The sequence below is a fragment of the Novosphingobium sp. APW14 genome, from assembly GCF_032337075.1.
Taxonomy (GTDB): Bacteria; Pseudomonadota; Alphaproteobacteria; order Sphingomonadales; family Sphingomonadaceae; genus Novosphingobium.
Genome location: NZ_JAVYAB010000003.1, coordinates 1 through 55,556, shown reverse-complemented (window position 1 = coordinate 55,556; position 55,556 = coordinate 1). Strand labels below are relative to the sequence as shown.

Below are 55,556 nucleotides of genomic sequence, written 5' to 3'. Positions count from 1 at the left end.
CGGCCGGATCACTGACCACGGCGGCCGTGACATTGGCATATAGCGGCACCCACAGCGTGCCGGGTGGTGTCTTGCCGAGTGCCTCGGCCATGGCATCGGCCGCAGGCTGCATCAGCGTGCAATGGAACGGAGCAGAGACCGGCAGGGCAACGCCGCGCTTGATCTCGAAATCCTTGACCAATCCGATCGCCCGCTCAATCGCGCCCTTGTGGCCCGATAGCACGACCTGAGTTGGGTCATTGTCATTTGCAACAGTGCATACTTCGCCTTCGGCCGCAGCCGAAGCCAGCTTCTGCGCCTTGTCGATATCGGCACCGAGGAGAGCGCACATGGATCCAACGCCCACCGGCACCGCGGCCTGCATCGCCTGTCCGCGCAGCTTCAGCAGGCGCGCCGTATCGGCCAGAGTGAATGCCCCGGCCGCGCAAAGAGCGGTATATTCGCCAAGACTATGGCCAGCCACAAAGCTTGCCTTGTCGGCCAGGGCGATGCCACCCTCCTTTTCCAACACCCGCAGCACGGCAATGGCATTGGCCATGATCGCAGGCTGCGCGTTCTCCGTAAGGGTCAGGGTTTCTTCCGGCCCTTCGCGCATGATAGCGGAGAGTTTCTGGCCGAGGGCGTCGTCAACCTCTTCAAATACTTCGCGCGCGATGACGCTGGCTTCGGCAAGATCAGCACCCATGCCGACCTTCTGGCTGCCCTGCCCCGGAAAAACGAAAGCTCGCATGGTCCACTCCCTTGGCTTCGCTCCCGCGCCTATTGGCTGGCAGCTCAGCGGGCAAGCCCGAAGGGTACAATCTTGTTGTCGATATCATGGCCGATGTCGGCTGTCCCGAGGAACGGAATCGCATGGCGCTGGCACCAATGCCGCGCAATTTCTTCCGGTTCTGCGCCAAAGGGGCGATCATTCTCAGGCACCTCGCTGATACGGCCCAGTCGCAGCCCGGCGATCCCGCCAAGGTGCACAGTCAGGTTGAAAAACAGCCGATCTACCGCGTAAAGGTATTCGCAGACCTCTTCCACCTGCACCACATGGCCGGCCAGCCCAGGCATGAGCGGCGTGCCGCACAACATCGTCAAGGTCATCAGGTTAAAGGCAACGCGCGGCTGTCCATCTTGCGCAGGCTCTTCACCTGACCGGTCGCCCGAAAACCAGGCAAGGGAACGCCGGACGGCCGCATCGCCCCCTGCCCGCCGGATATCCGCAGGCATGGGCGCATGGACCGGCAGGCCGATACCATTGCGATAGAGCCCGCCCAGCAGCGTGCCGCCGTCCGAATAACCAAGAAACAGCTTGTCCTGCGCCGCATTATCGAACCTTGCCAAGGCATCCTCGGCTATCCGCGCCGCGCCATAGCCGCCGCGTGCAAACCATACTGCGTCAAAAGCAGGATCGTTGGCGCATTCCACCAAGGCATCCCGCCGCGCTGCATCGGGCCCAGCGAAGTGTCCCTCACTCAGAAAGCACTGAGGATGGAAGTGAAGCTTAACTTGGGGAAACTCGGCTAACGCCAAGGCCAGGACGCGATCGGCATCTTCCTTGGCAAAGGCGGCAGAGGGGGCGCAAATCGCTACATTGGGCATGACGCTTCCTAACCTGGTTGTCAGGCGAGGCAAGGGCGCATACCGGAAGGAGTATGAGCGAACTTACTCTGCACCCCTGGTTCTTCTGCGGCATCGGCGGCTCTGGCATGCTGCCGCTGGCACTGATCCTCAAGGGCCACGGCGCCACCGTGGCCGGGTCGGACCGAAGCCGTGACCAGGGCCGAACACCCGAGAAGTTCGCCTGGTTGGAGCGCGATGGCTTCAACTTGTTCCCGCAGGATGGCAGCGGCATAACCTCGGCAGGCCAGGTGCTGGTTGCCTCGGCAGCGATCGAAGATACCGTGCCTGAAATGGTCCGTGCCCGTGAACTGGGCTGCGCGCGGATGAGCCGTGCCGAATTGCTCGCGCGGCTATTCAATGCGGCTCCGCGCGGGGTCGCCATCGGCGGGACCAGTGGCAAGAGTACCGTGACCGCCATGACCGGCTGGATCCTGACCAGCGCGGGCCACGATCCCACGATCATGAACGGCGCGGTGATGAAGAACTTTGTCGCGCCTGCTGCTCCGTTTGCTTCAGCGCGAGTCGGCAATGGCGACACTTTCGTCAGCGAGGTTGATGAAAGCGATGGCTCAATCGCGCTTTATCGACCGGCGGTGTCGGTGCTGCTTAATGTCAGCCTTGATCACAAGTCGATGGAAGAGCTGCGGCTGCTGTTCGGGGATTTCCTCGCCGCCGCCGAAGTCGCCGCCCTCAATGCTGATGATCCCGAATGCATGGCCCTCGCACCCCGCGCCAAGCAGGTGATCCGCTTCGGGATCGACAGCGTACAATCAGATATCGGCGTTGCGTCCGGTTCAGTTGCCGAAAGTCCCACGTCAATCAGCTCCACTGTCCTGGACCGTCGCGATGGAACAAGCCACGCGCTCATGCTGCAAGTGCCGGGTCGTCACAACCTCGCCAATGCGCTGGCCGCAATTGCCGCTGCCAATGCATCTGGGGTTTCAGTTGCCGAAGCCGTCACCGCGCTTGGTTCATATACCGGACTCGCGCGGCGCTTTGAGATCGTCGGCACCAGCCCATCGGGCGTGACCGTGATCGACGATTTCGGCCACAACCCCGAAAAGTGCGCCGCGACCCTGCGGACACTTAAAGCCCATCCAGGCCGGGTCATCGCCTTCTTCCAGCCGCATGGTTATGGCCCGTTGCGGCAGATGGGGCACGAACTGGCCGAGGTCTTCGCGCGCCTGCTGGGGCCGGAAGACCTGACCCTGCTGTGCGATCCCGTCTATTTCGGCGGTACGGTCGATCGAAGCGAAGGCAGCGAGCGGATCGTCAATCTGATCCGCGAGCACGGCGGAAAGTCGGATTACATTCCGTTGCGGGAAGAATGCGGGCGCCATATGGCCGCGACGGCTCGGCCAGGTGATCGCATTGTCATCATGGGGGCCCGCGATGATTCGCTGAGCCTGTTCGCGCACGAGGTGCTCAACTCAGTGGGCTGACTTACCAAGCATGGCTGGTGCCTTGTGCAAGGCAAAGGCAACGACGGCCCCCAGGATCAATCCAACAATGCCCGAGAGCGTGGAATTGGCCAGCCAGCCAAGCACGCCGCCGAGCGCTCCCGCCGCCCCATGCACAGCGTGTTCAACCGCGTGGATTGCCTCGTAGGGCGGCTTGAAGCCAAGCTTCTTGGCCCCATCGACCAGTATGTGACCACCAACCCATAGCATCGCCAGAGTGCCGATGGCAGACAGAGCAGTGAGCAACCGCGGCATGGCGTGCAGCAAGCCGCGGCCCAATGCCTTGGCGGCGCTGCTGGTGCGTTCCCTAACCATGTGCAGGCCGATGTCATCCATCTTCACGATCAGCGCGACCGCACCATAGACCGCAGCGGTGATCACGATCCCGACCAAGGCCAGTATCATCGCCCGGCTAAGCAGCGGCTCATCGGCAACTTCTGCCAGGGCAATCGCCATGATCTCGGCCGAGAGAATAAAGTCGGTCCGCACGGCACCCGAAACGCGCTCTTGCTCAAAACTGGCCATGTCCTCGATCGGATCTTCCAGCGTCTCGCCATGCTTGGCCCCGCCCAGCTTTTCGAGCACCTTCTCCGCACCTTCATAGCAAAGGAACAACCCGCCCAGCATCAGCAGCGGCGTGATCGCATTAGGAAGGAACTCACTCAGCAGTAAGGCGGCGGGCAACAGGATCAGCAACTTGTTTTTCAAGCTACCCTTGGCGATCTGCCAGATGATCGGCAGCTCCCGATCAGGGGTGAATTCGGTGACATAGCTGGGAGTAACCGCGGCATCGTCGATCACCACCCCGGCGGCCTTGGTTCCGGCCTTGGTCGCGGCCAGACCGACGTCATCAATCGAAGCTGCCGCGGCCTTGGCGATCACCGAAATATCGTCGAGCAGGGCAACGAGTCCGGTTGGCATGACAGCTTAACTCCCCGAGTTTCATGGAAGCGCGCTGCTTGCCAAGCCTTTGCCGCCGCCGCAAGGCTTGCATTACAAGCGCAAACCGCTAAAGGCCGACGCTCCCGGAAGCGATTCCGGGAACCAAGAAAGCCGGAGGGGCCCCGCAATCCCGCGGATCGCCAGCGATCGGTTAGATAGATGAAAGGCATGACATGCCGCTCTACGAGCATGTTTTCCTGGCTCGCCAGGATCTGAGCCAGGCGCAGGTTGATGCGCTGGCCGCCGCCGCCACGGAAATCGTCGAAGCCCACCAGGGCAAGGTCACCAAGACCGAAACCTGGGGCCTCAAGAACCTGGCCTACAAGATCAAGCGCAACCGCAAGGCGCACTTCGTGCTGCTGAACATCGAAGCGCCCGCCGGCACCGTTGCCGAGCTGGAGCGTCAGACCGCGATCAACGAAGACGTGATCCGCTGGCTGACCGTTCGCGTTGACGAGCTGGAAGCCGGCCCGTCGGTGCAGATGCGCAAGCAGGACCGTGAGCGCAGCAAGCGCCGCGAACGCGAGGAGTTCTAAGAGATGGCCCGCGCATTTTTCCGCCGCCGCAAGTCGTGCCCGTTCTCGGGCAAGAACGCCCCCGCGATCGACTACAAGGACACGCGCCTTCTTCAGACCTACATGTCTGAGCGTGGCAAGATCGTGCCAAGCCGCATCACCGCCGTTTCTGCCAAGAAGCAGCGCGAACTGGGCCAGGCCATCAAGCGTGCCCGTCACCTGGGCCTGCTGCCCTACCTCGTGAAGTAAGGGGAGAGAGACCATGGAAATCATCCTCCTCGAACGCATCGAGAAGCTGGGCACCATCGGCGATGTCGTGACCGTCAAGGACGGCTACGCTCGCAACTATCTGTTGCCCAACAAGAAGGCGCTCCGCGCCAACGAAGCCAACCGCAAGGTTTTCGAAGCCAACCGTTCGAAGATCGAAGCCGACAACGCCGCGCGCCGCACTGAAGCCCAGGGCCACGCCGGTAACGTCGAAGGCAAGTCGGTCATCCTGATTCGCGCCTCGTCGAACTCGGGCCAGCTTTATGGTTCGGTTTCGGTGCGTGACATCGTTGATGCGCTGAACGCCGATGGCGCCGACGTGTCGAAGTCGATGATCGTGCTGGAACGCCCGATCAAGACCATCGGCGTGTTCGACGTCAAGGTTTCGCTGCACCCGGAAGTATCGGTGACGGTCAAGGTGAACGTTGCGCGTTCGCCCGACGAAGCTGACCAGCAGGCCAAGGGCGTCGATGTTATCGCTGCCATGTTCGAAGACGAAGCCGCTGCTGCTGCCGCGACCGACTTCGAAGCTGGTAACGGCGAAGAACCGGAAGCCGAGGCTGAAGCCCCGGCCGCTGCTCCGGAAGCTGCCGATGAGGGCGAAGAAGCCTAAGGCTTCAACGCTTTCGCAACACGATCAAGGGGGTGCTTCGGCGCCCCCTTTTTCGTTTCAGATCAGGTTTCAACCGCAACGTAATTGAAATGTCATCGCGATCTGTCTAAAGGCCCGCGATGCTAAACCTAGAAAAGACCATCGCGGAATTGGTCCGCGTTTACGACGAAGCCATCGCCACCCTGCGTTCCGACATCGCGAATTTCGCCGCCAACGGAACCCTTCCCCCCGCCGAACGCCGTGTGGCGCGCGCCTGGTGCTATCCCGAACTGCGAATTGCCTACGCCGGTGCCGAAACGCGCCCCGATTTGGCCCGTGCCTTTGGCAGGCTGGCCCATCCCGGCAATTTCGTCACCACTGTCACTCGCCCCGCCCTGTTCGCCGATTACCTGGCTGAACAGTTGACGTTACTGGCCGATGACTATGACATCGAGGTCACCGTCGGCCGGTCGACGCAAGAGATCCCATTTCCTTACGTAATCGATGCCAGCTCTGGCCTTGGCGGGCTTAGCCCGCAGGATATGGCGCGCCACTTCCCCTCTACCGAACTGGCAATGATCGGCGACGAGCTGGCCGACGGGATCGAAATCAACGATCCTGACGGCAACCTGCCGCTGGCACTGTTCGATGGCCTGCGGACCGATTTTAGCCTGGCCCGTCTGGCGCATTATACCGGCACCCCGATAGAGGATTTCCAGCGATTCATACTGTTCACCAATTACCACCGCTATGTTGACGAGTTCGTAGACTGGGCGGGCACGCAGCTGGGCAAGGATGAGTATGTGCGACTGTCCGGTGCCGGTGGACTGCTGGTCGAACAGGCTGTGCCAAACGCCCGGGACCGCTTGTCAGACACCGCCTGGCGGCGCCACCAGATGCCGGCTTATCACCTTGTCCGCGAGGACAAGATGGGCATCACGTTGGTCAACATCGGGGTCGGCCCGTCCAACGCCAAGACGATCTGCGACCATCTGGCCGTGCTGCGCCCCGAAGCCTGGCTGATGATCGGCCACTGCGGCGGCCTGCGCGATACCCAGCGGATCGGTGACTATGTGCTGGCCCACGCCTACCTGCGGGATGACCATGTGCTGGACTGCGTGCTGCCGCCCGAAATTCCGATCCCGGCAATTGCCGAAGTACAGATCGCCCTTGCGCAGGCCGCCGAGCAAGTCAGCGGCGATACCGGTGCCAACCTGAAAAAACGGATGCGCACCGGCACTGTCGCCACGACCGATGATCGCAATTGGGAACTGCGCTATACCCAGTCTGCCCGCCGCCTCAGCCAGAGCCGCGCAATCGGGATCGATATGGAAAGCGCCACGATCGCAGCACAAGGCTATCGCTTCCGCGTGCCATACGGGACCCTGCTCTGCGTCTCGGACAAGCCGCTCCATGGCGAGATCAAGCTCCCGGGGCAGGCCAACCGCTTCTATGAGGAAGCGATTGCAGCCCATCTGCTGATTGGCACTACGGCCTGCGATCTGCTGCGCGCCGAAGGTGATAAGCTTCATTCACGCAAGCTGCGCGCCTTCAAGGAACCGCCGTTCCGTTAAGGCTCAGGCTGGCTTGTCGGAACTCCAGCCATCAACAGCGACGCGCCACTGGCCGTCCTTGCCCTTGCGGAAGATGTTGATGCCCTTGCCCACGTCCGTCGTGACGGCACCGGTCTTCCGGTCGGTGTCGATCGACTTGTAGGTATAGCGTTCAAAAGCCCAGTCGCCGCTGACCGTGAAGCCGTGCGAGGTTTTTTCCCATTTGGTCTGGTAGGCCGAGAAATAGCCGGCCACCCATTCACCAACGGCGGCCTTGCCGATCAGTTCCGGAGCGCCCTGGGCCTGGAAGACGACATCATCCGTCAAGACGGCCTTGAGCTTTTCGGGATCGTTGCTGTTGATTGCCGCGACATAACCGCCATGGGCAGCGGCTTCGACCGCGGCAACATCGACGGCGGCCGACGTACTTGCGCCGCCCGAGCACCCCGAAATCAACAGCACGCCGAGCGCGGCGGCAAGTGGCTTTGATTTTTGCATGGTCATCCCCCCGTAAAATCGATCCGGAGACTGGCATGCAAGTGAGCAGCTTACAATGCGTGTCAACACGGACACGCCAGAGGCGTGGGGCATGTCCAAAGCCATGCCCCACGACCAGGCTTACCAGCCGGACTTCATGCCCTTGTTCTGCTGGTCGAGCCACTTCTTCAGTGGCGCGAAGTAGGCCATCATCGCCTTGCCGCTCATTTCGCGAGTGCCGGTGAAGGCCTGGAGTGCATCGGGCCAGGGCTTCGATGCGCCCATTTCGAGCATGGCGTTCAACTTCTTGCCTACTTCCTTGTTGCCATAGAAGCTGCAGCGGTGGAGCGGTCCCTTCCAGCCGGCTGCCTTGCAGGCCGCTTCGTAGAACTGGAACTGCAGGATCCGAGCCAGGAAGTAACGGGTGTATGGCACCACCGCCGGCACGTGGTACTTGGCCCCAGCGTCAAAGGCGTCGGCCCCGCGCGGGCTCGGCGGAACGATGCCTTGGTACTTCAGGCGCAAGTCGGTCCAGGCCTGCTGATAGCCTTCGGGCTTCACCTGGCCCGAGAAGATCTGCCAGCGGTACCGGTCAACCAACAAACCGAACGGCAGGAACGCCACCTTGTCCATCGCCTGGCGCAGCAGCAAGCCGGTGTCCTTGTCTGCCGAAGGGACCTTGCTGCGATCAAGCAGGCCGATCTGCACCAGGTATTCGGGCGTCATCGACAGCGCGATGGCATCGCCGATCGCTTCGTGGAAGCCGTCGTTGGCTCCATCGAGATAAAGCGGCGCCTGCTTGTTGTAGGCGCGCTGATAATAGTTGTGGCCCAACTCGTGGTGGATCGTGGTGAAATCATCGCCATTCACCTTGATGCACATCTTGATGCGCAGGTCCTCGACATTGTCGATGTCCCAGGCCGAAGCGTGGCAGACCACTTCGCGGTCCTGAGGCTTCACGAACTGCGAGCGTTCCCAGAAGGTCTTGGGCAGCGGCGCAAAGCCAAGCGATGAGAAGAACCCTTCGCCCGCCTTGACCATCTTGATCGGGTCGTAGTTCTTTTCCTTGAGCAGTTCGGTAACGTCATAGCCGACATCGCCAGCGCCCGCCGGGGCGACGATGTCATAGATGTTGCCCCATTCCTGGGCCCACATGTTGCCCAGCAGGTCGGCGCGGATCGGGCCGGTCTTGGCCTGAACGGCGTCGCCATACTTGGCGTTGAGCTTGCCGCGGACATAGGTGTGAAGGCTATCATAAAGTGGCTTCACTTCCTGCCACAGCTTCTCGGTCAGCGCGGCGAATTCTTCCGGGCTCATGTCATAGTTGGAACGCCACTGCGCACCGACATCGGCAAAGCCCAAGCCCTGCGCCCCTTCGTTGCCCAGCGCGACCAACTGCGCATAATCGTCCTTCATCGGCTTGCCGACATTGTCATGCCAGCTGGTCCACATTTCTTTCAGCTCATCGGGATTGCGGCTGGTGCCCATCCGCTCTTCAATGTCGCTGCCGTTGATTGGCTGACCATTGAGCGTGCCCTTGCCCTTGCCATAAATGCCCTGCATCCGGGCCTTGATTGTGGCCATTTCCTGAGCAGCGCCATCGCGGGCCGGCGCGGGGAGCGTGATCGCGGTGCGCATGCGGTCAAGCTTGCGGTCGGTATCATAGGACAGGTTCGGCGTCTGGGCATACTTCGCGGCGACCAGTGCATTCTTGACCATCATGGTCGTGATCGCCGCATCGGCGCGGGCGGTCAGCGCCTCGGTGTCCTGATTGATATAGGTCTCATAGACCCAGCCGGCCTGGCCAGCCTCGATCACGGCCTGGTTGAAGTCCTTCTCTGCCTTCGCGACAAAGGCGTCAGCCTCTGCCTGCGGGGTCTTGGCATCCTGCGCCAGGGCCGGCGAGGCCACCAGCGCAGTAGCCAGCGCAGCGAGCGAAACGATCCTCTTCATGGAGCTTATCCTCATCAAAAAATCCACGACCCGCAGGTCGTTGCCCATCACGCTGGCGGGGCATGCAGCCGCGGTCAAGAACCGATCGGCAAATGGCTTCACACCAGCAGAAAATCCCGGATAGCCTCACCCAGTTCCGGCTTGGTAACGCAACTCATGTGGGTGCCGGGAACGGTGACCAGCGTCGCATTGGGTAGCGCGTCGGCCAACAAGTCGGGGGAGCCATTGTCGCGGTCCTGATCCCCGTTCACCACCAGTGTCGGCATGGTCAGTGCCGCCAGTGCTGCCGGATCAGTATCGCTGAAGGTTTGCAGCAGCAGTCGGGCCGCCACGCGGTCTACCTTCATCGTCTTCATGAACGAAACGGCTGGGAAGGCCGGATCGCCATGCTTGACCTGTTCAAAGCGGTCTATCGCATCGGTGAAATAGGCCGCGCGGCCTGTCCAGCCAGCAAGGCCCTCCAGCCCCATCCCGCCCAGCGCCAGCTTGCGGGGCTTCAGGCCATGGATCACCGCACGGACCGAAGTTCGCGCGCCAAGCGAGAAACCAACCAGGTCAAAATCGGTCAGCCCCAGCGCCGCGACCAGGGCAATTGCATCGCGCGCCAGAACATCGGGGGGATAGGCAGCAGGGTCATGCGGCTTGCCGCTTTCGCCATGAGCGCGCAGGTCCGGCATCAGACATTCGAAACCGGCATCGGCCAGCAATTGGGCCTGCCCCCAGTTCATCCAATTCATCTGCGCGCTGGAAAACAGGCCATGGAGCAGGATCACCGGCCGCCCCGCACCGATCCGGTGCAGCGCCAGCGGCGTTCCATCAAATGACTGAATAACTTCCACGAATCGTAAACCTCAACCTTTCTTGAGGTATCGGCGCCCGAGCAGCTCAGCGATCTGGACGGCATTGAGCGCCGCACCTTTTCGCAGGTTGTCCGAAACGCACCACAGCGACAGGCCATTGTCGACGGTCGAGTCCTCGCGCACGCGGGAGACGAACGTGGCACCATCGCCAACGCACTCAACGGGCGTGACGTATCCGCCGTCTTCACGCTTGTCGATCAGCATCACGCCGGGCGCTTCGCGCAGCAGGTCCTGCGCTTGCTCGGCGCTGATCTCGTCCTGGAACTCAAGGTTGATTGCCTCGGAATGGCCGACGAAAACCGGCACGCGCACGCAGGTAGCCGTCACCTTGATTTTGGGATCGAGGATCTTCTTGGTTTCGACCACCATCTTCCATTCTTCCTTGGTCGAACCATCATCCAGGAAGCTGTCAATGTGCGGAATCACGTTGAAGGCGATCTGCTTGGTGAACTTGACCGGCTCGCTGCTGTCACCGACAAAGATGTTGCGGCTCTGCTCGAACAGTTCGTCCATGCCCTGCTTGCCGGCGCCGGAGACTGACTGATAGGTCGCCACGACCACCCGCTTGATCTTTGCCGCATCGTGCAGCGGCTTCAGCGCGACAACCATCTGCGCAGTCGAGCAATTGGGATTGGCGATGATCATCTTGGCCTTGTAGCCATCGATCGCTTCTGGGTTCACTTCGGGCACGATCAGCGGCACGTCCGGATCCATCCGGTAGTACGAGCTGTTGTCGATCACAACGCAGCCCGCGGCGGCGGCCTTCGGCGCATAGGTTTTTGCCGCATCCGAACCAGCGGAAAACAGGGCAATGTCCCAGCCCGAAAAATCGAAGTGTTCGATATTGCGGACCTTGAGCATCTTGCCAGTCTCGCCAAACTCGATCTCGTCCCCGGTTGAGCGCGACGAGGCCAAGGCGGCCAGTTCCTCGATCGGGAACTCGCGCTCGGCCAAAACGTTGAGCATCTCGCGGCCGACATTGCCCGTCGCGCCGACCACTGCCACCCGGTAACCCATGCCAATCTCCTGTAATATGGTCGCTGCGGCTAAACCTGCTGGCCGCTGTTGTCCACCGGCAGCGCATCAAAGGCTACGGTCACTCGCGGTGCTGCGCTCTCGAACGGGGTGGTCCCATGCCACAGATAGGATGGGAACAGCACCAGGTGCCCCTCTTGCGGCTGCACCACCCGGCGCGGAGCCAGGTCCAGCCCCAGCGCGGCATCGGGCACGCCAAAGGCCAGGGCGCCCTGCCCTTCACCTGCGGCCACTTCCGGCGGCAGGCTGGCGTAATAGGCGCTGCTGAGCCACCCTGCGGGGTGGATGTGGCTGATGTGATAGCCTGAAGCTGCCAGACGCACCGACCACGAGGTTGGAAAGCCAACTTGCCCGGTAAGGCGCCCAAGGAAGGGATGCGCCGGATCGGGACGGAGCGATGCCAGTCGCTGCTCGATCGCTGCCTTGCAGGCGCGCGCCAGGCCGCCGATCACCGGATCATCCGCCTCGAACAGGTTGCCGCGCGTCTGGGTGCCGCCACGCAGCGATTGGTCCGCCGGATGGGCGGCAAGCTGGTGCCGCGCCTCCAGCCCGCCCAGCAGCCGCGGATCTAGCCCAAGGTCAATCGGCATGACTAGGTTTTCATAATCGCACAGCCAGTGCTCGCGCTCGTCATCAAGCAGGCGCCAGGCGATGCCCAGCAGCGCCCAGCTCGACTGGTCCTTGGGCAGCAACCGCGCCGCCGTCTCGGCGGCCCCGGCCGCACCGGCAGGGTCACCCTTGCGCAGCAGGATGTGCGCGCGGATCGTGTGACCAGGAGGATAGGTCGGTTCCTGCTCCAGCGCCGCGTCGATCCGGGCCAGTGCTTCGTCGTCGCGGCCCAACGCAGACAGCGCATTGGCAACGAAGGCAGAGATCATCGTGTCGGTGCCAAATCGTACCTCGGCCTCTGCGGCAAGGTCCAACAGCGGCTCCCATTGATGATGCCCACGCGCGATCGACATGGCTTCCACCCACAACGCGCCCGCCTGCGGGGCACGCAGCAGCGCCTCGCGCAAACTGTCCAGGGCCTCTTCCCCGCGCCCAAGCTGCGGGAGCAGGCTGGCCATGGTGCTGTGCGCTTCGACCAGTTCGGGCTTAATCCGCACCGCTTCGCGATAGGCCTCCAGCGCCTCATCAAAGCGGCCGGCATCGGCCAGCAAGTGCCCGCGCATCGTTGCCGTCTCGGCCAGCTTCAACCCTTCGCCCCAGGTGCGCTCAATCTGGACCAGCGCCTCGTCTAGCCGGCCGCACTTGCGCAGTTCGACTGCCAGATTGTGCCGTGCGATCCGGTCAGTCGGATTGCTTGTCAGCTGCTGCTGCAGCGCCGCGACCTGCGCGGGCGAACCGGTGGGGCCGATGCCAAAGGTCATGGCTTTACTCCGTGGCGTTCAAGGAAGACGAAGATCGAGTTCCACAGGTGGGGGCCCACCTTCGGCCCGCCAACGCGGTGGGTGTAACCGGGATAGAGCATCATTTCGAACGGCACGACCTCGCCCTGCATTTTTGCGATCAGGGCTGAGGAATTCTCAAACACCACGTTGTCGTCGGCCATGCCGTGGATCAGCAGCAGCGGATCCTTGATCCTGGCCGTATCAGCCATGGCATTGGCCCTGGCATAGGCGGCGGCATCAGCCTTAGGATCGCCCATATAGCGTTCGGTATAATGGGTGTCATAAAGTTCCCACTTTGTCACTGGCGCACCGGCAATCCCGGCTGCATAGACCCCCGGATTGGCCTGCAGCATCTTAAGCGTCATGTAGCCGCCATAAGACCAGCCATAGGTCGCGATCTTCGCGCCGTCGACGAAGGGCAGCGACTTCAGGTACTCCGCTCCGGCCAACTGGTCAGCCACCTCTACACTGCCCATGGCGCGGAAGATTTGCTTGGCGAACTTGACCCCACGATTGTCCGAGCCGCGATTGTCGATCTCGAACCAGATATAGCCCTTGTCGACCACCGCCTGGGCCAGCGGGCTGCCCCAGTCACGCAGCACCTGCTGGTTGCTGGGCCCGCCATAGTGCGAGAAGAACACCGGATAGCGCTTGCCCGGCACCAACGGCGGCGTGATCATGTTCCAGTGCAGCACAGTGCCATCGGCCACCTTGATCGTCCCGAATTCAACCGGGCGGTGGCTGGCCAGATAGGGCGTATAAGGGTGCTTCGCATCCAGCTTGTTCTCTTCCACCCAGGCGATCCGCTTGCCGCTCTGATCGGCCAGGTAGACCTGTGGTGGCTGGCCCACAGATGAGCGCGAGATCAGCAACGACTTGCCCGAACGATCCATGCTGGCACTGTTGTGAAAGGCCAGCTCAGTGAGGCGGTGGACCTCGCCCGAACGCTTCAGGTCAATCGCATAGACCTGGTGCGCCAGCGGATCGTCCTTGGTCCCCGTGAAGAACACCTTGCCAGATGTTTCGTCCACGCCAACCAGCGCAGTGACCACCCAATCACCCTTGGTCAATTGCTGCCACTTGCCCTGTTTGAAGTGCCAGAGGTGGCCGAAACCATCCCGCTGCGACCACCACACCAGGCTGCCGTCCTTAAGGAAGCGGTAGCTGTGCGACAGGTCGATCCAGTGGCCCTTGGCTGCCGTTTCAGTGAACAGCACCCGGCTCTTGCCGGTGGCGGGATCGACGGCAAGCATATCAAGTTTGGCCTGGCCGCGATCCTCGCGCTGAACATACAGCGTCTTGCCATCGGGCGCCCAGTCGACGCGGGCCAGATAGATGTCCTTGTCCGGCCCCAGCTCAACTTCAACCCGCTGGCTGCCATCGGGCTTCTGCACGAAAAGCGAGACAAAGGCGTTGGGCGTACCCGCCAGCGGATAACGCTGAGCATAGGTCTTGGTCCCCTCCGCCCCGATCGCGGCGCGGGTGACCACGGCGACGGGCGCTTCGTCAAACCGCTGCACGGCCACTCGGCTGTCATCGGGCGACCACCAATAGCCAGTGTGGCGGTCCATTTCTTCCTGCGCGACGAATTCCGCCTCGCCCCACGAGACAGTCTCCGCTTGCTCCTGCGGGGTCACCGGCTGGGCCGCTTCACCAACCTTGCCGGTCCAAAGCCGTCGCCCGCGAACGAAGGATACATAAGCGCCTTTAGGGCTCAGCGCGGGGTTAAGCTCGTCCTCCGAGGTGTCCGAAAGCCGCTGCACCGAACCATCCAGCCGGGCGAGAAACAGGTCGCCATCAAGCGGGACCAGGATCGCCTGGCTGTCTGCCGCCCATTCATAGCTGACAATGCCCTTCAGATCACCGATCCGCTGCCGCTCGCGCTGCATCTTCTCGGCCTCGGAAAGGTCCTTGCCCGAACCAAGCTTAAGCGAATCGACCAACATGGCCCACTTGCCGGTCGTGCGATCAAAGCCCCACAGGTCATAGCGCTCGCGATCGTCCGGGCGGCCCCGCAGCAGGGTCAGCCAGCGGCCATCGGGCGAAAGCTTCACACCGCGCGGCACGGCACCAGACAGGCCCGGGCTGGCGAAGACGCGTTCAATGGTCAGCGGCTGGGCAGCGGTCACGGTGCTCTCCGGAGAAGTCTGGGCAAGGAGCGGGTGGGCGGGGGTGAGCGCGATCACGGCGCAGGCAGCAAGCAATCGGGAAGTGGGCGACACAGGAAACTCACGCAACGAAAAGGGCGCCCCGGTCTCCCGGGACGCCCCTCTCTAAACAGCTTTGCTGGCAGCGCCAGAGCCTAGCGCAGGTGCGCTTACTCGGCGTCGCTGCGCACGTCGCGACGCTCGGCAATACGAGCGCGCTTGCCGGTGCGGCCGCGCAGATAGTAAAGCTTCGCACGACGCACCACGCCCTTGCGGACAACGGTGATGCTGTCGAGCGTGGGCGAGTAGAGCGGGAACACACGCTCAACGCCTTCGCCAAAGCTCATCTTGCGGACGGTGAAGTTGCTGCCGATGCCCTTGTTGGCACGGGCGATGCAAACGCCTTCAAAAGCCTGCACACGGCTGCGTTCGCCTTCGATCACCTTCACGCCAACGCGCACGGTGTCACCGGGGCGGAACTCCGGAATATCCTTGGCGGCCTTGGCAATTTCCTCGGCCTCGATCTGCTGGATCAGATTCATGATCCTCAGTCCTTCTTTTCACGCCGCGCGCCAGAGGCAGACAGGACCCGAGCGCCCTCATGACGCTCCCAAAGATCCGGCCTGCGTGACCGTGTATCGATCTCGGACTGCAGCTTGCGCCAGTCCTTGATCTTCGCATGATCCCCCGATCGCAGCACTTCAGGGATCGTGCGCCCTTCCCACTCAGCAGGTCGGGTATAGTGAGGATATTCCAATAAACCGTTCTCGAACGATTCTTCGGACCCACTGGAAGGGGCGCCCATTACGCCGGGAAGCAGCCGAATGCAAGCGTCCAACAGCATCAGCGCTGCAGGTTCACCGCCCGAGAGGACGATATCGCCGATCGACACATCCTCAACCTGGCGCCCTGCGAAAATCCGCTCGTCAAAGCCCTCAAACCGGCCGCAAAGAACCGTCACACCCGGCCCTGCCGCCAGCTCGCGCACGCGGGCCTGGGTCAGCGGCTTGCCGCGTGGGGTCATGGCGATGACTGGGCAATCGGGCTGGCTGGCACGGGCATGGTCAATCGCGGCAGCCAGCACGTCTACCCTTAGCACCATTCCGGCGCCGCCGCCGGCCGGGGTGTCATCCACGGTCTTGTGCTTGTCGATCGCGAAATGGCGGATCTGGACCGTCTCCAGCGACCACTTGCCCTCTTCCCGCGCGCGACCTGCCAGGCTGACGCCCAGCGGCCCCGGGAACATCTCAGGGTAAAGGGTCAGGACTGTGGCGGCAAAGGTCATCGCCCGGGCCTTTTCCAGATCGCCCGCAACTTGGCAATTGAACTCTTGCCTGCGCGGACCGGGCAGGGAACAGTGGCGCCATGAAAAGACTGCTTGCTCTGCCCTTGCTGTTTCTTGCTACGCCAGCCCCTGCCGAGGAGATCGGCGAATGCCGCTTCAGCCGCGAAACGCTGACCTTTGCCGGCACCAAGGTGGAACAGGCCACGTGCCTGTTGCGGAAGATCGAGCTGCTCGCCGTGCGCAAACCGCAGCCGCTGCCACGCGTGATCCGCTCCCTGATGGAGCGCAAGGACGGCCCCGAGCCTGAGCAGCAGGCCGTCGCAATCGCCGCCTTTCCCGAGCCCTATCGCGCTTATGCCCAGCAGTGGTCAGCCGCACCGCTGTCGCGCACAGATGAAGGGCTGCCGGCACTCTATTTCGTGATCCACGATACTTCGACCCCGTTCTACGCCTACGAGCCCTTCCCCAAGCGGCTTAACCTGGACCTCAAGGTCAATGACTTTACCCCCTACATGGACCAGACCTTCGCGCATGAACCGGTGGCGCACATCTTCCTGAACCGGGTTGGGCAGGTCTGGGCGGGGCACGATTTCCAGGAAGGCTGGCGGGCAACCAAGCTGGAAAGCCGCGTTGTCGGCCCGCGCGCGCGGGGGCGGATGGTCCATATCGAAACGGTCCAGCCGCGCCGCTTCCTGCCCGGCGCAACCAGCCGCGGGCAAACCTATGGTCCCAAGCCAGGCTTTACCAAGGAGCAATACAGGATGCTCGCAGCGCTTTACGTCTATGCCAGCGCGCGGGCCGGCTACTGGCTCATCCCTGCGCAGCACAACACGATCGATGCGGGCATTCCCGATGCCCACGACGATCCGCAAAACTTCGAGCTGAAGCGTTTTGCCAAGGAACTGGAAAAGCTGGTGGGCAAACCGCGCTAGGCGACAAAGTCGTTTCGGGTGGTCCGGATCGCGACCGGCAAGCCGATCAGCAAGGCGATTAGCAGCCCCAGGGCCAGCAGAGCGATGACCGGAATAATGCCATAAGGCATACCGCGCCGCAGCATCGCGACCAGCGGCAGCAAGACCGGGATAGCGCCCGCGGTAGCTGCCGAAATCAGGATGCGCCGCTTCCGCCCGCTATCGGGGTTGAGGACCCGCATCCCGCTGCAGATGCCCCAGGCCAGCCCGGCCGGCAACAGCACCATCACGATCAGTCCGAGCAGGATGCCCATAATCGCAGTCTAATCTTCCGCGAACGCCGCCGTGATCACGATCCGGGCTTCATCCCATTCAGGCACGGCTTCGATCCGCATCGGCACCATGAAGCGCTTGCCAGTGGGGCGCTTGATCTCGATCACATCGCCGGCGCCAAAGTTCTCGACCGCGATAACTTCGCCCAGGGCCGTTCCATCGCTGGAAACAGCCGGAAGGCCAAGCAGATCGGCATGGTAGTATTCACCCGCTTCCAGCGGCGGCAGGGCCGAACGCGGGACCGTCAGCACGGTGCCGCGCAGTGCTTCGGCCGCATTGCGGTCGGTTACTTCGGCAAAGCGGGCAATCGCCCCGCCCTTGCCGTCATCGCGCAGCTTGGAAACGGTCAAGCTTGAATCGTTGAAGGCGCGGAACCGCTTGAGCGATTCCACGCCTTCACCAAACAGCTTGAGGCGAACTTCGCCCGTCACCCCGTGCGCGCCGGCGATGGCGGCGAGAGTGACAGGCTTGTCCCCGGCCAAGATGGCTTAGCCCTCAGCCTGCTCTTCGCTGGCTTCAGCGGCCGGAGCTTCCTCGGCAGCAGCTTCTTCGGCGGCAGGCGCTTCAGCAGCAGCTTCTTCGGCGGCCGGAGCTTCGACCACTTCTTCAACCGCCGGAGCGGCGGCAGCAGCGGCAGCAGCCTCTTCAGCTTCACGGGCCTTTTCGGCCTTTTCCTCGGCGCGGTCCTTGGCCTTCTGACCCGGCTCAGCCTTCTTCGGGTTGTTCGTCGGCGCGCGCTCCTTGATGCCGGCCTTGTCGAGCAGGCGGGCAACGCGGTCGGTCGGCTGGGCGCCAACGCCGATCCAGTACTTCACGCGATCTTCGACCAGGCGAACGCGGTTAGCATCGTCCTTGGCGAGCAGCGGGTTGTAGGTGCCGACCTGCTCAAGGAACTTGCCGTCGCGCGGGGCGCGGCTGTTGGCGACGACGATCTTGTAGTACGGGCGCTTCTTCGAGCCACCACGCGAAAGACGAAGAGAAACAGACATTTGAACTACCTTTCAAACAAATCAGATTAAATTGAGAATTACTTTTTCTTCAGCAAATCATTGAGGTTCGATGGCAAACCGCCTCCCGCTCCGGGGCCGCCAAGGCCCGGCATCGCGGCCCCAAGGCCGCCGCCACCGAACAGCTTGCCCAGCCCGGCAAGGCCGCCCATCTTCTTAATCTGCTTCATCGCGCGCTCCATTTCCTGGTGCATCTTGAGCAGCTTGTTTACGTCCTGAACCTGAACGCCCGAACCATTGGCAATGCGGATCTTGCGCTTGGCGTTAAGCAAGTCCGGCCTCGTCCGCTCCTTGGGCGTCATCGAACCGATGATCGCATCCATCCGCAACAGCACGCGATCGTCCATGCCGGACTGTTCCATCGCCTGCTTGGCCTTTTTCATGCCTGGCAGCATGCCGGCAAGCGCGCCGAGGCCGCCCATCTTCTGCATCTGCCGCAGCTGCTGGCGCAGGTCGTTCATGTCGAACTGACCCTTGGCCATCCGCGCGGCCATCCGCTCGGCCTCTTCCTCCTCGATCGCAGCAGCGGCGCGCTCAACGATTGAGACGACATCGCCCATGCCAAGGATCCGGCCGGCGACACGGCTGGGCTGGAAAGCCTCAAGCGCGTCAAGCTTTTCGCCGATACCCGCAAACTTGATCGGCTTGCCGGTAACGGCGCGCATCGACAGTGCAGCACCACCGCGAGCATCGCCGTCCATCCGGGTCAGGACCACGCCGGTCAGCGGTACCTGTGCAGTAAAGCTCTGGGCAACGTTGACCGCATCCTGGCCGGTCAACGAATCGACTACCAGCAGCACTTCCTTGGGCGAGGAGATCGCGGCAACGGCCTGCATCTCGTCCATCAGTTGCTGGTCAACGTGGAGGCGGCCCGCCGTATCGAGCAGCAGCACGTCAATCGCCTGCAGCTTCGCGGCCTGGAGCGCGCGGGTGGCGATATCGACTGGCTGCTGGCCGGCGATGATCGGCAGGGTGGCAACTTCCACCTGCTCGCCCAGCACCTTGAGCTGTTCCTGCGCGGCCGGACGGTTGACGTCGAGCGAGGCCATCATGGCCTTCTTGCCGTGCTTTTCCTTGAGCAGCTTGGCCAGCTTGGCAGTCGTGGTGGTCTTGCCCGACCCTTGCAGGCCGACCATCATGATCACGACCGGCGGCGTGGCAGCCAAATCGAGCCCGGGGACGTCATCGCCACCCAGCATCTCGACCAGCGCATCGTTGACGATCTTGACGACCTGCTGACCGGGCGTGACCGACTTCAGGACCGACTGGCCGACCGCCTGTTCGGTAACCGAATCAATGAAGCGGCGAACAACGGGAAGGGCAACATCGGCTTCGAGCAGGGCGATTCGCACTTCGCGCATCGCTTCGCGCACGTCTGCTTCATTCAGCGCACCGCGCCCGCGCAGCTTGTCAAAGACGCTGCCTAGCCGGTCTGAAAGACTGTCGAACATGCGGTCACAAACCTCGAAACGCGAAAAAAGCCGGTGGGCGAAACCTCGCCGACCAGCTTGCCGCTCAGATACTCAAACTCTTCGATGATGGTGGAGCCTAGCGGGATCGAACCGCTGACCTCCTGCATGCCATGCAGGCGCTCTCCCAGCTGAGCTAAGGCCCCTTGACCATCATTCAGTGAGCCCTTGGGAAGCTCACCGTTCCCGCCCGACCTGTCGAGCGAGGCCGCCCCTCTAGTGGCGGCTCCCGCCCTTGGCAAGAGCGTTTTTTAACGGATCAGTTTTCGTCACCGTCATCATCGCCAACGCCGACGCCAAGGTCATCGTCGCCGCCCAGATCAACGTCGTTGTCCGGCGAATCGCCATCTTCATCGATGTCCAGATCCGGATCGGCGAGATCGACGTCCTCGACCTCTTCAACCTTGGCCTTCTGCACTTCCTCGTAGGGAATCGGCTGCTTTGACTTCAGCACCGGATCGACATGCCAGGCATAGCCGCATTCGATGCAGGTGATCGGGTCATCCTTGCCCAGATCGTAAAAGCGGGTGCCGCACTTCGGGCAACCGTGCTTGGCGCCCCATTCAGCCTTGACCATGTCAATTCCTCGATGCTGCCCTTCGCCACCGCGACGGGCTGAAACTCTTAATACGTATTGGAGACGGCTTGCGCCTGTCCCAGCGCGGCGCGCGCCTTGCCATAGCCCGCGCCCGCTGTCAAAAGCCGCGCGCGATTGCCGCTCTACCCGTGAAAGTGCTGACGTGTCCAACGCTGATCCTGCCGCGATGAAGCCCCGGCGCTTCATGCCCTCTGGTCCACTGCGTGGCACGATCCGCGTGCCGGGCGACAAGTCGATCAGCCATCGCTCCATTATGCTGGGCGCTCTGGCCGTGGGGGAGACCCGCGTAACCGGCCTGTTGGAGGGTGAGGATGTCCTTTCCACCGCCGCTGCGATGCGGGCGATGGGGGCTTCGGTCGAACGCCTTGGCGATGGGGAATGGTCCGTGCAAGGGGTTGGTGTGGGTGCGCTGCTACAGCCGCAGACCCCGCTCGACATGGGGAATTCCGGCACTTCCACCCGCCTGCTGATGGGCCTCGTGGCGAGCCACCCGATCATGGCAAACTTCATCGGCGATGCCAGCCTTTCAAAGCGGCCAATGGGCCGGGTGATCGAACCATTATCACAAATGGGCGCAGCGTTTGACGCCTCGGAAGGTGGCCGCCTGCCCCTCACAGTCCGCGGCGCTTTGCCTGCCGTGCCGATTTCATACCGCCTGCCAGTTGCCAGCGCGCAGGTAAAAAGCGCCGTACTGCTGGCCGGGCTTAACACCCCCGGCATTACCACGGTGATCGAGCCCGTACCCACCCGTGATCATTCCGAACGGATGCTGCGCGGCTTCGGCGCCGACCTTTCGGTCGAGGTTGAGAGCGATGGCACCCGGGTGATTCGCCTCGTGGGCGAAGCGGAGCTCAAGCCCCAAACGATCGAGGTGCCGGGCGATCCCTCCTCCGCCGCCTTCTTCATCGTCGCCGCGCTGATCGTGCCGGGCAGCGAGCTGACCATTCAAAACGTCGGCCTCAACCCCACCCGCGCGGGCATTGTCGAAGTGCTGCGCCAGATGGGCGGTAAGATCGAGGAATTGAATCGCCGTGAAGTGGGAGGAGAGCCGGTGGCTGACCTGGTGGTGCGCCACTCCGCATTGAAGGGAATAGCAGTCGATCCGGCAATCGCACCAAGCATGATTGACGAATTCCCCGCCCTGTTCGTCGCCGCCGCGCTGGCAGAAGGCACCACGGTCACCACCGGCCTTGAGGAACTGCGAGTGAAGGAAAGCGACCGGATTGCAGTCATGGCTGCAGCGCTGACCCTGGCCGGCGCGCGCGTCACTGAAACCGAGGACGGCCTGACCATTCATGGCACAGGCGGTGATCTGCTGCGCGGCACGGCAACGGCAATCGCCACCCATCTCGATCACCGGATCGCCATGTCGATGGCTGTGGCCGGCCTTGCCTGCCGCGAGGGCGTGGAGGTTGACGATACCCGGCCGATCGCCACCAGCTTCCCGATCTTCGAAGCCCTGCTTGACGGGTTGGCCCAGTGATCATCGCGGTCGATGGGCCAACGGCATCGGGCAAGGGCACGATTGCCAAGGCGCTGGCAGCGCATTTCGGGCTGCCGCACCTCGATACGGGGCTGCTCTATCGTGCAGTTGGGCGGCAGGTGGCTTTGAACGGGGGCAATCCAGATGATCCCGTCGATTCCCTTGCCGCCTGTGCCTTTCCTGAAGATCTGATCAGCGATCCCGAGCTGCGCAGCGAGGCAACAGGCGGACTAGCCAGCCGGGTCTCGGTCCATCCCGCCGTGCGGCAGGCGCTCTATGAACGCCAGCGCGCCTTTGCCGCCCAGCCCGGCGGCGCGGTGCTGGACGGACGCGATATCGGCACGGTGATCGCGCCGGAGGCAAAAGTGAAGCTGTTTGTGGTAGCCTCGGTCCCGGCGCGGGCCGAGCGGCGGTTCCGCGAAATGCAGCAGCAGGGCCGCGCCGTGGCACTGGCAGAGATCGCGGCAGATCTCGCGGCCCGCGACGAGCGCGATCGCAACCGGGCCGAAGCGCCGCTGGTTGCCGCGCCCGATGCCGTATTACTCGACACCAGCGACCTCGACCGGGACGAGGCGATCGCCGCGGCCATCGCAATTGCCGAAGCGCGGCGTTAGTCGAAGACCCCGACCGCAAGCTCTGCCCAGGCCAGCAACAGCGCGCCGATTATGACCAGCGCAGCCAGCATGCGCTTGCCTGAGGTCACCAGCACCCGCCCGGCCCCTTCCAGCGCCAGGCCTGTCGACCCGAGCAGGATCGCCGCGGTCACAAAGTCCTCCAAGCCCCAATTGACTTCGGTGCTGAACTGCATGGCCACCGCCGGCACAGCGAGCAGCGCGGCAATGCCTCCCCACAGAAAAACCCGGGTCCGGGGGCCGAGGCCTGGCTTGGCAGCAGTGTCAGTCGTCATCGCTTCTCTCCGTCTGGTAGCCCTCTCCTAGCCACGGCGCGCCAGGCTTGCACGTGGTCATGCCGTGCAGAACCTGTGCAAGCGGGTCATCGCAAGCCAATTGCCCTGGCCTGGGCGGGAGTGTTAGGCCCCGCCCATGCTTCGCCTTTCCCTCCCCGCCATCGCCCTGCTGGCAGCCGCTTCGGCAGCCCTCAGCCAACCCGTAACCGTCCAGGAGCGCCGCCTTGCCGAAGTGGAGCGCGGACGGGCGATTGCCGAAGCGCGATGCGCCGCCTGCCATGCCGTTTCCGCCAATGGTAGCTCCCCCAATCCCGAGAGCCCCGGCTTTGAGGACATCGCCAATCGCCAGGGCCTGACCAGCGCAACGCTGCGTCAGAACCTGCGCGATGCGCACAATTATCCCGATGCCATGCAGTTCAAGATCGATCGCGGCCAGGTGCGCGATCTTTCCGCCTATATCGTGACGCTGAAGAAATCGGGCTACAGGCCAGCGATCTGAGGCCGCGATTGGTCGCAAATTCCTTGCTTTAGCGGCCTCGCCCGCTTAAGCGCCGCCGGTCCCGGAGGGCTCGCGCCCGAAAGGATGTCGTGGACGGCATTCGGCCCCTGCGACGATCGGCCCACTTTTGGCCCGCTCAAGCAATGGTGCTGCGGCGGAGAAAAGACCAGCGGATACAACCGCTTGGCCGGAAACATCGATAGACAGGAAACTGTACATATGGCTTCTGCAGCCAACCCCACGCGCGACGATTTTGCCGCGCTGCTCGACGAATCCCTCGGTGGCGCCGCTGATGGCGGCTTTGAAGGCCGGGTCGTCAAGGGCACCATTACCGCGATCGAAGGCGACAAGGCCGTGATCGACGTCGGCCTCAAGAGCGAAGGCCGCGTTCCGCTCAAGGAATTCGCCATGCCGGGTCAGCCGCATGGCCTGAAGGTCGGCGACGAAGTCGAAGTCTTCGTTGACCGCGTCGAAAACGCTGATGGCGATGCCATGCTCAGCCGCGACCGCGCCCGCCGCGAAGCCGCCTGGGACAAGCTTGAAGAAGAATTCGGTGAAGGCAAGCGAGTCGAAGGCGTGATCTTCGGCCGCGTCAAGGGCGGCTTCACGGTCGACCTTAACGGTGCCGTTGCCTTCCTCCCCGGCAGCCAAGTCGATATCCGCCCTGTGCGCGACGTGCAGCCACTGATGGACGTGCCGCAGCCGTTCCAGATCCTGAAGATGGACCGCCGCCGCGGTAACATCGTCGTCTCGCGCCGCGCCGTGCTGGAAGAAACCCGCGCCGAACAGCGCTCGGGCCTGATCCAGAACCTCGCCGAAGGCCAGATCATCGATGGCGTGGTCAAGAACATCACCGATTACGGTGCGTTCGTTGACCTGGGCGGCATCGACGGCCTGCTCCATGTCACCGACATGAGCTACAAGCGCGTCAACCACCCGAACGAAGTCATCAATATCGGTGACACCGTGAAGGTGCAGATCATCCGCATCAACCAGGACACCCAGCGCATCAGCCTGGGCATGAAGCAGCTGGAATCGGATCCGTGGGAAGGCGTCATCGCCAAGTACCCGGTCGGCGCGAAGCTGCGCGGCGTGGTTACCAACATCACCGAATACGGCGCCTTTGTGGAGCTGGAAGCCGGGATCGAAGGTCTGGTCCACGTTTCGGAAATGTCCTGGACCAAGAAGAACGTCCACCCCGGCAAGATCGTTTCGACCTCGCAGGAAGTCGACGTGCTGGTGCTGGAAGTTGACAGCGACAAGCGCCGCATCTCGCTTGGCCTCAAGCAGGCCCAGCAGAACCCCTGGGAAGCCTTCGCCGAGAAGCACCCGGTTGGTTCGACCGTGGAAGGCGAAGTCAAGAACGCAACCGAATTCGGCCTGTTCATCGGCCTCGACGGCGACGTCGACGGCATGGTCCACATGTCGGACATCGCCTGGGGCATCTCGGGCGAAGACGCGCTGGCTCTGCACCGCAAGGGCGAGCAGGTTTCGGCCATCGTGCTCGACGTCGACGTGGAGAAGGAGCGCATCTCGCTTGGCATGAAGCAGCTTGAAAAGGGTGCACCGGCTGCCGGCGTCGCCGCTGCCGCTTCGGGCCTGAAGAAGAACGAGATCGTCACCGTCACCGTCCTTGAAGTCCGCGATGGCGGCCTTGAAGTGCAGGCTGGCGAAGATGGCGCCACCGGCTTCATCAAGCGTTCGGACCTGGGCCGCGACCGCGACGAGCAGCGCACCGACCGCTTCCAGGTTGGCCAGAAGCTCGATGCCATGGTCACCGGCTTCGATCGTTCGAAGAAGCCGAACTTCTCGGTCAAGGCCCGCCAGCTGGCCGAAGAAAAGGAAGCCGTGGAACAGTACGGTTCGTCGGATGCCGGCGCTTCGCTGGGCGACATTCTGGGCGCCGCGCTGAAGGCCAAGAAGGACTAATCCTTCTTCGCCAAGCCGCAGGCTAAGCAACAAAGGCCCGTCCGGAGCAATCCGGGCGGGCTTTTGCTTTGCGGGCGGAATGGGTTTATCCTTGGCCCATGCTCGAAATTCATCAGTTCCCGTGCCTGTCAGACAACTATGGATACCTGCTTCACGATCCGGTGAGCGGAGCGACCGCCTGTATCGATACCCCTGATGCCGATGCCTATCTGCGTGAGGCCGGACACAAGGGCTGGCAGATCACTCATATCTGGAACACCCACTGGCACCCCGATCATGCCGGCGGCAACACTGCGATCAAGGCGGCGACCGGCTGCACCGTCATTGCTCCGGCAGAGGTTGAGCGGATCGCCGCGCCAGACCAGATCGTCGCCCACGGTAGCAAGGTGACGCTGGGCGCCTTTACCGCCCAGGTGATTGACGTTTCCGGCCACACCAATGGCCATATTGCCTTCCACCTGCCCGAGGCCGGAGTAGCCTTTGTTGGCGACGCGGTTTTCGCGCTGGGGTGCGGACGGATGTTCGAAGGCCAGCCCGACCAATTCTGGGCCAGCCTCGAGCGGATCAAGGCCCTTCCGCCGGAGACGCTGCTGTACTGCGCGCACGAATATACTGCATCGAACGCCCGCTTCGCGCTCCACGCCGATCCGGACAATGCCGAACTGCAGGCCTATGCCGCGCAAATCGAGAAGGCCCGCGCCGCGGGTAAGCCGACCGTCCCCACGCCGCTTTCGCGCGAATTGGCCACCAACCCCTTCCTACGCGCCGATGACCCTGCGTTGAGTGCGCGCTGGGGCGGAGGCGATGCCGTGGCCACTTTTGCAGCCCTGCGCGCCGCCAAGGACAATTTCTAGACCCCGTCTCCACTGCCCGCTCGTGCTGAGCTTGTCGGAACGAAGTCATCGCAAGATGAAGCACTGTTCTTTTCCTTGGTTCTCGCGCAGGGTGGCAAGAACAAGAGCGGCCCTTCGACAAGCTCAGGGCTAGCGGAATTGGGTGGGGAGCAGAACGGCCAATGCAAGCACTGCTGGTTGAACGACTGAGTGCGGACCTCTCCGGGGTTACACTCTCTGACCTGCCCGTACCCCAGCGTGGACCGGGGGAGGTGCTGGTGAAGGTCCATGCCGCCTCGCTCAACTTCCCGGACCTGCTGATGACGCGCGGCGAATATCAGTTCAAACCAGACGTGCCCTTCACTGCCGGCCTCGAATTTGCCGGTGAAGTGGTCGAGGCGGATCCGGACACCGGTTTCAAGCCGGGCGACGGGGTCTATGGCGGCAACAAGACCGGCGCCTTTGCCGAATATGCCGTGGTCCCGGCCCGCGCACTCTCTGCCATGCCGCCGGGAATCGGGATGGTTTCTGCTGCGGCCCTGGGGGCGGCCTATGGCACGGCTTACACCGCGCTGGTCGAGGTGGGCGGGCTGAAGGCCGGCCAATGGGTGCTGGTCCACGGCGCCAGCGGCGGCGTGGGCCTGGCTGCGGTTGAACTGGCCAAGCGGCTTGGCGCCCATGTCATCGCCACCACCGGTTCCCCGGGCAAGCTGGCGGCGCTGCGCGCGGCCTGCGATGCTGAAGCGGTAATCCTGGCCGAAGGACGCTTTCGCGAACAGGTGGCCGAACTGACCGGAGGGCACTTGTGCGATCTGGTCTATGATCCGGTTGGCGGCGACGTGTTTGATGAAAGCACGCGCTGCGTCGCCTTTGGCGGCAAGCTGCTGGTGATCGGCTTTGCCGGTGGGCGGATCGCCGACATCTCAACCAATATTCCGCTGATCAAGGGCTTTGCCGTGGTTGGCGTGCGGGCCGGCGAATATGCCCGCCGCTTCCCGGACCGGGGCAAGGTCATCCGCGAGGCAGTGGCCACCCTTGCTGCCGATGGCCGACTGAACCCGCATATTGATCGGATCCTGCCGCTCAGCCGCTGGCGCGAGGCCTATGCGGCAATGGCCGGACGGGAGATCGTCGGCAAGGTCGTGCTCGAACCGGGCAAATGAAAAGGGCGGCCGGTGGCCGCCCTTCGCAATTCCAGACTGGCAGCCGGATCAGATCCCGCCGATCGCCTCGTCCACCAGGGCCTTGTCGGCCTTGGCATTGTGGTTGGCAGCGATCAGCTGGCGCGCGGCCGCAGCAGCAGCGTTTGCTGCCTTGGTCCGCAGTTCAGCAATCGCGCCGCGCTCGGCAGCCGCGATCTTGTCTTCGGCCATCTTTTCGCGGCGCTTGATCAGCGCCTTGGTGTCAGCCTCGGCCTTGGCGACGATTGCGTCAGCTTCGGACTTGGCATGCTCGATCATCGCCGCGGCGTCCTTTTCGGCACCGGCGATCTTGTCGGCATATTCCTTGCGCAAGGCTTCGGCCTCGGCACGCAGGGCCTTGGCTTCGTCGAGCTGCTTGCGGATTTCCGCGATATTGGCATCGAGCCCGCCGGTGATCATTGCCGGGACCTTCTTCCAGATCGCAACGACGATCAGGACGGTCATCGACAGTGCAACCCAAGCAACCGGGTTCAGGCCCAGCGCGACCGGCTCGGCATGTTCGGCGCCATGTTCAGCGGCTTCGGCCGCAAGGACGAGCAGATTAGCCATTGAGCGCTTCCTTCACCGCGACCGTGGCCGACTTGGCATCAACCGACAGGCCGGCAACGCGGCTGACGATATCGCTGGCAGCTTCGGCTGCGACCTTTTCGATTTCCTTCAGCGCACCGCTGCGCGCCTCGGCAATCTTGGCTTCGGCTTCGGCCAGCTTGGCATCAAGCTTGGCATTGGCCTTAGCCAGTTTGGTTTCGCTGGACTTGGCCGCAGCCAGCTTGGCCTTGGCGATCACCGCCTGGGCTTCTGCCCGCTGGCGGTTGGCTTCGGCGCGCCAGGCCTCTTCCTCGGCATCGGCAGCAGCCCGCGCAGCTTCCGCTGCGGCGAGATCGCTGGCGATCTGCCGGTCACGCGTCTCGACGGTCGCCATCACCTTGGGGACCATGCCCCGGCCAATGACGAAGAAGATGAAGCCGAAGAAGATCAGCATCCAGAAGATCTGGCTGGACCAGGTTTCGGCAAGTTGCGCGATTTGAGGCATCAGAGCGTCCGCAATTTGTCCGGCCGGCCCCGCCCCGGGGGGCAGGAACCAGCCGGTCATTCAATCAATCGTAGGTCTTAGGCGACGAAGATCAGGATCATCGCGACGACGAACGAGAGCAGGCCCAGAAGTTCGGCGGCCGCGAAGCCGATGAACAGGCGGCCCTGCTGGCCGTCAGCCGCGCCCGGGTTGCGCAGAGCGCTTTCCAGGAACGAACCGAACACGTTACCCACGCCGATGGCGGCCATGCCGGCGCCGATGGCAGCGAGACCAGCACCGATCAGCTTGGCGCTTGCAGGTTCCATTTCGATAACTCCTTCTTCGAAAATTCGTGTGGTTGGATAGGACTTAGTGAAGGTTTTCGGCGTCGTTGAGATACAGCGACGTCAGCAATGCAAAGACGTAGGCCTGGATCCCGGCAACCAGGATTTCCAGGGCGCAAATCGCGATCATCAGCGCAAAGCTGAGGACCGAAACCACCGGGCCAATGCCAAGACCGGCATTAACGCCATTGATCACGAAGCCCGACAGCACTTCCAGCAGCACGTGCCCGGCCATCATGGCCACGAACAGTCGCAAGCCGAGGCTGAAGGGACGGACCAGGAAACTGACCAGTTCAATCGCGAAGATCAGCGGAATCATCACCAGCGGTGTGCCGTGGGGGATGAACAGCGAGAAGAAGTGCAGCTTGTGCTTCCAGAAGCCCACGATCAGCACGATCGCGAAGCTCATCACCGCCAGCACGCCGGTGGCGGTAAAGTGGCTGGTGAAGGTGAAGGGATGCACGCCAACCAGGCCCAGCGGCATCAGGCCGAGGATGTTGGCGAAAAGGATGAACATGAACAGCGAGAAGATGTAGGGCACATACTTCTTGCCAGCCGGCCCGATATTGGCGGCCAGCAGGTTGTCGATGAAGCCGGTGAAGCCTTCGACTGCCATCTGCCAACGACCGGGGACCAAATCCCGCTTCAACCCGCCAGCAACGAAGATCAGCAGCGCAACAGCCGCGATCGCCATCCACAGCGAGGAGTTGGTGAAGGCAATATTGTAGCCCGCGATCTGCCAGTGATCGGTGCCGAACATCGGCTCGATCGTGAACTGGTGCATCGGATCGACTTTAGCCGCTTCGGCCACGCGACGTACCCTTCTTGCTCAATTCATATACGACCAGCGCCCCTCTGGCCTAAAGCAAGGTCAATCAGGGCGCCGGGACGAAATCCGGATGATATTCCTGAAGGAAACGATGATCCCAAGGGCCATCATCACCAACAGACCCCAGGGCGAGGTTCCGGCAAACTGGTCAATGACCCAGCCGATGAACGCACCGCCACCGATCCCCCCGATCAGCTCGGCCAGGACGCGGTTGCCAAGGCGGTAATTCGCATCGGCTTCCATGCCCGGACTTGGCTTGTTGCGCTGTTCTTCCCGCTCGCGTGCAGCCTTGAGCCGCGCTTCGAGCGCGTTAACCCGCGCATCTTCACCAATGGGGTCTCGAGCAGGAGGATCATCGTTCATGCCAAGTCTCCTTATACGGGAGCGATGGACACGCGCAACGACCGCCCGCCGAGGGCACGGGCCCCTTAGGTTGGGGCAAGCTGCGAGTCAACCGCCGCCGATGGCGGTATAACCGGCTCCGACGGCAGAAAGTTTAGCCTTGCGGCAATGCAGCCGAAAAATCAGGGGCAGCGCGGATCACGCAGCGGCGCGGCGGCCGTACGGGTTTGCCAGGAACCATCGGGTGCCTGGTATTTCTCACCCGGCACGGTCCGCGCAATCGCCTGGCAGCCCGCCGAAAAGGCGTACTCCTCAATCGTCGCGCCGTTGGCCTGGGCGCGCTCGGCATAAACGGCCTTGCGCTTGATGTTGATGTCTTCGGCCAGGCGGCGGGTTTCGGGGCTCGGCGAGGTGGGAAAACCAAGGTAGCCGTCAACCTTTTCGCCAACATCCCCATTGACGCGCGCGGCGGCATAGGCCGGATCGCGCTGCTGCGCAGAAGCCGGGGCAACCACCATCAATGCGGCCAGTGCAGCCCAGCCGGCTCCGGCCAGCGCGCTGCGTTCGATTTGGACGGCAAACTTGGTCATGTCCGTTTCCTCAGAAAATTCCGGGATTGTCCTTGATCGTGTTCCCGGCGTCGGCCGAAAGTCGATAGACAACTTCCTGTTTGATATTGATGTTCAGTTCGATGACGATCGGCTTGTCCGGCGCGTTGACCGAAATGCAGCCTGTCAGCGTCAGCGCCCCGGCAATCATCATCAATCCCTTCTTCGCAGCGGCGCGGGCCGAGCCCTGCCGCATCGACCGAACCTGTCCGGATGCCACGTAATCCATGGCGGAACTTGTCGCAGCCCGGACCGGCTTGGTCAATTCTGGTGACTTCATGGCACTTTCCTGCTGACTGGGGGCTGAATATCGGGTGGCAGCGGTGTTTGAGCGGCGGGCTGGTCAATCGGCTTGCCATCCTTGTCGACCAGCCCCAGTTCGCGCGGATCGCGGACATAGGCCGGGTCATAGAGCGAGCGGAACGAATAGAGCAGCCGCTGGAACGGCGCGCGCACGTTGATGTTGAAGCGGATCGGCAGCTTGCCGATCTGGCGGGTGAAGTAATTCTGCCGCGCGCCCGCGCCCTGCGTCACGCCATCGATCCGGACGCGGGTAAAAATCTCCCCATCCAGCTCCCCGTCCATACCGATCCGCATTTGGCGGTAATCGAGCGAACGGAGCGACTGGAAGGCGAAGTTGGCCATGGCCCCCATGTCCTTGTACGTCAGCGCGCCGACGTAAGCGACACTGCCCCCTGGTGGACGCGAGACCAGAAGGCCGCCTTCGATCCGCCCCCCTTGCTCATCGAAGACCAGCGGCAGGTCGCCATCGAAGACCCCGCGGGCCGCAACGTTGGACATTTCGATCTGCTGGACGAACTTCGCCGCATCGGCTGCGGTCAGCCGCAAGGTAAAGCGGCGTTCATCCGAAGCCCCGAGCCGCATCTGCGTGGGCAGCAATTGCAGCCGTCCGCCAAGGAAGGGCCATTCCGCGCCATTGACCACCAGCATCCGGTCAGGTTCCAGCTGGAAACGCAGCACGCCCTCGTAAACCTCGATCCCCGGGTTGATCGCGGCAATTTCCAATACCTGATCCGGCGCGGTGACCATGCCGAGCAGGTCGGTGAACCGAACCGTCCCGCGCATCCCCTGCACCGGCCCAAAGGCGGCGGCGAAATCGAGCTTGTCGGTGGTGAAGCTGCCGGTCGAAGTGACCGTGCGCGGGCTCCAGTCGATCCGTCCCGCACCGCGCACCATGCCGCGCGCATTTGCGATCACGCCCAGCGCCAGGTAGCTGAGCGTATCAGGCTGGAGCTTTTGATCGAAAACCAGATTGCGGACAGCAAGATCGGCGTGGCCGGTGCCGCTGGCCAGATCATGGACAATGGTCGCTTCAGTCACGATCCGGTCCGAAGCCGGTTCGCGCAGAGCGGCCAAGGCGGTGATACGATTATTCGCGAGGTTGAGCGTGGCCCCGCGGGCCACGACGGGGCGGAAGCGGTCATCAACCAGCCGGTCCTCCAGCCGGAACACGCCCTCGCCAAGGCTGAGCCGCCCCCCGGCATAGCGCCACGATCCGCTCGCCTCGCGAAGATCAAGCGGAACTGCCGCCAGCAGCGCCTCCGCACCGCTGAACCGGCCAGACGGGACCTTGCCCAGCTGGCCGGTCAGCGAAGCAATGGTGAAGTGGCTTCCTGCCGAAACCGGCCCCAGGGTCACATCCACGTCGCGCGCGGCAAGGCCGCCCGGCCAGGCAAAGCCGACCGCCGCCGATCGCAGAAGGATAGGCGTCTCACCAATCCGGCCCGACAGCGCCAGCCGCGGCACGCCGGCAGCAAGACGGGTCCCATTCGGCCCGCTGACCACAATCGCCCCGCCCGCCCCCGGACACAGGGTCAGCGCGCGGCCATCAAGCGTCAGGCTGGCATAGCGCAGGCTATCAAAGCGCAGCAGCGTGCAACCGCGCCACAAGGCCAGCCCGCGGCGCGGATTCCAATTGCCATCGATCGGCAGGACCAGCCGCTCGACCCGGCCGTCCGGCAGCGCGCCACTGATCAACGCGCGTCCACCCAGTCCCACCGCACCGTCAGCCCGCCAGACAACCACCAGCCGAGGCAAGGCAATGGCGGCATCGCCCGCGCGGTATTGCGCCATGGTCAGCCGGGCTTCGATCGTACCGCCGGGGCGGCGCTCTATCTGACCCGCCAGGCGCGGCAGTCCTTCGCCGCCGGTTCGCAGGTTACCGATCAGCCTTAGCCCGCCCTGCCCGCCGAACACCACTTGCCCGCGTGAGAGCACGAGCAGGTCCTGCCCGCTAGTCCCCGTGAGTTCCAGCGCCGGCACGATCAAGCTGGTCAGTTGCCCCCTCCGGCGCAGGGAAAATTCGGCCGAAAGTTCGCTGCCACGTCCTTCGCGGCGCAGGGCCGAGCGTAACTGGGCCAGCAGCGGAGCGCCCAGCGTTCCGGCCGAAGAGCGCGCCAGCTCTGTCAGGGTCTGGTCGAGCGCAGGACCGGGTTGTAAACCTTCGCCGCCCATTCGCCCTTCGCCCTCAAAGCCCGCCAGCCCTTCGCGGCTGCGCAGCGCGCCGGCAAGAGTGAGTTTTCGCGCCGCCAGGGGGCCGCCAACATCAACCAGTGCGAGGGTATAATTCGCTGTCATCGCCCCGGCACGGAGTGACAGCCCCAGATCGCCGCCCAGCCCACCGGCGCGCGCTCCGTTCCAATTGATTGGACCGCCGGTGAATTGGCTTTGTGCCGAAAACCCTGACAGATCGGAGGATGCCGCAAGCTCAGCCTGCAGCGTCATGCTCCCGATGGCGAAGCCATGGCATTTTGCTCCGCCCAAGCGCACCGGCCCGATGAACCGCGGCACTCCGGCGTCGGTTGAAATCGTGCCAAAGGCGCTGGCACCGCTCAGGCGGCAATCCTGCATCCGCAGCTCGGGCGCGATTGCAGCCAGTTGCCCCGCAAAGGCATTGCGCAGGTTCCCCCGGCCTTCGGCCTTTAGCCCGACTGGACCAACGTCGGTTTCAATCCGGGCGCGGCCGTCCTCAAGTCGCAGGTCAAAGTCCGGCAGCCCCATCCGTTTGGCCCCGGGCGCGAACAGCACGCGGTCGAGGCTGCCAAAGGTAAGCCGTCCGGCCTGGTAAGCCCCATAGAGGCGTGGCCGGACCAGCCGCACCGAACCAATCGTGGGCAAACCAAACCTTGGCCTGAGTTGGATTTCCATTCGCTCGGCAGTGAAGTCCGGGCGAGCCGGATCGCCTACGACGACATTGGTCAAGACCTGCTCGCGCGGACCAACCTTTTCCAGCCGATAGCTAGCCGGCAAGCCGTACTGGCCAAGCTGGCGGCCAATAATCCGGTGCGCCAGATTCTCCCGCTCTAGCCACAAGGCAATCAGGCCCAGCAACGCCAAAGCAATGGTCAAGATCATGACCCAGCGCCGCATGCCGGGTGCCGGAGCAGCTTCCGCTGCAATTTCCGGTAGTTCGACCTCGGGCTGGGGCATTGTTCCTGCTTGCGCGTTCGGGCGGCGAAAGGCAATGCAGCATCGATAAAGGGAGGCTGCGTGCACGACGAAGAGGGAGCCGGACCGCATCACGGCACGGGTCATCGCGCCCGCCTTCGCGCCCGGCTGCTGGCTGGCGGGGCCGAAGCGCTGGCCGATCATGAGGTGATCGAATACCTGCTGATGATGGCCATCCCCCGCAAGGATGTAAAACCGCTCGCGAAAAGCCTGCTAACGCGCTTTGGCGGCCTGGCCGGGGTGCTGAATGCCGATCCGCAGGCTTTGGCGCTCCATCCCGGCATGGGCGAAACCAGCGCTGCGGCGCTGAAGATCGTCGCGCTGTCCGCGCGGCGGCTGGCTCGCGCCGAACTGTCCGAAGCGCCCGTCCTGGCTAGCTGGCAGGCGCTGATCGATTACCTGACCATCGACATGGCCCACCTGACGCACGAGCGGGTGCGGGTGCTATACCTGGATACCCGCAACCGCCTGATCCTGGACCATCTGGAGAGTGAGGGCTCGCTCGACGAGGCGGCAATCCATCCGCGCAACGTGGTCAAGCGGGCGCTCGATGTCGGGGCCGCAGCGCTGATCCTGGTGCACAACCATCCATCGGGCTCGCCCGAACCGAGCCGGGCTGATATCCAGATTACCAATCGCATTGCCGAAGCCGGCCGATTATTGGGGATCGTGGTTCATGACCATGTAATCGTCGGCCGCCACGGCCACACCAGCCTGCGCGCCAAGGGACTTGTCTGAAGCAATGAGCGATACAGCTGCTCCGGCCATGCTCAAAGGTATCAAGGTTGTTGACCTGACCACCGTGGTCTTTGGACCCTACTGCACGCAGATCCTGGCTGACCTGGGGGCAGAGGTGATCAAGGTGGAAACCCCGGGCAGCGGCGACGTGCTGCGCTGGGCCGCCAAAAGCGCGCAGACGCCGGGGATGTCGCCCGCCTTTTTTGGCTTCAATCACGGCAAACGCTCGATCGCGCTTGATCTCAAGCAACCGGATGACAGTGCCGTGATCCGCCAACTGCTGGCCGAGGCCGATGTCTTCGTAGCCAATGTGCGCGGCAAGCCGCTGAAACGGCTCGGCCTGGATTATGACGCGGTGCGGGCGATCCGGCCGGATATCATCTATGTCCATTGCGTTGGCTTTGGGCAGGATGGCCCCTATGCCGATTTGCAGGCCTATGACGATGTTATTCAGGCTGCAGCCGGCGTCACCAGCCTGCTGCCCGAAGTCGATGGCAATTCCGCGCCGCGATTTTTCCCCTCACTGATCGCTGATAAGGTTTCCGGCCTCCACGCCGCCTATGCCGCCATCGCCGCGCTGTTCCACCGCGAACGGACCGGCGAAGGGCAGAAAGTGGAAGTGCCAATGTACGAAGCCTTCACCAGTTTCATGCTGAGCGAGCACCTGGGCGGACTGACATTTGACCCGCCGGTTGGCCCGCCGGGCTACCGCCGCCAGCTTGATCCCGATCGCCAGCCCTTCCCCACCGCCGATGGCCACATTGTGATGGTGGCCTATACCTATGATGCCTGGGACCGGATCTTTGCGCTGTTGGAGGCTCCGGACTTTCTGCAAGATCCACGCTTTGAAGGACCACAGGCGCGGGCTGCCGCTATGCCCGAAATGTACCGCCGCATGGCCGAACTGACCCGGCAGTTCACGACCGAAGACCTGATCGCGCGCTGCCATGCTGCGCAGATCCCGGCCCAGCCGGTGAAAGACATTCCGGGCGTGCTGGCCGATCCGCACCTGAATGCCGTTGGCATGTTCCAGCAGCGCGAGCACCCCAGCGAAGGCCGCTATCACGAAATGGTGCAACCAGTGCGGTTCGGCGCCATGCCGCCGGTGGAGCGGCGTGCGCCGCCCTTGCTCGATCAGGATGGCCCGGCCATTCGTGCCGAATTGGCCCGCAAGGACAACTGACCATGTGCGTCGCTGCGCTTGGCTGGGCCGCGCATCCGCGCTGGCGTTTGGTGGTTGCCGCCAACCGCGACGAATTCCATGCCCGACCGACCGCGCCGCTCGCCATCTGGGACAATGGCGTAATCGCAGGGCGCGATCTGGAAGCCGGCGGAACCTGGCTGGGGGTCAACGAAGCCGGGCGCTTCGCCCTGGTCACCAATTTCCGCCTGCCGGGCTATCCCAAGCCGGGTCTCGCGTCACGCGGCGGGCTGGTGGTGGACTGGCTGTTGGGCCAGCCCGATCCCGATGCGGCGCAGCTCAATCCGTTTCACCTGCTGCGCATTGGCCCGGACGGCGCCAGCCACCTGAGTAACCAGCCAAGACCGACCAGCACTCCGCTTCATCCCGGCCTGCACGGCGTATCCAACGGCCACCTTGATCAGCCGTGGCTCAAGACCCAGCGCCTGACCGGGGCGGTAGCTGCATGGCTGGCGGCCGGCAGTGCCGATCCGGAAGGCCTTTTCGCCGCGCTGGCTGACGAAACACCACTGCCACCCGAGGCAGACAGCGAAGGACCAGAGGCGCCCTTCAGCCCAGTGTTCATCCGCAATGCGGTTTACGGCACGCGCTGTTCCACCGTGGTACTGATCGATGCGGCAGGCCAAGGCCAGATCATCGAGCGCCGCTTTAATCCGGACGGCAACGCGAGCGGCGATACGCGGCTGGCCTTCACCTGGCCCTAGGCGAAGTGCAGGCGGCGGTACTTGCCCCGGAAGTACAGCAGCGGATCGCGGCGCGGCTCAAACTGGGCGCGTACAACTTCACCCACGAGGATGAAGTGATCGCCGCCATCATGGATCGCGTGGCGCTTGCACTCAAACGCACCCAGTGCGCCATCGATCAGCGGCATCCCCGTTTCGCCCGGGCTCCAGGCAGTGGCGGCGAAGCGGTCCTCGCCCTTGCCGGCGAAGCGGTTTGACGCTGCTTGCTGGCTGACCTGCAACAGGTTGACCGCAAAATGCTCCGCCTCGCGCAATACAGGCGCAGACCCCGCAGTATTCGCCACGCAGACCAGCAACAGCGGCGGATCGAGCGACAGCGAAGTAAAGCTGTTGGCTGTCAGACCTATCGGCGTGCCGTCGGCATCACGCGAGGTTATGATGGTAATCCCGGTGGCAAAGCAGCCCATCGCATCGCGCAGGGTGCGGGCGTCTGATCCTGCGCGGAATTCGGTCGCATAGCGGGGCTGCTTGCGTTCCAGGAAATCGAGCAGGTGCGAGAGGAAAGCTTCGGTCCGGTCGGTCACGACCAACAGGTCGGCATCGGCCACTTCGACGCTTTCGGCATTGGGCAGCGCCGCATCGAAGGCCGCACTGGCTGGTGAGCGGCCCATCCACGGCAGGCCGCCGCGCACCACCAGCGTTGGCAGGTTGAGCCTGGGCGCGGCATCGGCAAGGCGGGCCTCGAGATCGTCGAGGTCGATCTGGCCCAGCACGCGCTCGTCCCACAGCTTCTGGTCATGCCCGCGCAGCTCCGCAAGGCGCTCGGCGATCTTGGCGGCAAGACCCGGATCGCGCCGCGCCGGCATGTCGACCAAAACGAGCCCGGCAGCAAGATTGGCGGCATCGGTTGCCAGCGCGACGGTTGCGACCCAGCCACTGCTGGTGGAGGTCACCACGACCGGTCGGGTGCCAAGCTGGGCCAGCACGGCGCGCAGGTCTTCAATGTGGGCTTCCAGATCATAGCGCCCGCTTTCAGGCCATTCGCTGCCGCCGTGGCCGCGCAGATCAAGCGAAACGACCCTGCGACCGGCCTGAACTAGCGCATCAGCAACAGTGTTCCATTCGGCGCGGGTTTGCCCGGCACCGTGAACCAAAAGGATTGTCGGATCATGCTCATCGCCAATCGCATCCGCCTCAAGCCTGACGCCGCCGAAGCCCTTGAAGGTGAGGATGGTCATTGCAATTCTCCGATTAACATGTGCCCTTGCCAGTCAAGCGGGCGCGATAGGCACGCTCCGATGCAGCCCCGCCTCGGCCGGAGCAAGCCGGTTGATGGTCCAGGCTGCAATTATCTCTGTCCAGCGGTGGACATATGACCGCAATTGTCGACAAGGACAATGCCTCAGGGCTATCGCTCCCACAAAACAATGAGGAGCATCAGGCATGACCACAGTCCCCCAGTTTGATCTGACCGGCCGCGTGGCGCTGGTGACCGGCGCGTCATCGGGCTTTGGCGCGCACTTCTCGCGGTTGCTGGCGGCGGCTGGGGCAGCCGTGGTGATGGGCGCCCGGCGGGCAGACCGACTGGCGGCGCTGGAGGCCGAAATCAAGGCGTCGGGCGGCAAGGCGCTGGCCGTCTCACTCGACGTAGCCGACGAAGCAGCAACGATCGCCGCCTATGATGCAGCCGAAGCCGCGTTTGGCACCGTCGATACGATCGTGGCCAATGCCGGGATCGCCGATGACCAACTGGCGCTCAAGGTCGATATGGATTCGTTTGACCGGGTGATCGCCACCAACCTGCGCGGGCCGTTCCTGACCGTGCGCGAAGGGGCCAAGCGGCTGATCGCCGCCGGCAGCCAGGAAAAGGAAAACGGCCGCGTGGTAATCATCGGTTCGGTCACCTCGAAAAAGGCCTTCCCCGGCTCCACCCCCTATTCCGCGACCAAGGCCGGGGTCACCCAGATGGCGCGGCTGATGGCGCGCGAATGGGCCCGCAAGGGAATCAACGTCAACGTGATCGAACCAGGCTATTTCCCGACCGAGATCACCGGTGAGCTGATGGAGAGCGAAATGGGCGACATCCTGCTCAAGACCTTCGCCCGCCGCCGCTGGTGCGAAATCCCGGCGATGGACGTGCCGCTGCTTTACCTCTGTTCCGACCTGTCGCGTTACGTCACCGGCAGCACGATCACCGTCGACGACGGGCAGCTGCTCTAAAGCTTCGCCAGCGCGGAAAAGACCGGCTGGACCCACTCCTGCCGGCAAATCAGCAGATCGGGCAGATAGGGATTGGCCTGGTTGTAGACCAGCGGGCTGCCATCCAGCCGCGAGACGTGCAGGCCATGCGCCGCCGCCACGGCGGCCGGGGCGCAATTGTCCCACTCATACTGTCCGCCACTGTGCAGATAGATTTCGGCTTGCCCCAGCACGACGGCCATCGCCTTGGCCCCGGCGCTGCCCATCGACACGAGTTCGGCGCCAAGCATTTCCGCCACGGCCAACGCCTCGCGCGGGGGGCGGGTGCGGCTAACCAGCATGCGCGGCGGGTCCTGGACCGGCGGCAAGGGCTGCGGGTTGCCGCTCGACAGCGTCACCCCCTGCCCCGGCAGCGCAACCGCCCCGACACGAGCGACCCCATCGATCGCCAGCGCGACATGCACCGCCCAGTCACTGCGGTCCTCGCCGTATTCACGCGTGCCATCGAGCGGATCGACGATCCAGACGCGTGACTTGTCCAGCCGGACGGCGTTGTCCTTTTCCTCCTCGGAGAGCAGCCCGTCGTCCGGCCGCTCACGCCGCAGCGCCTCTACCAGCAGGGTATTGGCAAGCCGGTCACCCTCGGCACCGATCCGAGGGCCGAGTTCGGCGCGGTCGAGTCCGAGCAGCAGTTCGCCAGCCTGCGTGGCGAGAATTGTCGCCAGATCCGCGTCAGTCACGCCAACTTCCTCCTACCCGTTCGTGTCGAGCGAAGTCGAGACACATGACGCGTGGTGTCTCGACTTCGCTCGACACGAACGGAAGTTGAGAATCTGATCATCATTTGAGCGGCATGATCGCGCGGATGATGGTATCCGCCGCCTCATCAACGGTCATCTCCACCGTGTTCACGCGGATCTCCGGATGCTCGGGCGGCTCATAGGGGCTGTCGACCCCGGTGAAGTTCTTGAGCGCACCGCTGCGGGCCTTCTTGTAAAGTCCCTTCACGTCGCGCGCCTCGGCCACTTCGAGCGGTGTGTCGACGAAGATTTCGATGAACTCCCCCTCGGGCAACATCGCGCGGACCATGTCGCGCTCCGCGCGGAACGGACTGATGAAGGCGGTCAGCACGATCAGCCCGGCATCGGCCATCAGCTTGGCCACTTCACCCACACGGCGGATATTCTCGATCCGATCCGTCTCGGTAAAGCCAAGATCCTTGTTGAGCCCGTGGCGGACGTTATCGCCATCGAGCAGGAATGTGTGGCGGTTCATCAGGTTGAGACGCTTTTCGACCGCATTGGCGATCGTGCTCTTGCCCGAACCGGACAGGCCGGTGAACCAAAGGACCCGCGGCTTCTGGTTCTTGAGCGCAGCGTGATCGTCTCGCTTGATATCGGTCGGCTGCCAGTGGACATTCTGCGCACGGCGCAGGCTAAAGTTCAGCATGCCCGCCGCAACCGTGCGATTGGTCAGCTTGTCGATCAGGATGAAGCCACCCAAGGCCTTGCTCTGCGCATAGGGCTCAAACACAATCGGCCGGTCAGTCGTCAGTTCGGCAATACCGATGGCGTTAAGATCCAGCGTCTTGACGGCAATGTGTTCCAAACTGTTGACGTTGATCGCATACTTGGGCTGCTGGACAGTGGCCGATACAGTTTGCGTGCCCAGTTTGAGCCAATAACCGCGCCCTGGCAGGAGCGGCTGGTCATCCATCCACACCACCGTCGCCTCGAACTGGTCTGCCACTTCGGGAGGCGCATCGGCCGTCGCGATAACGTCCCCACGGGAGCAGTCGATTTCATCGGCAAAGGTCAAGGTAACGGATTCGCCGGCGACCGCCTGGTCGCGATCTCCATCCGCTGCGACTACGCGGGCAATGGTGGTGGTGCGGCCCGAAGGCAGGACCCGTACCGCATCGCCCGGCCGCACGATGCCGCTGGAAATCTGTCCGGCAAATCCCCGGAAATCCAGATTCGGGCGATTGACCCACTGCACCGGCAGTCGCAGCGGTGCAGCCTGCTGGGCGCCGCGTTCCAGCGAAACCGTTTCAAGATGGTTGATTAACGCCGACCCGGAATACCAGGGCGTATTGGCCGAGCGATCGGTAACATTGTCACCCTTGAACCCCGAAATCGGGATCGCAGCGAAACCTTCCACTCCGATCGAGGTCGCAAAGGTGGCATAATCCGCCACGATCTCGTCAAACCGGGCCTGGCTATAGTCGACCAGGTCCATCTTGTTCACCGCCAGCACGAAGTGACGAATGCCAAGCAAGTGGCAGAGATAGGAATGTCGCCGCGTCTGGGCCAGCACGCCTTTGCGCGCATCAATCAGGATCACGGCCAAGTCAGCCGTACTGGCACCAGTCACCATATTGCGGGTATACTGCTCGTGCCCCGGGCAATCGGCGACGATGAACTTGCGCTTCTCGGTCGTGAAGAAGCGATAGGCGACGTCGATCGTGATGCCCTGTTCGCGTTCCGCCGCCAGGCCATCAACCAGCAGGGCAAAGTCGATCTCCTGCCCCTGAGTGCCGACCCGCTTTGAATCCGCCTCCAGCGCGGAAAGCTGATCGTCGAAGATCATCTTGCTGTCATACAGCAACCGCCCGATCAGCGTGGACTTCCCATCGTCAACCGATCCACAGGTTATGAACCGCAGCAGGTCCTTGTCGCGGTGGCGGGCGAGATAGCCTTCGATATCTTCGGCGATGGCCGTTTCGGGCGTGTAAGCGGGGCGGGTCATCAGAAGTACCCCTCCTGCTTCTTCTTCTCCATCGATGCGCTGCCGCCGTCCTTGTCGATCACCCGACCCTGGCGTTCAGACGTGGTGGTAAGCAGGGTTTCGCGGATCACGTCAGTCAGCGTTGCTGCCTCACTTTCAACCGCACCGGTCAGCGGGAAGCAACCGAGCGTGCGGAAGCGGATCGAGCGTTCAGTCGTCGGCAGCTTTCGGCCCAGCACGCGTTCCAGCCGCTCAAGATCATCGGCCATGAACAGTTGCCCGTCCCATTCATAGGTCGGGCGGGGCGCGGCGAAATAGAGCGGGACGATCTCGATCCCCTCCTGCTGGATGTATTGCCAGATATCGAGCTCGGTCCAGTTGGAGATCGGGAAGACCCGGATCGATTCGCCCTTATGCTTCCGGGCGTTGTAGAGGTTCCACAGCTCGGGCCGTTGGTTCTTGGGGTCCCAGCCATGGCTGGCCGTGCGGAACGAGAAAATTCGTTCCTTGGCCCGGCTCTTTTCCTCATCGCGCCGCGCGCCGCCGAAGGCCGCGTCGAAGCCGTAATGATCGAGTGCCTGCTTGAGCCCTTCCGTCTTCCACATATCGGTGTGGAGCGGGCCGTGGTCGAAGGGGTTGATACCCCGTTCTTGCGCATCGGGATTGTGCCAGACCAGCAGGTCCATCCCCGCTGCCTGCGCCGCCTTTTCGCGCAGGGCGTACATGTCGCGAAATTTCCAGGTGGTATCGACATGAAGCAGCGGAAACGGCGGCGGGGCCGGGTAAAAGGCCTTTTTCGCGAGATGCAGCATCACCGCGGAATCCTTGCCGATCGAATAAAGCATGACCGGACGCTCAGCCTCAGCCATCACTTCGCGCATGATGTGGATCGCCTCGGCCTCAAGCCGATCGAGGTGAGTCAGGGACTTGGTCATGCCGGTTCCCCTGTCAGAGCCCCCCGTGCCGAGCAACGAAGATCATCTTTGCCCGGCCCTATTGCCATTTTCCAGCCCGGTTGCGCCGCGCTCCACAACCGGGCAGTCTGCTGCGCCAAGGGAGAGAGCAAAAGCATGATGGATCCGCTGTTCGATTTCACCGGCAAGGTTGTGCTTGTCACCGGTGGCAGCAGGGGCCTGGGCTATCACATGGTCAAGGCCTTTGCTGAGCGTGGCGCCGATGTAATCATCGCCAGCCGCAAATTGGAAAATTGCGAAAAGGTGGCTGTAGAATGTCGCGCGCTCGGCCGCCGCGCCATGCCCTTTGCCATGCACGCCGGGCGCTGGGCCGATTGTGATGCGCTGGTCGAGGCCGTCTATGCCGCGTTCGGACGGATCGACATTCTGATCAACAATGCCGGCATGTCACCCGCCTGCGCCAGCCACGAAATGTCGGAAAGCCTGTTCGATTCGGTGCTCAACCTGAACTTCAAGGGGCCGTTTCGCCTGGCCAGCCAGGTGGCGCACCGGATGAACCAGGCGGACGGTGGCTGCATCATCAACATCAGTTCGATCGCTTCGCTTCAGCCCGCGCCGCAGGTTGTGCCCTATGGCGGGGCCAAAGCCGCGCTCAATGCCATGAGCATTTCACTGGCCCGCGAATATGCACCCAAAGTGCGGGTCAACACGATCGCACCGGGGCCGTTCCTGACCGACATTGCCGAGGCCTGGACCGCCGAAAAGCGTGAAGTTCAGCCAGTGGCCATGGGCCGCCCGGGCTATCCCGAAGAGATTGTTACCGCCGCCCTGATGCTGGCCAGTTCGCACAGCTCATACACCACCGGCGCGCTGGTCAGGGTCGATGGGGGACAGTGATTGCGCCGGACCGGTAATTGTATGAAACGTTAGCATTCCTGACATCAGACGGCACTTCTCGGCAATCCTAAATAGAGGATAACACCAAGCTTCACGCCGAAACTTAGCTGGTATGTTACTGTTTTCACGCAGGCGCTTGGAAATCAGCGATAAATTTTGCCCAGAATGAGCGCTTAGCATCCTCAATGCGTCGTTGAATGCTAGATATGGTCGTTCACAAGCGCAGTGAGGGCCGTGCAACAGCACCGCGAAACAACTGCCGACCTGCAGGAAACGCATGAGCGAAGCCGATTCTACCAAAGCGAGCAGACTCGTCGCGTCGCATTTTGCCAAGTATTCTACAGACCTGATTGGCTATGCGGCCCGGAAGTATGGCATCTCGATCGAGGACATGGCCATCCTGGGTTTGGTCTTTGCCGAGAGCACCCGGCCAATCCGCGAAGACACATACCTGGCATCAAAGTTCGGTTTTGAAGACCGGGTCCTGCCTGACGAGTATCGGCTTTCGGTCAATCTCAAGTTCGTGCACACCTCCCTTGGGCTGAGCCGGGAAACGACCCGAAGGAAACTGGAGCGCCTTGTCGCTCGTGGATTTTTGGCGCGGATTAACGGCGGTTACATTTTTCCGACCCCGCAGAACCGGGTAGACTTTTCAAAGGGTTTCCGCGCCACGCTGGTCAAAAGCATCGAAGCAATTGCAGCCCAGGCCAACCGCCCCCGGTCACCGGATTAAACCTGCGGACTGTGGTGATGGCGGCGCGTCTTAGCGATGCCCCCAACAGCAATACCAGCCATTGACGTAATAAGCCTGTATATTATATCGGGGTCTCCATGATCCCGACGACCTATCTGCTGAGCGACACCGCGCGCCTGCTGCGCAAGGCCTTTGACAGCCGGGTGCGGCAGCTGGGCATGACCAGCCCGCAGGCGCGCCTGCTGCTGATCCTTTCGCACAGCGAGGGTGAGAACCAGGCGTTCTATGCCGAGCGGCTGGAAGTAGAGCCCATTTCACTCGCCCGGATGCTGGACCGGATGGAAGAATCCGGCCGCGTCGAACGGCGCCCTGACCCGGCCGACCGGCGCGCCTGGCGGGTCTATCTGACCGATTCCGGTCAGGAGATCATTGGCCAGGTGCACCAATGCCTGAACGGACTTGAGGAAGAGATGCTGTTCAGTCTGGATCAGGCCCAGCGCGACACCCTCGCCGGCCTACTTGAGACTATTCGAGGCAATCTCACCAGCGCGCGCGCAACCGAAGTGACCGTCAATGGCTGAACAAGACCCCCACATCGAAGTGCCTGCTGAAGCAAAACACGACGCTTCGCCCCCGCGGCGCAACTGGCGACGGCTTTTGGTCATGCTGTCGGTGCCGGCTGCCTTGCTGATTGGCGGGCTGCTTTACTGGCAAAGCCTGCAAGGCCAGGTTTCAACCGACAACGCCTATATCCATGTCGACAAAATATCGGTGAGTTCGGAAGTCAGCGGCAAGATTGTGGAAGTGCTGGTCAAGGAGAACCAACACGTTAACGCTGGCGATCTGCTGTTTCGGATCGACCCGGAAGCGTTCGAACTGCAAATCGCACAAGCAGATGCAGCAGTTGCTGCAGCGGAAGTTAGCCAGATTTCCGCGGCAAGTTCGAGCGCGCTATCCGGTGCCGATATTTCGGCGGCACGGCAGAACATCGCCTTTGCCCGGTCCAACCTGACCCGTCAGGAAGCCTTGGCGCGCGACGGCTTTACCACCAAGGCCGCTCTCGAGGCAGCGCAACACCAGCTGGCCGTGGCCGAAGAGCAATTGCGGCTGGCCCAGGCGAAACAATCGGAAGCTGCCGCCAAGCTGGCTACCGGCAGCGCAATGCCTGGCGTATACCCGCAATTGGCCGCCGCATCGGCGCAACGACGCACGGCCCAGCTTAACCTGCGCCGCACCGAAGTGCGCGCACCTGCCGCCGGGGTCATTGGCCAGGCTGATCGGTTACAGGTGGGCCAGGACATGGTTATGGGCCTGCCTGCGTTAACGCTGGTTGCTGATGGCTCCTATTACATTGAAGCCAATTTCAAGGAAACCGACCTGAATGACATGCGTATCGGCCAACGCGCCGAGATCCGTGTCGATGCTTATCCGGGGCTGGTCCTGAAGGGGCACGTCGCAGCAATTGGCGCCGGCACGGGGAGTGAGTTTTCGGTGCTTCCGGCCCAGAATGCCAGCGGCAACTGGGTAAAGGTGACGCAGCGCGTTCCGGTCCGGATCGCACTGGACCAGGCCAGCCCACGTCAATTGATCGCTGGCCTGTCGGTGAAGACAAAGGTCTTCACCGACAGCAGCAAGCACTGAACTCATGGCCGGGGCGGCAAGCAACGGCTCAGTTTTGGCCGCGGGCGAGGATGTCGCCACACTCCCGGTCGAGAACCCCTACCTCCTAGCGGTGGGGGTCATGCTGGCATCACTGCTGCAAATTCTTGATTCAACGATTGCCAATGTCGCGATCCCGCACATGCAGGCAACGCTGGGGGCCACACCGGATGAGATCAGCTGGGTCCTGACCAGCTATATTGTCGCCGTTGCGATCTGCATGCCGATTACTGGCTGGCTGGCCGACCGGTTCGGCTCACGGCGACTGTTCATCCTTTCGGTGGCCGGGTTCGTGCTCTCTTCGATGCTTTGCGGCATGGCACAAAACATTACCGAGATGGTCATCTTCCGGGCTTTGCAGGGCGCCACCGGTGCCTTCATCTCGCCCCTCAGTCAGACGGCGATGATCGACACCAACAAGCCTTCGCGCCAGTCACAGATGATGGCGGTTTGGGGCATGGGCATCATGATCGGGCCAATCATGGGTCCGATCCTGGGCGGGTGGCTGACTGAAAACTGGAACTGGCGGTCGGTCTTCTACGTCAACGTGCCAGTGGGCATCCTGTCACTCGCCATCCTGATCACGCAGCTGCCGTCGCGTGCCATCCTGAACCGCCGTTTTGACATTACCGGATTCGCATTGCTGGCAGTTACGCTGACCTCGATCCAGCTGCTCCTTGATCGCGGCAACCACATCGACTGGTTCGCCTCGCTTGAAACGTGGATTTATGCCTTTCTGGGCATCTCCGCCGCTTGGATGACGCTGATCCACCTGACGACGTCCCGGGAACCGTTGTTTGATCGCAAGCTGTTCAACGATCCAAACTATGTCTCGGCGATTGCATTGAGCGCGGCGATAGGGGTGGTTATGTTCGCCACGATGGCGCTGCTCCCGCCAATGTTGCAGCGGCTGTTCGGCTATGGCGTGATCGATACCGGTGAGGCGCTTATGCCACGCGGGATCGGCACGCTCATTACCATGCAGCTTTCCGGATACCTCATGCGCAGGGGCGTCGACCCGCGCACAATGATCGCACTGGGCTTCTCGATCGCGGCCCTATCGCTGTGGGAAATGTCGCGTTGGTCGCTCCAAACCGATTACAACCACATCGCCTGGTCCGGCTTTATCCAGGGGATTGGCATGGGCCTGGTTTTCATGCCGATGAACGCCAGCGCATTTGCCACTATCGCCCCGCACCTGCGCACTGACGGGTCAAGCCTGCTGAACTTGTCCCGTTCGATCGGGTCATCGATCGGGATCTCGATCGTCACCGCCATGCTGGCCCGCAACCTGCAAGTCAGCCATTCGGACCTGGCCGTGCATGTCACGCCTTCGTTCATGCAGATCGTGGATTTTTCAACGCTCGACCGTTTCCAGGATGTTGGTGAGGCTGCCTTGCGGATGGTCGATGTGGAGGTGAACCGCCAGGCGGCGATGATCGCCTATCTCGACAATTTCTACCTCATGATGTGGATGACGATCCTAACCGTCCCGCTCGTCGGCTTCATGCGCCGCGCCAACTTGCGGCGAATTGGCTAACAGAGGCGCCGCCTGACCTAAATCTCTGGAAAACACCGGCGGGCAAGTTGGCCCGAATCTATCGCGACCTCTAGGCCCGCCAGGTGAGCGCCCCTATCCAGATCGGTACCGACCAGCACGGCCAGGCCATCAACCTCGATATCGAGGAGCTGCTGGCCACCCGGCTGTTGGTGCAAGGTAACAGCGGTTCGGGCAAATCGCACCTGCTGCGCCGAATTCTGGAAGAGAGCGCCGGGATCGTGCAGCAGATCGTGATCGATCCAGAGGGCGATTTCGTCTCGCTGGCAGAGCTGTTCCCGCACATTGTCGTCGATGGTGCCGCCTATTCGACGCAAGAGTTGACCCGGCTGGCCGCCCGCATCCGCGAGCACCGCGCCTCGGTTGTCCTCGCGCTCGATGGGCTGGAGGTTGAGGCGCAGATGCGCTGCGCCGCGCTGTTCCTCTCCGCGCTGTTCGATGCCCCGCGCGAGCAGTGGTATCCGGCACTGGTGGTGGTGGACGAGGCGCAGGTCTTTGCCCCCGCCATTGCCGGCGAAGTCAGTGACGAGGCGCGCCGGCTAAGCCTGGGAGCAATGACCAACCTGATGTGCCGCGGTCGCAAGCGCGGCCTGGCAGGCGTGGTCGCCACCCAGCGCCTGGCCAAGCTGGCGAAGAATGTCGCCGCCGAGGCATCCAATTTCCTTATGGGGCGGACCTTCCTCGATATCGACATGACCCGCGCGGCTGACCTGCTTGGCATGGAGCGGCGGCAGGCCGAGCAAATCCGCGATCTGGGCCGCGGGCAGTTCCTGGGCCTCGGCCCGGCGATCAGCCGGCGGCCAATTTCGGTGCAGATCGGTTCGGTGCGGACCGGACCAAAATCACTGGTCCAGAAACTGGCCCCGCCGCCTGCCGCCTCTCCAGACGATCTCCATGCCCTGCTCCACGCCGGGCTGCACCTGGATGAGACACTGGTCCGCGTGCCGGAACCGGAGCCGGTACGCCCGGCAATTGACGAACTGATTGAACAGATCGCGCCAGAGCTTCCCGTACCGGCCGCGGATGTCGCTGCCGCGCCAGGCAAGTCGGCAGCCGAAGTCGATGCTGCAATCAATGCCATCCTGCGCGAAATGGCGGCGGAAGAAGGGTGCACCTATCAGCCGACGGCGAAGCTCTATCAGGATTTCACCGTCCGTTGCCGGATGCAGCGCCTGACGGCCGGGCAGGTCGACATGGCGGGCTTCCAACGTCGGTTCGCCATCGCGGTGGCCGGAATTGACGATCCGGACAGTCCCGAAGCGCAGGCGATCCTTCACGCCGGAAGAGTATTGCCCGACGATCTGCTGGCCCCGTTCCTGGCGATTGCTCGCGCTGCACAGGATAGCCGCCCCTGCCCCGACGATGACGAATTGGCCGTCATCTATGGCACCAGCTCACCCGGCCGCATTCGACGCTTGCTGGACCATTACGAAAAGACCGGCCTGATCGTCGTGCGGACCGACTTCAGCGGACGCCGTTCGGTTTCGATCCCCGATCTGGGCTTGGCCACCGAGCCGCTGGAAGCTTGAATCCGCCCGGCGTCAGGAAAATTCTTCTGTAAAGACAGTGCTTTGGGCGGATGCACTATAGCGCGCCCCGGCAACCGTGTGCTGGTTGATCAACCGATCCAGTTCTGTTGCCAGGTCTTCCGGCAAGGACCAGTCCTGCTGCGCAAAATTCTCGGCCAGATGTTCAACATTGGCGGTTCCCGGAATAGCCACGACGTGCTCCCCGCGTGACAGGACCCAGGCAAGGCTCAGCTGCGCCGGGGTCACGCCGTGACTGGCCGCCAGCGCATTGAAGCGATCGACCAGCGCCGCATTGCGTGGCCAGTTGCTTGCATCGAAGCGCGGCATCGTCCGGCGCAGGTCCTTCTCTGCCAGCGCTGCGACGTCACGGACGCCGTTGGCAAGAACCCCGCGCGCGACTGGCGAAAAGGCAACGAAGGCGATGCCCAGTTCGCGGCAGGTATCGAGCACGGCAATTTCCGGGTTGCGCGTCCATAGCGAGTATTCGGTCTGCACAGCCGCGATGGGATGGATCGCATGGGCTTCTCGGATTTGGGCGGCGGACCATTCCGAAACGCCCACCGCGCCGATCTTTCCGGCTGCCATCAGCTCGGCCATTGCCCCCATCATGTCGGCAATTGGCACCTTCGGATCGAAGCGGTGCATGTAGTAAAGATCAACATGGTCAGTCTGCAGCCGCTGGAGCGAGGCATCGATGCTACGGCGAATGCTTTCTGGCGAGCAGTCTATCCCGCGGCCGGGACCTTCGACCACGATCCCCATTTTAGTGGCGAGGAAGAATTCCTGGCGGCGGCCCTTCAGCGCCTTGCCAATCAGGGTTTCGTTATGCCCCAGGCCATAGATGTTGGCCGTGTCGAGATGATCATAACCAAGATCAATGGCGCGGTTGAGCAGCGCCAGGGCATAGTCTTCGGCGGGCGGAACACCATAGGCCCAAGATAGCGACATGCAGCCAAGCCCAATGGGATTTACACGCCGCCCGGCAAGTTTGCGCTGCATTAGAATTGGCCTCCCCGACCCGTTCGGTACTTCGTGTTCCCGCTATGGCCGACCAGGCCGAAGCAATCCAGCCCCGCCATCGGGTGCTCGGCTTGCTAATGATCCTTGGCCTCAATCCTGACGAGCAGCGCTTCGACCTGCACCTGCGCGCCCGGTGCCGCCCGCAGTTCTGCCACCACGCCATCGAACGGAGCGGTCAGGCTGTGCTCCATCTTCATGGCCTCCAGCGTGAGCAGCTTTTGACCCTTGGTCACCGTCTGGCTCTGGCTCACTTCCACGGCGATCACCTTGCCCGGCATGGGAGAGAGGATTTCGCCGTCATGGGTAGACTGGCCGGCGCCGCCCTCGGCGCGCGCAAGGGCATAGCGGCGGGCAAAACCGGCATCGAAGGTCAGCACTTCGCGGGCGGGCTCATCCGCAGCAATCTCTTCCAGCGCGACCACGTGGACGGTGCCGCTGTCATCACGCAAGCGCGCTTCTGCCCGCGGGGCAGCATTGGCACGGAACCCGAACGCGCCCGACCAGGGGCCAATGTCCGGGCTAGCAGCCAGCAGCGCAGCGACTTCGGCCAGCTCTTCCACGTCCGGCTCGGGGGCATGGACCAGCTTATCCAGATCGCGGCCAATCAGCCCGGTATCGACCATACCAGACTGGAAGTCAGGGTGCTCCAGCAGCAGGCCCAGGAACCCGGCATTGGTGCGCACGGGCCAGACCTCGGTCTCGTCCACCCCGGCAAGAAGGCGCTCGATCGCCACTTCGCGCGAGGCCCCATGCGCGACCAGCTTGGCAATCATCGGATCGTAGAAGGGGGAGACCTCGCCGCCTTCTTCAACCCCGGTATCGACCCGCAGGTCATCGCCAAAGCGCAAGTGCTCCAACGGGCCGATCGCTGGCAGAAAGCCCTTGGCTGGATCTTCAGCATAGAGGCGGGCTTCCATCGCCCAGCCGTTGATCGCAAGCTCTTCCTGGCGCAGCGGCAGCGGCTCGCCACTGGCCACGCGCAGCTGCCATTCGACCAGGTCAACCCCGGTGATTTCCTCGGTTACCGGGTGCTCCACTTGCAGGCGAGTGTTCATTTCCATGAACCAGATCCGGTCGGCAGAAAGCTTGCCCGATCCATCGGCGATGAACTCGATCGTCCCGGCGCCTTCATAGTTCACCGCCTTGGCCGCGCGCACGGCGGAAGCGCAAACGGCCTGACGGGTAGCCTCGTCCATGCCCGGCGCGGGGGCTTCTTCAATCACCTTCTGATGGCGGCGCTGGAGCGAGCAATCGCGCTCGAACAGGTGGACTACGTTGCCGTGGCTATCGCCAAATACCTGAACCTCGATGTGGCGGGGTGAGAGGATGTACTTCTCGATCAGCACGTGGGCATTGCCGAAGCTGGCCGCAGCCTCTCGCTGGCACGAGGCGAGTGCGTCAGCGAAGTCAGCCGGTGCTTCGACCAGCCGCATCCCCTTTCCGCCACCGCCGGCCACTGCCTTGATCAGTACCGGATAGCCAATCTCGGCGGCGCGTTCAGCCAGGAAAGCCGGATCCTGGTTCTCACCCAGATAGCCCGGCGTGGTTGGCACGCCAGCCGCCTGCATCAGCTTTTTGGCCGCGTCTTTCAGACCCATCGCATCAATGCTGGCGGGCTTGGGGCCAACCCAGATCAGTCCTGCATCAATCACTGCCTGCGCAAAGGCGGCGTTTTCGGAGAGGAAGCCATAGCCGGGATGGATCGCTTCGGCCCCGGTCGCCTTGGCCGCGGCGATGATCTTCTCGCCCACCAGATAGCTTTCACGCGCCGGGCTGGGGCCGATATGCACTGCCTCATCCGCAAGGCGGACGTGGCGGGCATTGGCATCGGCATCCGAATAGACCGCCACGGTGCGAACGCCCATCTGGCGCGCGGTACGGATGACCCGGCAAGCGATCTCGCCACGGTTGGCGATGAGGAGGCTCTTGATCACATGGTCCTCCATCACATCCGGAACACGCCGAAGGCCGGGCGGTCGGGGATCGGCGCTTCAAGGCTGGCAGCCAGGGCCAGGCCCAGCACGTCGCGAGTCTGGGCGGGATCAATCACCCCGTCATCCCACAGCCGGGCGGTGGCGTAATAGGGATTGCCCTCGTCCTCATATTTCTGGCGGATCGGGTTCTTGAAGGCCTCGGTCTCCTCCGGCGTCCATTTTGCGGCATCGCGGTGAACCGTGGCGAGGACCGATGCGGCCTGTTCGCCGCCCATCACCGAGATGCGGGCATTGGGCCAGGTGAACAGGAAGCGCGGCGAATAGGCGCGGCCGCACATGCCGTAATTGCCCGCGCCAAAGCTGCCGCCGATCACCACGGTGAGCTTGGGGACGTTAGCAGTTGCGACAGCGGTAACCAGCTTGGCGCCGTGCTTGGCGATCCCTTCCGCCTCGTACTTGCCGCCAACCATGAAGCCCGAGATGTTCTGCAGGAACAGCAGCGGGATCTTGCGCTGGCAGGCCAGTTCGATGAAGTGCGCGCCCTTCATGGCGCTTTCGGAAAACAGCACGCCGTTGTTGGCCAGGATCGCCACCGGCATGCCCCAGATGTGGGCAAAGCCGCAGACCAGCGTGCTGCCGTAATGCGCCTTGAACTCGTGGAACTCGCTGCCATCGACCAGCCGGGCGATGACTTCGTGGACATCGTAGGGCGCACGGACATCGTCCGGCACGACCGCATAGAGCTCTTCGGCATCGTAGATCGGCGCACGCGGCTCCTTCAGCGGCAGGCCGTGATCATGACGCGGACCGAGGTGGGAGACGATATCGCGCACGATGGTCAGCGCATGTTCGTCATTCTCGGCCAGGTGATCGACCACACCGCTCTTGCGGGCATGGAGATCGCCCCCGCCCAGATCCTCGGCGCTGATCTCCTCACCGGTCGCGGCTTTCACCAGCGGCGGACCAGCGAGGAAGATCGTGCCTTGATTGCGGACGATCACCGTTTCGTCGCTCATCGCCGGGACATAGGCCCCACCAGCGGTGCAGCTGCCCATCACGCAGGCGATCTGGGGGATGCCCTTGGCGCTCATGTTCGCCTGGTTGAAGAAAATCCGCCCGAAGTGATCGCGATCGGGAAAGACCTCGGCCTGGTGCGGCAGATTGGCCCCGCCGCTGTCGACCAGGTAGATGCAGGGCAAGTGATTGGCCTCGGCTATTTCCTGCGCGCGGAGGTGTTTCTTGACCGTCAGCGGATAATAAGTGCCGCCCTTCACCGTCGCATCATTGGCCACGATCATGCACATCCGGCCCGAAACGCGCCCGATCGCGGTGATGATCCCGGCGCCGGGAATGTCCTCTCCATAAACGCCATTCGCCGCGAGCTGCCCGATTTCAAGCAAGGGCGAGCCCGGATCGAGCAGCCGCTCCACGCGTTCGCGAGGCAGCAGCTTGCCGCGGCCGGTATGACGCTCACGGCTTTTTTCATCCCCGCCCATCGCGGCCTCGGCCACTTTGGCGCGCAGATCGGCGGCCAGCGCGCGGTTATGCGCGACGCGAGCCCGGGCCTGCGGATCGTCGAGGGTCAAAGCGGTTCCGAGGACCGGGGCGCTCATCAGGCGGCCCCGATCAGTTCGCGGCCGATCAGCATCCGGCGGATCTCATTCGTACCGGCACCGATATCGAGCAGCTTGGCATCGCGCAGGTACCGTTCAACCGGCCAGTCCTTGGTATAGCCGGCCCCGCCCAGCGCCTGGACAGCTTCGCCCGCCACCTTGAAGGCGTTCTCGCTGGCCAGCAGGATGGCACCCGCCGCGTCGAAGCGCGTCGTCTGCCCGGCATCGCAGCTCTTCGCCACGGCATAGGTATAGGCGCGGGCCGATTGCAGCGCGACGTACATGTCCGCCACCTTGGCCTGCATCAGCTGGAAGGCGCCGATCGGCTTGCCGAACTGTTTGCGTTCACGCAGGTAGGGGATGACCGTGTCGAGACAGGCCTGCATGATGCCCAGCTGCAGGCCGGCCAGGACGACGCGCTCGTAATCCAGCCCGCTCATCAGCACGCCCACCCCGCCATGCAGCGGGCCCATGATCCGGTCCTCGGGAATGAAGCAATCGTTGAACACCAGCTCGGCCGTGGGGCTGCCGCGCATCCCCATTTTGTCGATCTTCTGACCGATCGAGAAACCTTCATCGCCCTTCTCGATCAGGAAGGCAGTGATCCCGCGGCTTGCGGCTTCCGGCGCGGTCTTGGCATAGACCACCAGCGTATCGGCATAGGTGGCGTTGGTGATCCAGAACTTGGTGCCGTTCAGCACATAGCCGCCTTGCACAGAATCGGCCTTGAGCTTCATCGAGACGACGTCCGATCCCGCCCCGGCCTCGGACATGGCCAGCGACCCGACATGTTCGCCCGAGATCAGCCCCGGCAGATACTTCGCCTTCTGCTCGTCATTGCCCCAGCGACGGATCTGGTTGACGCAAAGATTGGAGTGCGCGCCATAGGACAGACCGATCGAGGCCGAAGCGCGGCTGACTTCCTCTACTGCGATCACATGTTCAAGATAGCCCAGGCCCAGGCCGCCCCATTCCTCTTCCACCGTGATCCCGTGCAGGCCAAGTTCGCCCATCGCCGGCCACAGCTCTGCGCGCGGGAACCAGTCCTCCGCATCAGCCTTCGCGGCCAGCGGCGCGATCTGTTCGTCGGCGAAGCGGGCCGTGACCGCACGAATCATTTCCGCGCTTTCAGGCAGGGCAAAATCGAAATCAGGGGTGGCGCGCATGGCAAACTCTCCAACGTTTAACCGCAGCCTACCCCATCCCATTTGAATGGAAAAACTGGAAATTGTCTGACAGAAGTATAGAATAAACCTATGCTAAGCCGAATTCAGCTCCGCCAGTTCCTGTCTGTGGTCGACACCGGAAGCTTCACCCGCGCCGCAAATGCGCTGAACATCACGCAGCCCTCCCTCTCAAGCGGGATTGCGGAACTGGAGCGCCAGCTCGGAACGCGGCTGTTCATTCGCGAACGGCGACGGATCAGGCTGACCACCGCTGGCAACGAACTGTTACCGCTTGCCCGCTCGATTGAGCGCGATTTTCACGAGGCAGAGAGCCGGGTGGGGAACCTCCCTGTCCCCATTAGACCCTTGAAAGTCGGCGTACTTGATTCTCTTTCAACGGCTTGGCTTGAGGCCATAATCAACCAGTATCGTGGCGAGGAGCCCCTGGAATTGGTCGAAGGTGGGGAACGCGAACTTCTCGCTGCGATCGGCAATGGCTCCATCGACGTAGCGCTCACGCTCGTCCGCGCGGATGACGATTGCGCGCTGTATGAAGAAGATTACTGCCTTGCCCTGCCCAAGTCTCATGTGCTGGCCGACAAGGCCCGGATTGCGCCTGAAGATGTTGCCGGCGAAACCATGATGGCACGCCGATCGTGCGAGATTCTGGCCGACACCAGTCGCTTCTTTACCGAGCACGGCGTGCGGCCGCGCTTTGCCATGCGGTCTGCCAATGACGATCGGGTCATGGCCGCAGTGCGGGCCGGGATTGGCGTTACTGTTGCACCGCGCTCGTTGGGCGGGAGGGGCATTGCCATGGTCGAGATCGATGGCTTCTCCCGCAAACGGACTATCGGCCTTTTGCAAGGCTTGCATAGCAAAGCAGGAACGGCACAGTTGCTGCGCGCACTGCGCTCCACCGCGCCGGATGGACTAAGCCCGCTAGGAGATGGATAGGCACCGACCTGCAGCATGGCCGCAGCAGCAAACCAACCAAACTTACGCGCTGACTGATTGCGTGGCGGAGCGTAGTCGACCGGCATCGAACCTTCTTTTGTGGATGCCGCTCGGTTTGCAAGGATTTTCTGAACTTTTGAACGCGTGATCGAGTGCGGTCTTTTGTCCGGCCTTTCGTTGCGCACTTTTTGGATGTCGCTGGCCGTGA

56 protein-coding genes and 1 tRNA gene (1 of these 57 running past the window's edge) are annotated in these 55,556 nt (G+C 62.9%); 23 read left to right on the top strand and 34 right to left on the bottom strand.

Annotated elements, in window-relative coordinates:
• Together fabD and RQP55_RS04830 are read right to left on the bottom strand one after the other, a co-directional pair.
• Positions 1-730: the 5' portion of an ACP S-malonyltransferase gene (gene fabD / locus RQP55_RS04835; RefSeq protein WP_315609061.1), read on the bottom strand. 206 nt of this gene lie to the left of the window's left edge; the window shows 730 of its 936 coding nt (coding positions 1-730); it begins with the start codon at positions 728-730; its stop codon lies beyond the left edge, outside the window.
• A gap of 44 nt (positions 731-774) precedes the next feature.
• On the bottom strand, positions 775-1,587 hold the full coding sequence (locus RQP55_RS04830; protein ID WP_315609060.1) for an LD-carboxypeptidase: 813 nt from the start codon (positions 1,585-1,587) through the stop codon (positions 775-777).
• A gap of 53 nt (positions 1,588-1,640) precedes the next feature.
• On the opposite strand from RQP55_RS04830, the gene RQP55_RS04825 reads away from it, so the two are divergent.
• Positions 1,641-3,050, top strand: a complete 1,410-nt coding sequence (locus RQP55_RS04825) for a glutamate ligase domain-containing protein (protein ID WP_315609059.1) — start codon at positions 1,641-1,643, stop codon at positions 3,048-3,050.
• Here RQP55_RS04825 and RQP55_RS04820 read toward each other — a convergent pair.
• Positions 3,039-3,989: a DUF808 domain-containing protein gene (locus tag RQP55_RS04820; RefSeq protein WP_315609058.1), complete on the bottom strand. Its 951-nt coding sequence runs from the start codon at positions 3,987-3,989 to the stop codon at positions 3,039-3,041. The genes RQP55_RS04825 and RQP55_RS04820 overlap by 12 nt on opposite strands.
• Positions 3,990-4,183: 194 nt before the next feature.
• Here RQP55_RS04820 and rpsF point away from each other — a divergent pair, with 194 nt between their 5' ends.
• From rpsF to RQP55_RS04800, 4 genes are all read left to right on the top strand, one after another.
• Positions 4,184-4,546, top strand: a complete 363-nt coding sequence (rpsF, locus tag RQP55_RS04815; RefSeq protein WP_315609057.1) for a 30S ribosomal protein S6 — start codon at positions 4,184-4,186, stop codon at positions 4,544-4,546.
• Positions 4,547-4,549: 3 nt separating this feature from the next.
• The gene (rpsR, locus tag RQP55_RS04810; protein ID WP_315609056.1) at positions 4,550-4,774 is read left to right on the top strand and encodes a 30S ribosomal protein S18; all 225 of its coding nucleotides are present in this window, start codon (positions 4,550-4,552) and stop codon (positions 4,772-4,774) included.
• Positions 4,775-4,787: 13 nt separating this feature from the next.
• Positions 4,788-5,405, top strand: a complete 618-nt coding sequence (gene rplI, locus RQP55_RS04805; protein ID WP_315609055.1) for a 50S ribosomal protein L9 — start codon at positions 4,788-4,790, stop codon at positions 5,403-5,405.
• A gap of 119 nt (positions 5,406-5,524) precedes the next feature.
• Positions 5,525-6,958, top strand: a complete 1,434-nt coding sequence (locus RQP55_RS04800) for an AMP nucleosidase (protein WP_315609054.1) — start codon at positions 5,525-5,527, stop codon at positions 6,956-6,958.
• A gap of 3 nt (positions 6,959-6,961) precedes the next feature.
• Here RQP55_RS04800 and RQP55_RS04795 read toward each other — a convergent pair whose 3' ends face one another.
• From RQP55_RS04795 to trmD, 8 genes are all read right to left on the bottom strand, one after another.
• Positions 6,962-7,441, bottom strand: coding sequence for a nuclear transport factor 2 family protein (locus tag RQP55_RS04795; RefSeq protein WP_315609053.1), 480 nt, complete (start codon positions 7,439-7,441; stop codon positions 6,962-6,964).
• A 114-nt stretch (positions 7,442-7,555) separates the two neighbouring features.
• Entirely contained in the window at positions 7,556-9,367 is a 1,812-nt protein-coding gene (locus RQP55_RS04790) for a M2 family metallopeptidase (protein ID WP_315609052.1), read from the bottom strand.
• Between the two features lie 98 nt (positions 9,368-9,465).
• Positions 9,466-10,206, bottom strand: a complete 741-nt coding sequence (locus tag RQP55_RS04785) for an alpha/beta fold hydrolase (protein ID WP_315609051.1) — start codon at positions 10,204-10,206, stop codon at positions 9,466-9,468.
• 12 nt (positions 10,207-10,218) lie between these two features.
• Positions 10,219-11,244, bottom strand: a complete 1,026-nt coding sequence (locus tag RQP55_RS04780; RefSeq protein WP_315609050.1) for an aspartate-semialdehyde dehydrogenase — start codon at positions 11,242-11,244, stop codon at positions 10,219-10,221.
• A 29-nt stretch (positions 11,245-11,273) separates the two neighbouring features.
• Positions 11,274-12,632 carry a putative 2OG-Fe(II) oxygenase gene (locus RQP55_RS04775; protein ID WP_315609049.1) on the bottom strand — a complete coding sequence of 453 codons (1,359 nt, stop codon included), beginning with the start codon at positions 12,630-12,632 and terminating at the stop codon, positions 11,274-11,276.
• Positions 12,629-14,875: a DPP IV N-terminal domain-containing protein gene (locus RQP55_RS04770; RefSeq protein WP_410000266.1), complete on the bottom strand. Its 2,247-nt coding sequence runs from the start codon at positions 14,873-14,875 to the stop codon at positions 12,629-12,631. Before RQP55_RS04770 ends, RQP55_RS04775 begins: the two co-directional genes overlap by 4 nt.
• 95 nt (positions 14,876-14,970) lie before the next feature.
• Positions 14,971-15,342, bottom strand: a complete 372-nt coding sequence (gene rplS, locus RQP55_RS04765; RefSeq protein WP_315609047.1) for a 50S ribosomal protein L19 — start codon at positions 15,340-15,342, stop codon at positions 14,971-14,973.
• A 5-nt stretch (positions 15,343-15,347) separates the two neighbouring features.
• A complete protein-coding gene (gene trmD, locus RQP55_RS04760; protein WP_315609046.1) occupies positions 15,348-16,085 on the bottom strand; it encodes a tRNA (guanosine(37)-N1)-methyltransferase TrmD in 738 nt (245 codons plus the stop codon).
• A gap of 80 nt (positions 16,086-16,165) precedes the next feature.
• Between trmD and RQP55_RS04755 the strand changes: the two genes are divergently transcribed.
• Entirely contained in the window at positions 16,166-17,017 is an 852-nt protein-coding gene (locus RQP55_RS04755; RefSeq protein ID WP_315609045.1) for a hypothetical protein, read from the top strand.
• On the opposite strand, the gene RQP55_RS04750 is transcribed toward RQP55_RS04755, so the two are convergent.
• The 6 genes from RQP55_RS04750 to RQP55_RS04725 all read right to left on the bottom strand — a co-directional run bounded on the left by RQP55_RS04750 (position 17,014) and on the right by RQP55_RS04725 (position 20,382).
• Positions 17,014-17,310: a hypothetical protein gene (locus tag RQP55_RS04750; protein WP_315609044.1), complete on the bottom strand. Its 297-nt coding sequence runs from the start codon at positions 17,308-17,310 to the stop codon at positions 17,014-17,016. The genes RQP55_RS04755 and RQP55_RS04750 overlap by 4 nt on opposite strands.
• Positions 17,311-17,319: 9 nt before the next feature.
• Positions 17,320-17,811 carry a ribosome maturation factor RimM gene (gene rimM, locus RQP55_RS04745; RefSeq protein ID WP_410000265.1) on the bottom strand — a complete coding sequence of 164 codons (492 nt, stop codon included), beginning with the start codon at positions 17,809-17,811 and terminating at the stop codon, positions 17,320-17,322.
• A gap of 6 nt (positions 17,812-17,817) precedes the next feature.
• Positions 17,818-18,318 (bottom strand): 30S ribosomal protein S16, encoded by a 501-nt coding sequence (rpsP, locus tag RQP55_RS04740; protein WP_315609043.1) that lies wholly within the window; start codon positions 18,316-18,318, stop codon positions 17,818-17,820.
• Positions 18,319-18,356: 38 nt separating this feature from the next.
• The gene (ffh, locus tag RQP55_RS04735) at positions 18,357-19,787 is read right to left on the bottom strand and encodes a signal recognition particle protein (RefSeq protein WP_315609042.1); all 1,431 of its coding nucleotides are present in this window, start codon (positions 19,785-19,787) and stop codon (positions 18,357-18,359) included.
• A gap of 88 nt (positions 19,788-19,875) precedes the next feature.
• Positions 19,876-19,951: transfer RNA gene (locus RQP55_RS04730), tRNA-Ala, on the bottom strand.
• Positions 19,952-20,064: 113 nt separating this feature from the next.
• Positions 20,065-20,382 (bottom strand): TIGR02300 family protein, encoded by a 318-nt coding sequence (locus RQP55_RS04725; protein ID WP_315609041.1) that lies wholly within the window; start codon positions 20,380-20,382, stop codon positions 20,065-20,067.
• A gap of 187 nt (positions 20,383-20,569) precedes the next feature.
• Here RQP55_RS04725 and aroA point away from each other — a divergent pair, with 187 nt between their 5' ends.
• Entirely contained in the window at positions 20,570-21,886 is a 1,317-nt protein-coding gene (gene aroA, locus RQP55_RS04720; RefSeq protein ID WP_315609291.1) for a 3-phosphoshikimate 1-carboxyvinyltransferase, read from the top strand.
• Positions 21,883-22,500, top strand: coding sequence for a d(CMP) kinase (locus tag RQP55_RS04715; RefSeq protein WP_315609040.1), 618 nt, complete (start codon positions 21,883-21,885; stop codon positions 22,498-22,500). Before aroA ends, RQP55_RS04715 begins: the two co-directional genes overlap by 4 nt.
• Here RQP55_RS04715 and RQP55_RS04710 read toward each other — a convergent pair.
• Positions 22,497-22,793 carry a hypothetical protein gene (locus RQP55_RS04710; protein WP_315609039.1) on the bottom strand — a complete coding sequence of 99 codons (297 nt, stop codon included), beginning with the start codon at positions 22,791-22,793 and terminating at the stop codon, positions 22,497-22,499. The two genes, RQP55_RS04715 and RQP55_RS04710, sit on opposite strands and share 4 nt — an antisense overlap.
• Positions 22,794-22,929: 136 nt before the next feature.
• On the opposite strand from RQP55_RS04710, the gene RQP55_RS04705 reads away from it, so the two are divergent.
• The 4 genes from RQP55_RS04705 to RQP55_RS04690 all read left to right on the top strand — a co-directional run bounded on the left by RQP55_RS04705 (position 22,930) and on the right by RQP55_RS04690 (position 27,217).
• Positions 22,930-23,292, top strand: a complete 363-nt coding sequence (locus tag RQP55_RS04705; protein WP_315609038.1) for a cytochrome c — start codon at positions 22,930-22,932, stop codon at positions 23,290-23,292.
• Between the two features lie 219 nt (positions 23,293-23,511).
• Positions 23,512-25,221, top strand: coding sequence for a 30S ribosomal protein S1 (gene rpsA, locus RQP55_RS04700; protein ID WP_315609037.1), 1,710 nt, complete (start codon positions 23,512-23,514; stop codon positions 25,219-25,221).
• A 98-nt stretch (positions 25,222-25,319) separates the two neighbouring features.
• Positions 25,320-26,075 carry a hydroxyacylglutathione hydrolase gene (gene gloB, locus RQP55_RS04695; RefSeq protein WP_315609036.1) on the top strand — a complete coding sequence of 252 codons (756 nt, stop codon included), beginning with the start codon at positions 25,320-25,322 and terminating at the stop codon, positions 26,073-26,075.
• A gap of 161 nt (positions 26,076-26,236) precedes the next feature.
• The gene (locus RQP55_RS04690; RefSeq protein WP_315609035.1) at positions 26,237-27,217 is read left to right on the top strand and encodes an NADPH:quinone oxidoreductase family protein; all 981 of its coding nucleotides are present in this window, start codon (positions 26,237-26,239) and stop codon (positions 27,215-27,217) included.
• Positions 27,218-27,265: 48 nt separating this feature from the next.
• Here RQP55_RS04690 and RQP55_RS04685 read toward each other — a convergent pair whose 3' ends face one another.
• The 8 genes from RQP55_RS04685 to RQP55_RS04650 form a co-directional block, all read right to left on the bottom strand.
• Entirely contained in the window at positions 27,266-27,805 is a 540-nt protein-coding gene (locus tag RQP55_RS04685) for a hypothetical protein (RefSeq protein ID WP_315609034.1), read from the bottom strand.
• Positions 27,798-28,289 carry an ATPase gene (locus tag RQP55_RS04680; protein ID WP_315609033.1) on the bottom strand — a complete coding sequence of 164 codons (492 nt, stop codon included), beginning with the start codon at positions 28,287-28,289 and terminating at the stop codon, positions 27,798-27,800. Before RQP55_RS04680 ends, RQP55_RS04685 begins: the two co-directional genes overlap by 8 nt.
• A gap of 77 nt (positions 28,290-28,366) precedes the next feature.
• The gene (locus RQP55_RS04675) at positions 28,367-28,594 is read right to left on the bottom strand and encodes a F0F1 ATP synthase subunit C (protein ID WP_054122335.1); all 228 of its coding nucleotides are present in this window, start codon (positions 28,592-28,594) and stop codon (positions 28,367-28,369) included.
• A 43-nt stretch (positions 28,595-28,637) separates the two neighbouring features.
• Positions 28,638-29,423 carry a F0F1 ATP synthase subunit A gene (locus tag RQP55_RS04670; RefSeq protein WP_315609032.1) on the bottom strand — a complete coding sequence of 262 codons (786 nt, stop codon included), beginning with the start codon at positions 29,421-29,423 and terminating at the stop codon, positions 28,638-28,640.
• Positions 29,424-29,483: 60 nt separating this feature from the next.
• Positions 29,484-29,804, bottom strand: a complete 321-nt coding sequence (locus tag RQP55_RS04665; RefSeq protein WP_315609031.1) for an AtpZ/AtpI family protein — start codon at positions 29,802-29,804, stop codon at positions 29,484-29,486.
• 161 nt (positions 29,805-29,965) lie between these two features.
• A complete protein-coding gene (locus tag RQP55_RS04660) occupies positions 29,966-30,373 on the bottom strand; it encodes a YdbL family protein (RefSeq protein ID WP_315609030.1) in 408 nt (135 codons plus the stop codon).
• Positions 30,374-30,383: 10 nt separating this feature from the next.
• Positions 30,384-30,671 carry a YnbE family lipoprotein gene (locus tag RQP55_RS04655; RefSeq protein ID WP_315609029.1) on the bottom strand — a complete coding sequence of 96 codons (288 nt, stop codon included), beginning with the start codon at positions 30,669-30,671 and terminating at the stop codon, positions 30,384-30,386.
• Positions 30,668-33,841 (bottom strand): YdbH domain-containing protein, encoded by a 3,174-nt coding sequence (locus tag RQP55_RS04650; RefSeq protein WP_315609028.1) that lies wholly within the window; start codon positions 33,839-33,841, stop codon positions 30,668-30,670. Before RQP55_RS04650 ends, RQP55_RS04655 begins: the two co-directional genes overlap by 4 nt.
• Positions 33,842-33,901: 60 nt before the next feature.
• Here RQP55_RS04650 and radC point away from each other — a divergent pair, with 60 nt between their 5' ends.
• Genes radC through RQP55_RS04635 form a run of 3 tightly spaced genes read left to right on the top strand, consistent with a single transcriptional unit; the run spans position 33,902 to position 36,502 of the window.
• On the top strand, positions 33,902-34,597 hold the full coding sequence (radC, locus tag RQP55_RS04645) for a RadC family protein (RefSeq protein WP_315609027.1): 696 nt from the start codon (positions 33,902-33,904) through the stop codon (positions 34,595-34,597).
• A gap of 4 nt (positions 34,598-34,601) precedes the next feature.
• On the top strand, positions 34,602-35,780 hold the full coding sequence (locus RQP55_RS04640) for a CoA transferase (RefSeq protein WP_315609026.1): 1,179 nt from the start codon (positions 34,602-34,604) through the stop codon (positions 35,778-35,780).
• Positions 35,781-35,782: 2 nt separating this feature from the next.
• Positions 35,783-36,502, top strand: a complete 720-nt coding sequence (locus RQP55_RS04635) for an NRDE family protein (RefSeq protein WP_315609025.1) — start codon at positions 35,783-35,785, stop codon at positions 36,500-36,502.
• On the opposite strand, the gene RQP55_RS04630 is transcribed toward RQP55_RS04635, so the two are convergent.
• Entirely contained in the window at positions 36,499-37,719 is a 1,221-nt protein-coding gene (locus RQP55_RS04630) for an alpha/beta fold hydrolase (protein WP_315609024.1), read from the bottom strand. The genes RQP55_RS04635 and RQP55_RS04630 overlap by 4 nt on opposite strands.
• Positions 37,720-37,924: 205 nt before the next feature.
• Between RQP55_RS04630 and RQP55_RS04625 the strand changes: the two genes are divergently transcribed.
• Positions 37,925-38,701 (top strand): SDR family NAD(P)-dependent oxidoreductase, encoded by a 777-nt coding sequence (locus tag RQP55_RS04625; RefSeq protein ID WP_315609023.1) that lies wholly within the window; start codon positions 37,925-37,927, stop codon positions 38,699-38,701.
• Here RQP55_RS04625 and RQP55_RS04620 read toward each other — a convergent pair.
• From RQP55_RS04620 to cysD, 3 genes are all read right to left on the bottom strand, one after another.
• The gene (locus RQP55_RS04620) at positions 38,698-39,420 is read right to left on the bottom strand and encodes a 3'(2'),5'-bisphosphate nucleotidase CysQ (protein ID WP_315609022.1); all 723 of its coding nucleotides are present in this window, start codon (positions 39,418-39,420) and stop codon (positions 38,698-38,700) included. The genes RQP55_RS04625 and RQP55_RS04620 overlap by 4 nt on opposite strands.
• A gap of 100 nt (positions 39,421-39,520) precedes the next feature.
• Entirely contained in the window at positions 39,521-41,428 is a 1,908-nt protein-coding gene (gene cysN, locus RQP55_RS04615; protein ID WP_315609021.1) for a sulfate adenylyltransferase subunit CysN, read from the bottom strand.
• Positions 41,428-42,342, bottom strand: coding sequence for a sulfate adenylyltransferase subunit CysD (gene cysD, locus RQP55_RS04610; protein ID WP_315609020.1), 915 nt, complete (start codon positions 42,340-42,342; stop codon positions 41,428-41,430). The genes cysN and cysD overlap by 1 nt, the downstream gene beginning before the upstream one ends.
• 135 nt (positions 42,343-42,477) lie before the next feature.
• On the opposite strand from cysD, the gene RQP55_RS04605 reads away from it, so the two are divergent.
• From RQP55_RS04605 to RQP55_RS04580, 6 genes are all read left to right on the top strand, one after another.
• Positions 42,478-43,218, top strand: coding sequence for an SDR family oxidoreductase (locus tag RQP55_RS04605; RefSeq protein WP_315609019.1), 741 nt, complete (start codon positions 42,478-42,480; stop codon positions 43,216-43,218).
• 277 nt (positions 43,219-43,495) lie between these two features.
• Positions 43,496-43,951: a hypothetical protein gene (locus tag RQP55_RS04600; protein WP_315609018.1), complete on the top strand. Its 456-nt coding sequence runs from the start codon at positions 43,496-43,498 to the stop codon at positions 43,949-43,951.
• A 98-nt stretch (positions 43,952-44,049) separates the two neighbouring features.
• Positions 44,050-44,493 carry a MarR family transcriptional regulator gene (locus tag RQP55_RS04595; RefSeq protein WP_315609017.1) on the top strand — a complete coding sequence of 148 codons (444 nt, stop codon included), beginning with the start codon at positions 44,050-44,052 and terminating at the stop codon, positions 44,491-44,493.
• Positions 44,486-45,553, top strand: coding sequence for an HlyD family secretion protein (locus tag RQP55_RS04590; protein WP_315609016.1), 1,068 nt, complete (start codon positions 44,486-44,488; stop codon positions 45,551-45,553). Before RQP55_RS04595 ends, RQP55_RS04590 begins: the two co-directional genes overlap by 8 nt.
• Positions 45,554-45,557: 4 nt before the next feature.
• On the top strand, positions 45,558-47,111 hold the full coding sequence (locus RQP55_RS04585; protein ID WP_315609015.1) for a DHA2 family efflux MFS transporter permease subunit: 1,554 nt from the start codon (positions 45,558-45,560) through the stop codon (positions 47,109-47,111).
• Positions 47,112-47,194: 83 nt separating this feature from the next.
• Positions 47,195-48,658 carry an ATP-binding protein gene (locus tag RQP55_RS04580; RefSeq protein WP_315609014.1) on the top strand — a complete coding sequence of 488 codons (1,464 nt, stop codon included), beginning with the start codon at positions 47,195-47,197 and terminating at the stop codon, positions 48,656-48,658.
• A 12-nt stretch (positions 48,659-48,670) separates the two neighbouring features.
• Here the strand turns inward: RQP55_RS04580 and RQP55_RS04575 are convergent, their stop codons facing one another.
• The 4 genes from RQP55_RS04575 to RQP55_RS04560 form a co-directional block, all read right to left on the bottom strand.
• A complete protein-coding gene (locus RQP55_RS04575; RefSeq protein ID WP_315609013.1) occupies positions 48,671-49,657 on the bottom strand; it encodes an aldo/keto reductase in 987 nt (328 codons plus the stop codon).
• A gap of 95 nt (positions 49,658-49,752) precedes the next feature.
• Positions 49,753-51,612: an acetyl/propionyl/methylcrotonyl-CoA carboxylase subunit alpha gene (locus RQP55_RS04570; RefSeq protein ID WP_315609012.1), complete on the bottom strand. Its 1,860-nt coding sequence runs from the start codon at positions 51,610-51,612 to the stop codon at positions 49,753-49,755.
• A gap of 11 nt (positions 51,613-51,623) precedes the next feature.
• Complete coding sequence (locus RQP55_RS04565; RefSeq protein WP_315609011.1) at positions 51,624-53,225, bottom strand: carboxyl transferase domain-containing protein; 1,602 nt, start codon at positions 53,223-53,225, stop codon at positions 51,624-51,626.
• Positions 53,225-54,391, bottom strand: a complete 1,167-nt coding sequence (locus RQP55_RS04560) for an isovaleryl-CoA dehydrogenase (RefSeq protein ID WP_315609010.1) — start codon at positions 54,389-54,391, stop codon at positions 53,225-53,227. Before RQP55_RS04560 ends, RQP55_RS04565 begins: the two co-directional genes overlap by 1 nt.
• A 90-nt stretch (positions 54,392-54,481) precedes the next feature.
• Between RQP55_RS04560 and RQP55_RS04555 the strand changes: the two genes are divergently transcribed.
• A complete protein-coding gene (locus RQP55_RS04555; protein WP_315609009.1) occupies positions 54,482-55,348 on the top strand; it encodes a LysR family transcriptional regulator in 867 nt (288 codons plus the stop codon).
• Positions 55,349-55,556: the final 208 nt, after the last annotated feature.

Coding starts and splice junctions, on each gene's coding strand:
- RQP55_RS04830 (WP_315609060.1), bottom strand. CDS start 1,587: ATGCCCAATGTAGCGATTTGCGCCCCCTCTGCCGCCTTTGCCAAGGAA.
- RQP55_RS04825 (WP_315609059.1), top strand. CDS start 1,641: ATGAGCGAACTTACTCTGCACCCCTGGTTCTTCTGCGGCATCGGCGGC.
- RQP55_RS04820 (WP_315609058.1), bottom strand. CDS start 3,989: ATGCCAACCGGACTCGTTGCCCTGCTCGACGATATTTCGGTGATCGCC.
- rpsF (WP_315609057.1), top strand. CDS start 4,184: ATGCCGCTCTACGAGCATGTTTTCCTGGCTCGCCAGGATCTGAGCCAG.
- rpsR (WP_315609056.1), top strand. CDS start 4,550: ATGGCCCGCGCATTTTTCCGCCGCCGCAAGTCGTGCCCGTTCTCGGGC.
- rplI (WP_315609055.1), top strand. CDS start 4,788: ATGGAAATCATCCTCCTCGAACGCATCGAGAAGCTGGGCACCATCGGC.
- RQP55_RS04800 (WP_315609054.1), top strand. CDS start 5,525: ATGCTAAACCTAGAAAAGACCATCGCGGAATTGGTCCGCGTTTACGAC.
- RQP55_RS04795 (WP_315609053.1), bottom strand. CDS start 7,441: ATGACCATGCAAAAATCAAAGCCACTTGCCGCCGCGCTCGGCGTGCTG.
- RQP55_RS04790 (WP_315609052.1), bottom strand. CDS start 9,367: ATGAAGAGGATCGTTTCGCTCGCTGCGCTGGCTACTGCGCTGGTGGCC.
- RQP55_RS04780 (WP_315609050.1), bottom strand. CDS start 11,244: ATGGGTTACCGGGTGGCAGTGGTCGGCGCGACGGGCAATGTCGGCCGC.
- RQP55_RS04775 (WP_315609049.1), bottom strand. CDS start 12,632: ATGACCTTTGGCATCGGCCCCACCGGTTCGCCCGCGCAGGTCGCGGCG.
- rplS (WP_315609047.1), bottom strand. CDS start 15,342: ATGAATCTGATCCAGCAGATCGAGGCCGAGGAAATTGCCAAGGCCGCC.
- trmD (WP_315609046.1), bottom strand. CDS start 16,085: ATGACCTTTGCCGCCACAGTCCTGACCCTTTACCCTGAGATGTTCCCG.
- RQP55_RS04755 (WP_315609045.1), top strand. CDS start 16,166: ATGAAAAGACTGCTTGCTCTGCCCTTGCTGTTTCTTGCTACGCCAGCC.
- RQP55_RS04750 (WP_315609044.1), bottom strand. CDS start 17,310: ATGGGCATCCTGCTCGGACTGATCGTGATGGTGCTGTTGCCGGCCGGG.
- rpsP (WP_315609043.1), bottom strand. CDS start 18,318: ATGTCTGTTTCTCTTCGTCTTTCGCGTGGTGGCTCGAAGAAGCGCCCG.
- ffh (WP_315609042.1), bottom strand. CDS start 19,787: ATGTTCGACAGTCTTTCAGACCGGCTAGGCAGCGTCTTTGACAAGCTG.
- RQP55_RS04725 (WP_315609041.1), bottom strand. CDS start 20,382: ATGGTCAAGGCTGAATGGGGCGCCAAGCACGGTTGCCCGAAGTGCGGC.
- aroA (WP_315609291.1), top strand. CDS start 20,570: ATGAAGCCCCGGCGCTTCATGCCCTCTGGTCCACTGCGTGGCACGATC.
- RQP55_RS04710 (WP_315609039.1), bottom strand. CDS start 22,793: ATGACGACTGACACTGCTGCCAAGCCAGGCCTCGGCCCCCGGACCCGG.
- RQP55_RS04705 (WP_315609038.1), top strand. CDS start 22,930: ATGCTTCGCCTTTCCCTCCCCGCCATCGCCCTGCTGGCAGCCGCTTCG.
- rpsA (WP_315609037.1), top strand. CDS start 23,512: ATGGCTTCTGCAGCCAACCCCACGCGCGACGATTTTGCCGCGCTGCTC.
- gloB (WP_315609036.1), top strand. CDS start 25,320: ATGCTCGAAATTCATCAGTTCCCGTGCCTGTCAGACAACTATGGATAC.
- RQP55_RS04690 (WP_315609035.1), top strand. CDS start 26,237: ATGCAAGCACTGCTGGTTGAACGACTGAGTGCGGACCTCTCCGGGGTT.
- RQP55_RS04685 (WP_315609034.1), bottom strand. CDS start 27,805: ATGGCTAATCTGCTCGTCCTTGCGGCCGAAGCCGCTGAACATGGCGCC.
- RQP55_RS04680 (WP_315609033.1), bottom strand. CDS start 28,289: ATGCCTCAAATCGCGCAACTTGCCGAAACCTGGTCCAGCCAGATCTTC.
- RQP55_RS04675 (WP_054122335.1), bottom strand. CDS start 28,594: ATGGAACCTGCAAGCGCCAAGCTGATCGGTGCTGGTCTCGCTGCCATC.
- RQP55_RS04665 (WP_315609031.1), bottom strand. CDS start 29,804: ATGAACGATGATCCTCCTGCTCGAGACCCCATTGGTGAAGATGCGCGG.
- RQP55_RS04660 (WP_315609030.1), bottom strand. CDS start 30,373: ATGACCAAGTTTGCCGTCCAAATCGAACGCAGCGCGCTGGCCGGAGCC.
- RQP55_RS04655 (WP_315609029.1), bottom strand. CDS start 30,671: ATGAAGTCACCAGAATTGACCAAGCCGGTCCGGGCTGCGACAAGTTCC.
- RQP55_RS04650 (WP_315609028.1), bottom strand. CDS start 33,841: ATGCCCCAGCCCGAGGTCGAACTACCGGAAATTGCAGCGGAAGCTGCT.
- RQP55_RS04640 (WP_315609026.1), top strand. CDS start 34,602: ATGAGCGATACAGCTGCTCCGGCCATGCTCAAAGGTATCAAGGTTGTT.
- RQP55_RS04635 (WP_315609025.1), top strand. CDS start 35,783: ATGTGCGTCGCTGCGCTTGGCTGGGCCGCGCATCCGCGCTGGCGTTTG.
- RQP55_RS04630 (WP_315609024.1), bottom strand. CDS start 37,719: ATGACCATCCTCACCTTCAAGGGCTTCGGCGGCGTCAGGCTTGAGGCG.
- RQP55_RS04625 (WP_315609023.1), top strand. CDS start 37,925: ATGACCACAGTCCCCCAGTTTGATCTGACCGGCCGCGTGGCGCTGGTG.
- cysN (WP_315609021.1), bottom strand. CDS start 41,428: ATGACCCGCCCCGCTTACACGCCCGAAACGGCCATCGCCGAAGATATC.
- cysD (WP_315609020.1), bottom strand. CDS start 42,342: ATGACCAAGTCCCTGACTCACCTCGATCGGCTTGAGGCCGAGGCGATC.
- RQP55_RS04605 (WP_315609019.1), top strand. CDS start 42,478: ATGATGGATCCGCTGTTCGATTTCACCGGCAAGGTTGTGCTTGTCACC.
- RQP55_RS04600 (WP_315609018.1), top strand. CDS start 43,496: ATGAGCGAAGCCGATTCTACCAAAGCGAGCAGACTCGTCGCGTCGCAT.
- RQP55_RS04595 (WP_315609017.1), top strand. CDS start 44,050: ATGATCCCGACGACCTATCTGCTGAGCGACACCGCGCGCCTGCTGCGC.
- RQP55_RS04590 (WP_315609016.1), top strand. CDS start 44,486: ATGGCTGAACAAGACCCCCACATCGAAGTGCCTGCTGAAGCAAAACAC.
- RQP55_RS04585 (WP_315609015.1), top strand. CDS start 45,558: ATGGCCGGGGCGGCAAGCAACGGCTCAGTTTTGGCCGCGGGCGAGGAT.
- RQP55_RS04575 (WP_315609013.1), bottom strand. CDS start 49,657: ATGCAGCGCAAACTTGCCGGGCGGCGTGTAAATCCCATTGGGCTTGGC.
- RQP55_RS04565 (WP_315609011.1), bottom strand. CDS start 53,225: ATGAGCGCCCCGGTCCTCGGAACCGCTTTGACCCTCGACGATCCGCAG.
- RQP55_RS04560 (WP_315609010.1), bottom strand. CDS start 54,391: ATGCGCGCCACCCCTGATTTCGATTTTGCCCTGCCTGAAAGCGCGGAA.
- RQP55_RS04555 (WP_315609009.1), top strand. CDS start 54,482: ATGCTAAGCCGAATTCAGCTCCGCCAGTTCCTGTCTGTGGTCGACACC.